This is a genomic window from Methylibium petroleiphilum PM1 (assembly GCF_000015725.1).
Classification (GTDB): domain Bacteria; phylum Pseudomonadota; class Gammaproteobacteria; order Burkholderiales; family Burkholderiaceae_C; genus Methylibium; species Methylibium petroleiphilum.
On record NC_008825.1, the window covers coordinates 502597 to 557146 of the forward strand.

Annotated in this window: 58 protein-coding genes and 1 tRNA gene (2 of these 59 running past the window's edge); 30 read left to right on the forward strand and 29 right to left on the reverse strand. The window is 68.4% G+C overall.

What is annotated here, in order from left to right; genetic code table 11:
- The 12 genes from murG to MPE_RS02370 all read left to right on the forward strand — a co-directional run.
- Window positions 1-813 carry the 3' portion of an undecaprenyldiphospho-muramoylpentapeptide beta-N-acetylglucosaminyltransferase gene (gene murG, locus MPE_RS02315; RefSeq protein ID WP_011828062.1) on the forward strand. The gene continues 291 nt to the left of window position 1, outside the view, so 813 of the gene's 1104 nt are visible here — the last part of the coding sequence; its start codon lies off the left edge, out of view; it ends in the stop codon at window positions 811-813.
- Between the two features lie 106 nt (window positions 814-919).
- Entirely contained in the window at window positions 920-2329 is a 1410-nt protein-coding gene (gene murC, locus MPE_RS02320) for a UDP-N-acetylmuramate--L-alanine ligase (RefSeq protein WP_011828063.1), read from the forward strand.
- Window positions 2326-3285: a D-alanine--D-alanine ligase gene (locus MPE_RS02325; protein ID WP_011828064.1), complete on the forward strand. Its 960-nt coding sequence runs from the start codon at window positions 2326-2328 to the stop codon at window positions 3283-3285. The genes murC and MPE_RS02325 overlap by 4 nt, the downstream gene beginning before the upstream one ends.
- A 7-nt stretch (window positions 3286-3292) precedes the next feature.
- A complete protein-coding gene (locus MPE_RS02330) occupies window positions 3293-4099 on the forward strand; it encodes a cell division protein FtsQ/DivIB (protein ID WP_011828065.1) in 807 nt (268 codons plus the stop codon).
- A 20-nt stretch (window positions 4100-4119) separates the two neighbouring features.
- Window positions 4120-5349, forward strand: coding sequence for a cell division protein FtsA (gene ftsA, locus MPE_RS02335; RefSeq protein ID WP_011828066.1), 1230 nt, complete (start codon window positions 4120-4122; stop codon window positions 5347-5349).
- Between the two features lie 57 nt (window positions 5350-5406).
- Window positions 5407-6624 carry a cell division protein FtsZ gene (ftsZ, locus tag MPE_RS02340; protein WP_011828067.1) on the forward strand — a complete coding sequence of 406 codons (1218 nt, stop codon included), beginning with the start codon at window positions 5407-5409 and terminating at the stop codon, window positions 6622-6624.
- A 177-nt stretch (window positions 6625-6801) separates the two neighbouring features.
- Complete coding sequence (lpxC, locus tag MPE_RS02345) at window positions 6802-7737, forward strand: UDP-3-O-acyl-N-acetylglucosamine deacetylase (protein ID WP_011828068.1); 936 nt, start codon at window positions 6802-6804, stop codon at window positions 7735-7737.
- 47 nt (window positions 7738-7784) lie between these two features.
- On the forward strand, window positions 7785-7970 hold the full coding sequence (locus MPE_RS02350; protein WP_011828069.1) for a hypothetical protein: 186 nt from the start codon (window positions 7785-7787) through the stop codon (window positions 7968-7970).
- A 15-nt stretch (window positions 7971-7985) separates the two neighbouring features.
- The gene (locus tag MPE_RS02355) at window positions 7986-8201 is read left to right on the forward strand and encodes a hypothetical protein (RefSeq protein WP_011828070.1); all 216 of its coding nucleotides are present in this window, start codon (window positions 7986-7988) and stop codon (window positions 8199-8201) included.
- A 67-nt stretch (window positions 8202-8268) separates the two neighbouring features.
- Window positions 8269-9069: a quinoprotein dehydrogenase-associated SoxYZ-like carrier gene (locus MPE_RS02360; RefSeq protein ID WP_011828071.1), complete on the forward strand. Its 801-nt coding sequence runs from the start codon at window positions 8269-8271 to the stop codon at window positions 9067-9069.
- 128 nt (window positions 9070-9197) lie between these two features.
- The gene (locus MPE_RS02365) at window positions 9198-10094 is read left to right on the forward strand and encodes a quinoprotein relay system zinc metallohydrolase 1 (protein ID WP_011828072.1); all 897 of its coding nucleotides are present in this window, start codon (window positions 9198-9200) and stop codon (window positions 10092-10094) included.
- A gap of 176 nt (window positions 10095-10270) precedes the next feature.
- On the forward strand, window positions 10271-12013 hold the full coding sequence (locus MPE_RS02370) for a PQQ-dependent methanol/ethanol family dehydrogenase (RefSeq protein ID WP_011828073.1): 1743 nt from the start codon (window positions 10271-10273) through the stop codon (window positions 12011-12013).
- 95 nt (window positions 12014-12108) lie between these two features.
- On the opposite strand, the gene MPE_RS02375 is transcribed toward MPE_RS02370, so the two are convergent.
- The 3 genes from MPE_RS02375 to MPE_RS02385 form a co-directional block, all read right to left on the reverse strand.
- Window positions 12109-12618 carry a c-type cytochrome gene (locus tag MPE_RS02375; protein WP_011828074.1) on the reverse strand — a complete coding sequence of 170 codons (510 nt, stop codon included), beginning with the start codon at window positions 12616-12618 and terminating at the stop codon, window positions 12109-12111.
- 3 nt (window positions 12619-12621) lie between these two features.
- Window positions 12622-13236: a pentapeptide repeat-containing protein gene (locus MPE_RS02380; protein WP_011828075.1), complete on the reverse strand. Its 615-nt coding sequence runs from the start codon at window positions 13234-13236 to the stop codon at window positions 12622-12624.
- An 81-nt stretch (window positions 13237-13317) separates the two neighbouring features.
- A complete protein-coding gene (locus MPE_RS02385) occupies window positions 13318-15174 on the reverse strand; it encodes a methanol/ethanol family PQQ-dependent dehydrogenase (protein WP_011828076.1) in 1857 nt (618 codons plus the stop codon).
- A 179-nt stretch (window positions 15175-15353) separates the two neighbouring features.
- Here MPE_RS02385 and MPE_RS02390 point away from each other — a divergent pair, with 179 nt between their 5' ends.
- Window positions 15354-16700 carry a sensor histidine kinase gene (locus tag MPE_RS02390; RefSeq protein WP_049820745.1) on the forward strand — a complete coding sequence of 449 codons (1347 nt, stop codon included), beginning with the start codon at window positions 15354-15356 and terminating at the stop codon, window positions 16698-16700.
- On the forward strand, window positions 16690-17310 hold the full coding sequence (locus MPE_RS02395) for a response regulator transcription factor (RefSeq protein WP_036233898.1): 621 nt from the start codon (window positions 16690-16692) through the stop codon (window positions 17308-17310). The genes MPE_RS02390 and MPE_RS02395 overlap by 11 nt, the downstream gene beginning before the upstream one ends.
- 72 nt (window positions 17311-17382) lie before the next feature.
- Here the strand turns inward: MPE_RS02395 and MPE_RS02400 are convergent, their stop codons facing one another.
- Window positions 17383-19521 (reverse strand): sigma-54-dependent Fis family transcriptional regulator, encoded by a 2139-nt coding sequence (locus tag MPE_RS02400; RefSeq protein ID WP_011828079.1) that lies wholly within the window; start codon window positions 19519-19521, stop codon window positions 17383-17385.
- A gap of 282 nt (window positions 19522-19803) precedes the next feature.
- Here MPE_RS02400 and pedF point away from each other — a divergent pair, with 282 nt between their 5' ends.
- Together pedF and MPE_RS02410 are read left to right on the forward strand one after the other, a co-directional pair.
- Entirely contained in the window at window positions 19804-20277 is a 474-nt protein-coding gene (gene pedF, locus MPE_RS02405; protein ID WP_041929501.1) for a cytochrome c-550 PedF, read from the forward strand.
- On the forward strand, window positions 20274-21104 hold the full coding sequence (locus MPE_RS02410) for a substrate-binding periplasmic protein (RefSeq protein WP_011828081.1): 831 nt from the start codon (window positions 20274-20276) through the stop codon (window positions 21102-21104). The genes pedF and MPE_RS02410 overlap by 4 nt, the downstream gene beginning before the upstream one ends.
- Window positions 21105-21130: 26 nt before the next feature.
- Here MPE_RS02410 and ruvC read toward each other — a convergent pair whose 3' ends face one another.
- From ruvC to dusB, 6 genes are read right to left on the reverse strand one after another with little or no spacing between them, the layout of a single operon-like run.
- A complete protein-coding gene (gene ruvC, locus MPE_RS02415) occupies window positions 21131-21685 on the reverse strand; it encodes a crossover junction endodeoxyribonuclease RuvC (protein ID WP_011828082.1) in 555 nt (184 codons plus the stop codon).
- Entirely contained in the window at window positions 21685-22659 is a 975-nt protein-coding gene (locus tag MPE_RS02420) for a phosphatidate cytidylyltransferase (RefSeq protein WP_011828083.1), read from the reverse strand. The genes ruvC and MPE_RS02420 overlap by 1 nt, the downstream gene beginning before the upstream one ends.
- On the reverse strand, window positions 22656-23282 hold the full coding sequence (locus MPE_RS02425) for a lysophospholipid acyltransferase family protein (RefSeq protein WP_011828084.1): 627 nt from the start codon (window positions 23280-23282) through the stop codon (window positions 22656-22658). The genes MPE_RS02420 and MPE_RS02425 overlap by 4 nt, the downstream gene beginning before the upstream one ends.
- 51 nt (window positions 23283-23333) lie before the next feature.
- Complete coding sequence (purH, locus tag MPE_RS02430) at window positions 23334-24929, reverse strand: bifunctional phosphoribosylaminoimidazolecarboxamide formyltransferase/IMP cyclohydrolase (RefSeq protein ID WP_011828085.1); 1596 nt, start codon at window positions 24927-24929, stop codon at window positions 23334-23336.
- A gap of 47 nt (window positions 24930-24976) precedes the next feature.
- The gene (locus MPE_RS02435; protein WP_036233906.1) at window positions 24977-25216 is read right to left on the reverse strand and encodes a Fis family transcriptional regulator; all 240 of its coding nucleotides are present in this window, start codon (window positions 25214-25216) and stop codon (window positions 24977-24979) included.
- The gene (gene dusB / locus MPE_RS02440) at window positions 25213-26253 is read right to left on the reverse strand and encodes a tRNA dihydrouridine synthase DusB (RefSeq protein ID WP_036233908.1); all 1041 of its coding nucleotides are present in this window, start codon (window positions 26251-26253) and stop codon (window positions 25213-25215) included. The genes MPE_RS02435 and dusB overlap by 4 nt, the downstream gene beginning before the upstream one ends.
- Window positions 26254-26369: 116 nt before the next feature.
- On the opposite strand from dusB, the gene MPE_RS02445 reads away from it, so the two are divergent.
- A complete protein-coding gene (locus MPE_RS02445; protein ID WP_011828087.1) occupies window positions 26370-26852 on the forward strand; it encodes a YqaA family protein in 483 nt (160 codons plus the stop codon).
- Window positions 26853-26877: 25 nt separating this feature from the next.
- Here the strand turns inward: MPE_RS02445 and MPE_RS24835 are convergent, their stop codons facing one another.
- From MPE_RS24835 to MPE_RS02460, 3 genes are read right to left on the reverse strand one after another with little or no spacing between them, the layout of a single operon-like run.
- Window positions 26878-28071, reverse strand: coding sequence for a patatin-like phospholipase family protein (locus MPE_RS24835; RefSeq protein WP_011828088.1), 1194 nt, complete (start codon window positions 28069-28071; stop codon window positions 26878-26880).
- Window positions 28068-28562 (reverse strand): hypothetical protein, encoded by a 495-nt coding sequence (locus tag MPE_RS02455; protein WP_011828089.1) that lies wholly within the window; start codon window positions 28560-28562, stop codon window positions 28068-28070. Before MPE_RS02455 ends, MPE_RS24835 begins: the two co-directional genes overlap by 4 nt.
- Window positions 28563-28593: 31 nt before the next feature.
- Entirely contained in the window at window positions 28594-29142 is a 549-nt protein-coding gene (locus tag MPE_RS02460; RefSeq protein WP_011828090.1) for a phasin family protein, read from the reverse strand.
- Between the two features lie 228 nt (window positions 29143-29370).
- Here MPE_RS02460 and MPE_RS02465 point away from each other — a divergent pair, with 228 nt between their 5' ends.
- Window positions 29371-31377: an SDR family oxidoreductase gene (locus MPE_RS02465; protein WP_011828091.1), complete on the forward strand. Its 2007-nt coding sequence runs from the start codon at window positions 29371-29373 to the stop codon at window positions 31375-31377.
- Between the two features lie 45 nt (window positions 31378-31422).
- On the opposite strand, the gene dmeF is transcribed toward MPE_RS02465, so the two are convergent.
- From dmeF to MPE_RS02500, 7 genes are all read right to left on the reverse strand, one after another.
- The gene (dmeF, locus tag MPE_RS02470; protein WP_011828092.1) at window positions 31423-32484 is read right to left on the reverse strand and encodes a CDF family Co(II)/Ni(II) efflux transporter DmeF; all 1062 of its coding nucleotides are present in this window, start codon (window positions 32482-32484) and stop codon (window positions 31423-31425) included.
- Window positions 32485-32556: 72 nt separating this feature from the next.
- Window positions 32557-32841: a copper-binding protein gene (locus MPE_RS02475; RefSeq protein WP_011828093.1), complete on the reverse strand. Its 285-nt coding sequence runs from the start codon at window positions 32839-32841 to the stop codon at window positions 32557-32559.
- Window positions 32842-32868: 27 nt separating this feature from the next.
- Window positions 32869-33345, reverse strand: a complete 477-nt coding sequence (locus tag MPE_RS02480) for a DUF411 domain-containing protein (protein WP_011828094.1) — start codon at window positions 33343-33345, stop codon at window positions 32869-32871.
- A gap of 48 nt (window positions 33346-33393) precedes the next feature.
- Window positions 33394-34806 (reverse strand): multicopper oxidase family protein, encoded by a 1413-nt coding sequence (locus tag MPE_RS02485; RefSeq protein WP_011828095.1) that lies wholly within the window; start codon window positions 34804-34806, stop codon window positions 33394-33396.
- 19 nt (window positions 34807-34825) lie between these two features.
- The gene (locus tag MPE_RS02490; RefSeq protein WP_011828096.1) at window positions 34826-36259 is read right to left on the reverse strand and encodes a TolC family protein; all 1434 of its coding nucleotides are present in this window, start codon (window positions 36257-36259) and stop codon (window positions 34826-34828) included.
- 10 nt (window positions 36260-36269) lie between these two features.
- Window positions 36270-36611 (reverse strand): hypothetical protein, encoded by a 342-nt coding sequence (locus MPE_RS02495; protein ID WP_011828097.1) that lies wholly within the window; start codon window positions 36609-36611, stop codon window positions 36270-36272.
- 108 nt (window positions 36612-36719) lie between these two features.
- Window positions 36720-37082, reverse strand: coding sequence for a hypothetical protein (locus MPE_RS02500; protein ID WP_011828098.1), 363 nt, complete (start codon window positions 37080-37082; stop codon window positions 36720-36722).
- 133 nt (window positions 37083-37215) lie between these two features.
- Between MPE_RS02500 and argB the strand changes: the two genes are divergently transcribed.
- The 5 genes from argB to MPE_RS02525 are packed head-to-tail and all read left to right on the forward strand — an operon-like array spanning window position 37216 to window position 40892.
- Entirely contained in the window at window positions 37216-38130 is a 915-nt protein-coding gene (argB, locus tag MPE_RS02505) for an acetylglutamate kinase (protein ID WP_011828099.1), read from the forward strand.
- A 3-nt stretch (window positions 38131-38133) separates the two neighbouring features.
- A complete protein-coding gene (locus tag MPE_RS02510) occupies window positions 38134-38865 on the forward strand; it encodes a pyrimidine 5'-nucleotidase (protein ID WP_011828100.1) in 732 nt (243 codons plus the stop codon).
- The gene (gene slmA / locus MPE_RS02515; RefSeq protein ID WP_011828101.1) at window positions 38843-39505 is read left to right on the forward strand and encodes a nucleoid occlusion factor SlmA; all 663 of its coding nucleotides are present in this window, start codon (window positions 38843-38845) and stop codon (window positions 39503-39505) included. Before MPE_RS02510 ends, slmA begins: the two co-directional genes overlap by 23 nt.
- A 53-nt stretch (window positions 39506-39558) precedes the next feature.
- Complete coding sequence (locus tag MPE_RS02520; RefSeq protein ID WP_011828102.1) at window positions 39559-40470, forward strand: ATP-binding protein; 912 nt, start codon at window positions 39559-39561, stop codon at window positions 40468-40470.
- Between the two features lie 8 nt (window positions 40471-40478).
- Window positions 40479-40892, forward strand: coding sequence for an NUDIX domain-containing protein (locus MPE_RS02525; protein ID WP_011828103.1), 414 nt, complete (start codon window positions 40479-40481; stop codon window positions 40890-40892).
- A 16-nt stretch (window positions 40893-40908) separates the two neighbouring features.
- Here MPE_RS02525 and MPE_RS02530 read toward each other — a convergent pair whose 3' ends face one another.
- The 8 genes from MPE_RS02530 to ispB form a co-directional block, all read right to left on the reverse strand.
- The gene (locus MPE_RS02530; protein WP_011828104.1) at window positions 40909-41103 is read right to left on the reverse strand and encodes a DNA gyrase inhibitor YacG; all 195 of its coding nucleotides are present in this window, start codon (window positions 41101-41103) and stop codon (window positions 40909-40911) included.
- 19 nt (window positions 41104-41122) lie between these two features.
- Complete coding sequence (gene zapD, locus MPE_RS02535; RefSeq protein WP_011828105.1) at window positions 41123-41875, reverse strand: cell division protein ZapD; 753 nt, start codon at window positions 41873-41875, stop codon at window positions 41123-41125.
- 69 nt (window positions 41876-41944) lie between these two features.
- Window positions 41945-42568, reverse strand: a complete 624-nt coding sequence (gene coaE / locus MPE_RS02540; protein WP_011828106.1) for a dephospho-CoA kinase — start codon at window positions 42566-42568, stop codon at window positions 41945-41947.
- A 6-nt stretch (window positions 42569-42574) separates the two neighbouring features.
- A complete protein-coding gene (locus tag MPE_RS02545) occupies window positions 42575-43426 on the reverse strand; it encodes a prepilin peptidase (RefSeq protein WP_011828107.1) in 852 nt (283 codons plus the stop codon).
- 14 nt (window positions 43427-43440) lie between these two features.
- Complete coding sequence (locus tag MPE_RS02550) at window positions 43441-44667, reverse strand: type II secretion system F family protein (protein WP_011828108.1); 1227 nt, start codon at window positions 44665-44667, stop codon at window positions 43441-43443.
- 33 nt (window positions 44668-44700) lie between these two features.
- Window positions 44701-46419: a type IV-A pilus assembly ATPase PilB gene (pilB, locus tag MPE_RS02555; protein WP_011828109.1), complete on the reverse strand. Its 1719-nt coding sequence runs from the start codon at window positions 46417-46419 to the stop codon at window positions 44701-44703.
- A gap of 146 nt (window positions 46420-46565) precedes the next feature.
- Window positions 46566-46642, reverse strand: a tRNA-Pro gene (locus tag MPE_RS02560).
- A 38-nt stretch (window positions 46643-46680) separates the two neighbouring features.
- Window positions 46681-47673 (reverse strand): octaprenyl diphosphate synthase, encoded by a 993-nt coding sequence (gene ispB, locus MPE_RS02565; protein ID WP_011828110.1) that lies wholly within the window; start codon window positions 47671-47673, stop codon window positions 46681-46683.
- Between the two features lie 205 nt (window positions 47674-47878).
- Between ispB and rplU the strand changes: the two genes are divergently transcribed.
- The 5 genes from rplU to MPE_RS02590 all read left to right on the forward strand — a co-directional run bounded on the left by rplU (window position 47879) and on the right by MPE_RS02590 (window position 51831).
- Window positions 47879-48190: a 50S ribosomal protein L21 gene (gene rplU, locus MPE_RS02570; protein WP_011828111.1), complete on the forward strand. Its 312-nt coding sequence runs from the start codon at window positions 47879-47881 to the stop codon at window positions 48188-48190.
- A 26-nt stretch (window positions 48191-48216) separates the two neighbouring features.
- Window positions 48217-48474, forward strand: a complete 258-nt coding sequence (gene rpmA / locus MPE_RS02575; RefSeq protein ID WP_011828112.1) for a 50S ribosomal protein L27 — start codon at window positions 48217-48219, stop codon at window positions 48472-48474.
- A 103-nt stretch (window positions 48475-48577) separates the two neighbouring features.
- The gene (cgtA, locus tag MPE_RS02580) at window positions 48578-49690 is read left to right on the forward strand and encodes an Obg family GTPase CgtA (RefSeq protein WP_011828113.1); all 1113 of its coding nucleotides are present in this window, start codon (window positions 48578-48580) and stop codon (window positions 49688-49690) included.
- 36 nt (window positions 49691-49726) lie between these two features.
- Complete coding sequence (gene proB, locus MPE_RS02585; protein ID WP_011828114.1) at window positions 49727-50845, forward strand: glutamate 5-kinase; 1119 nt, start codon at window positions 49727-49729, stop codon at window positions 50843-50845.
- A gap of 80 nt (window positions 50846-50925) precedes the next feature.
- Window positions 50926-51831, forward strand: a complete 906-nt coding sequence (locus MPE_RS02590; RefSeq protein ID WP_011828115.1) for a DMT family transporter — start codon at window positions 50926-50928, stop codon at window positions 51829-51831.
- A 15-nt stretch (window positions 51832-51846) separates the two neighbouring features.
- Here MPE_RS02590 and MPE_RS02595 read toward each other — a convergent pair whose 3' ends face one another.
- The gene (locus MPE_RS02595) at window positions 51847-52446 is read right to left on the reverse strand and encodes an RNA pyrophosphohydrolase (protein WP_011828116.1); all 600 of its coding nucleotides are present in this window, start codon (window positions 52444-52446) and stop codon (window positions 51847-51849) included.
- A 147-nt stretch (window positions 52447-52593) separates the two neighbouring features.
- On the opposite strand from MPE_RS02595, the gene MPE_RS02600 reads away from it, so the two are divergent.
- Both MPE_RS02600 and MPE_RS02605 read left to right on the forward strand, forming a co-directional pair.
- Entirely contained in the window at window positions 52594-54339 is a 1746-nt protein-coding gene (locus tag MPE_RS02600) for a proline--tRNA ligase (protein ID WP_011828117.1), read from the forward strand.
- Window positions 54339-54550, forward strand: partial view of a lytic transglycosylase domain-containing protein gene (locus tag MPE_RS02605; RefSeq protein ID WP_011828118.1) — the beginning only. 409 nt of this gene lie beyond the right edge of the window; the window shows 212 of its 621 coding nt (coding positions 1-212); its start codon is at window positions 54339-54341; the stop codon falls past the right edge of the window. The genes MPE_RS02600 and MPE_RS02605 overlap by 1 nt, the downstream gene beginning before the upstream one ends.

Genomic DNA, 54550 nt, shown 5'->3' on the forward strand with positions numbered 1-54550 from the left:
ACCGCGGTGCTGGGCATGGGTGGTTACGTGTGCTTCCCGGGCGGGCTGATGGCCTCGCTGCTGGGCAAGCCGCTGATCCTGGTCAATGCCGATGCGGCGCTGCTGATGAGCAACCGCGCGCTGAAGCCGGTGGCCGACCGCATCGCCTTCGGCTTCGACGGCGCCGCGGCAGCCACCACGAGGCAGGCGGTCGTCACCGGCAATCCGGTGCGTGCCGAGATCGAGACACTGCCCGAGCCGCCGGTGCGCTACGCCGGGCGCGAGGGACCGCTGCGCGTGCTGGTGGTCGGGGGCAGCCTGGGGGCGCGCGTGCTCAACGAGACCCTGCCGCAGGCGTTGGCCCTGCTGGCGCCCGCGGAACGGCCGCGCGTGCTGCACCAGACCGGCCAGCTCAACCGCGACGGCGTGAAGGAGGCCTATGCCGCCGTGGGCATCGACGACGGTGTCGAGGTGCTGGCCTTCATCGACGACATGGCCGCGCGGCTCGCGCACTGCGACGTGGTGATCTGCCGTGCCGGCGCAGTGACGGTCAGCGAGCTGTGTGCCGCCGGCGTGGCGAGTGTCCTGGTGCCGCTGATCGTGAGCACCACCTCGCACCAGCGCGACAACGCGCTCTACATGGCGCAGCACGGTGCGGCGATCCACCTGCCGCAGAGCGAGCTGACGCCGCAGGCGCTGGCCGAGCGGCTGCGCACGCTGGACCGGCCGCAGTTGCTGGGCATGGCCGAGAAGGCGCGTGCGCTGTCACGCCCGCGCGCCGCGGCCCGTGTGGCCGACGAGATCGAGCGTCTCGTGCGAAAGGACGGGCTGTGATGAACCTGCAGACACTTGCGCACGCGGGCCGAGCGCCGGGCCGCCCCAAGCCGGCCCGTATCCCCGCGGGGGATCGGCCGACGTACGCGTCGGACGAGGGGCTGTCATGAAGCACGCAGTCAAGCACATCCACTTCGTCGGCATCGGCGGCGCCGGCATGAGCGGCATCGCCGAGATCCTGCACAACCTGGGCTACCGGGTGTCGGGCTCCGACCAGAGCGACGGCGCGACGACGCGGCGGCTGGCCTCGCTGGGCATCCGCGTGGCGATCGGCCACGACGCTGCGCACATCGCCGGCGCCGAGGCGGTGGTCACGTCCACCGCGGTGAAGGGAGACAACCCCGAGGTGATCGCGGCGCGGTCCCGGCGCGTGCCGGTGGTGCCGCGCGCGGTGATGCTGGCCGAGCTGATGCGCCTGAAGCAGGGCATCGCGATCGCCGGCACGCACGGCAAGACCACCACCACCTCGCTGGTCGCCAGCGTGCTGGCCGAAGCCGGGCTGGACCCGACCTTCGTGATCGGCGGTCGGCTCAACAGCGCCGGCGCGAACTCGCGGCTCGGCGCCGGCGACTACATCGTGGTCGAGGCGGACGAGTCGGACGCCTCGTTCCTGAACCTGCTGCCGGTGCTGAGCGTCGTGACCAACATCGACGCCGACCACATGGACACCTACGGCCACGACCTCGGCCGACTGAAGCACGCCTTCCTCGAATTCCTCCACCGCATGCCGTTCTACGGCGCGGCCATCATCTGCGGCGACGACCCCGGCGTGCGTTCCATCATCCCGATGATCTCGCGGCCCGTGGTGAGCTACGGCTTCGGCGAGGATGCGCAGATCCGCGCGGTCGACGTGCTGGCGCTGCCGGGGGGGCAGATGCGCTTCACCGCGCAGCGCCGCAACGGCGTGGTGATGCCCGACCTGCCGATCACGCTCAACCTGCCGGGCCGGCACAACGTGCTCAACGCGCTGGCGGTCATCGCGGTGGCGGCCGAGCTGGAGCTGCCCGATGCGCCGGTGCAGAAGGCGCTGGCCGCCTTCGACGGCGTGGGCCGGCGCTTCCAGCGCTACGGCGAGCTGCCGACGCCGGCCGGTGGTCGCTTCACGCTGATCGACGACTACGGCCACCACCCGGTGGAGATGGCCGCGGTGATCGCCGCGGCGCGCGGTGCCTTCCCGGGGCGCCGCCTGGTGATCGCCTTCCAGCCGCACCGCTATACCCGCACGCGCGACTGTTTCGAGGACTTCGTCAAGGTGATGGGTGGCGCAGACGCGGTGCTGCTGGGCGAGGTCTACGCCGCCGGCGAAGCGCCGATCGTGGCGGCCGACGGGCGCGCGCTGGCGCGCGCGCTGCGGGTCGGCGGCAAGCTCGAACCGGTGTTCGTGGACGAGATCGCGGCGATGCCGCAGGCCATCGCCGACAACGTGCAGGACGGCGATGTGGTGATCACCATGGGGGCGGGCTCGATCGGCGCCGTGCCCGGCCAGGTGGTCGAACTGTTGGGAGCCCACGCATGAGCGCCACCCCCGATCCCCGGTCCTTCGGCAAGGTCGCCGTGCTGATGGGCGGCACCTCGGCCGAACGCGACATCTCGCTGATGTCCGGCGGCGGCGTGCTGAAGGCGCTGCAGGACGCCGGCGTCGACGCCCACGCCTTCGATCCGAAGGATCACGAACTGGTCGAGCTGCGGCGCCAGGGCTTCCAGCGCTGCTTCATTGCGCTGCACGGTCGGCACGGCGAGGACGGCACGGTGCAGGGCGCGCTGGAGCTGCTGCGCATTCCGTACACCGGTTCGGGCGTGATGGCGAGCGCCATCGCGATGGACAAGATCATGACCAAGCGCGTGTGGCTCGCCGAAGGGCTGCCGACGCCACGCTACGTGCGGCTCGCGCCCGACGAGCAGACGCCCGAGCGGGTGCGCGGCGTGCCCGACGACCTGGGCCTGCCGTTGATCGTGAAGCCGCCGCGCGAGGGCTCGTCGATCGGCGTCACCAAGGTGCTCGGCTATTCGCAGATGCAGGACGCGGTGGCGCTGTCGGCCCGCCACGATCCCGACGTGCTGTGCGAGGAGTTCATCGACGGCGCCGAGGTGACCTGCCCGGTGCTGGGCGAGGGCGCGAATGCGCGCGCGCTGCCGGTGATCCGCATCGTGCCGCCCGAGGCCGGCTACGACTACCAGAACAAGTACTTCACCGACGAGGTGAAGTACCTCTGTCCGAGCGGCCTGCCGGCGGACGAGGAGGCCGAGATCCAGCGCATCGTGCTGGCCGCCTACCGAGCGCTGGGCTGCCGCGGCTGGGGCCGGGCCGACCTGATGATCCGCGCCAGCGATCGCAAGCCCTTCCTGCTGGAGATGAACACCTCGCCGGGCATGACCGGCCATTCGCTGGTGCCGATGTCGGCCAAGGCCGCAGGCCTCGGCTACGAGCAGCTGTGCCTGCACATCCTGCAGGGAGCGGCGCTCGACGCCTGAGCCCCTCATGGCCCGCAGACCCCGCCTCCCCGCGAAGCCGCAGCCGCTGCCGGCCGATGTGCGCCTGATGCGCACCGGCGCCAGCGTGCTGTTCGCGTTCGCGCTGCTGGCCTTCATCGGGCTGCTGCTGACCTGGGCGCTGCGCGCGCCGCTGTTCACGCTGCGCGGCGTTCGCGTGGAGGGCGAGGTGGCGCGCAACAGCGTGACCACGATCCGCGCCAATGCGATGCCCAAGCTGAGCGGCAACTTCTTCAGCCTCGATCTCGCGCAGGCCCAGGAGGCCTTCCAGTCCGTGCCCTGGGTGCGGCGGGCCGCGGTGCAGCGGGTGTGGCCGAACCGGCTGGCGGTGCGCCTCGAAGAACACCACGTCGCCGCATGGTGGCACCAGGAGGACGGCGACGACAAGCTCGTCAACGTGCAGGGGGAGGTGTTCGAGGCGAACCCGGGCGACGTCGAGGACGAGAACCTGCCGGTGCTGCAGGGGCCGGAGGGCAGTTCGGCGTCGATGCTCGCGATGTACCGGCGGCTGGTGCCGGCGTTCGAGGCCATCGGCGCGAGCATCGAGACGCTGGCGATGAGCGCGCGCGGTTCCTGGCGAGCCGAGCTGGACAGCGGCGCGCAGGTCGAGCTCGGCCGCGGCGGCGAGGACGAGGTGATGGCGCGGGTGCAGGCCTTCGTGGGCACCGTGCCGCAGCTGACGGCGCGCTACGAGCGCCCGCTGGCGTATGCAGACCTGCGCCACGCCGACGGCTACGCGCTGCGGCTCAAGGGCATCGGCACGGCGGCGCCGACGGCGGCGGCAGGCAGGAAATAGAAGGAAAAGGCGGGAAGCACATGGCCAAGGAATACAAGGATCTCGTCGTCGGGCTCGACATCGGCACCGCCAAGGTGATGGCGGTGGTGGCCGAGGTGCTGCCCGAGGGTGAGCTGCGCGTCGCCGGCATCGGCACCGCGCCGGCCCATGGGCTCAAGCGCGGCGTGGTGGTGAACATCGACGCGACGGTCCAGTCCATCCAGCAGGCCTTGAAGGAGGCCGAGATGATGGCCGACTGCAAGATCACGCGCGTCTACACCGGCATCACCGGCAGCCACATCCGCGGCCAGAACTCCACCGGCATGGTGATCGTGCGCGACAAGGAGGTCACGCCGGTCGACGTGGCGCGCGTGATCGAGACCGCCAAGGCGATCAACATCCCGAACGACCAGCGCATGCTGCTGGTCGAGGCGCAGGAGTTCGTGATCGACGGCCACGAGGTCAAGGAGCCGATCGGCATGAGCGGCGGCCGCCTCGAGGTCAAGGTGCACATCGTGACCGGCGCGCAGAGCGCGGCCGAGAACATCATCAAGTGCGTGCGCCGCTGCGGGCTGGAAGTGGACATGCTGGTACTCAACCCCAGCGCGTCCAGCCACGCGGTGCTGACCGACGACGAGAAGGACCTGGGCGTCGCGCTGGTCGACATCGGCGCCGGCACGACCGACGTGTCGATCTTCACCGACGGCTCGGTGCGCCACACCGCGGTGATCCCGATCGCCGGCGACCTGATCACCAGCGACATCGCGATGGCGCTGCGCACGCCGACCAAGGACGCCGAGGAGATCAAGGTCGAGCACGGCGTGGCCAAGCAGCTGCTGGCCGATCCGAACGAGCAGGTCGAGGTGCCGGGGCTCGGCGACCGCGGCCCGCGCATGCTCAGCCGCCAGGCGCTGGCCGGCGTGATCGAGCCGCGCGTCGAGGAAATCTTCTCGCTGGTGCACCAGGTGATCCGCGAGAGCGGCTACGAGGAGCTGCTGTCCAGCGGCATCGTGCTCACCGGCGGCACCGCGGTGATGCCCGGCATGGTCGAGCTGGGCGAGGACATCTTTCTGAAGCCGGTGAGGAAGGGGCTGCCCACCTACGCCGGCGCACTGTCAGACATGGTGGCGAGCCCGCGCTCGGCCACCGTGATGGGCTTGCTCGAAGAGGCGAGGCTCGCGCGCACGCGCGGCATGAAGGCAGCGCAGCAGGCGGGGTCGGTCCAGACCCTGTTCGGCCGCGTCAAGGATTGGTTCATCGGGAATTTTTAGGGCGTCATCCAGCCCACGTTTTCAACCGGCAACTGCATCAGACGAAGGAGGTCCACCATGGCCATCGAGATGATTGAAGAATTCGAGCTCGGCACGAAGATCAAGGTGATCGGCGTGGGCGGCGGCGGCGGCAACGCTGTCGAGCACATGATCAACGAGGGCGTGCAGGGCGTGGAGTTCATCTGCGCGAACACCGACGCGCAGGCGCTGCACCGCTCCAAGGCCGACCAGCTCATCCAGCTCGGGAGCACCGGCCTGGGCGCGGGCTCCAAGCCGGCCGCCGGCAAGGCCGCGGCCGACGAAGCCGAGGGCCGCATCCGCGACGCGATCGCGGGCGCCAACATGATCTTCCTGACTGCCGGCATGGGCGGCGGCACCGGCACCGGCGCCGCGCCGGTGATCGCGCGCGTGGCCAAGGAGATGGGCATCCTGACGGTGGGCGTGGTGACCAAGCCCTTCGACTTCGAGGGCGGCCGGCGCATGAAGCAGGCCGAGGCCGGCCTGCAGGAGCTGGAAGCCAACGTCGACTCGCTGATCGTGGTGCTCAACGAGAAGTTGCTCGAGGTGCTGGGAGACGACGTGTCGCAGGACCAGGCCTTCAAGCAGGCCAACGACGTGCTGAAGAATGCCGTGGGCGGCATTGCCGACATCATCCACATCGATGCATCGATCAACGTCGACTTCGAGGACGTGAAGACGGTGATGAGCGAGCCCGGCAAGGCGATGATGGGCACCGCGATCGCGACCGGACCGGACCGCGCCAACAAGGCGGCCGACTCGGCGGTGGCCTGCCCGCTGCTCGAGGGCATCGACCTGTCGGGCGCGCGCGGTGTGCTGGTGCTGATCGCGGCGAGCCGCGCCAGCCTGAAGCTGAGCGAGAGCAAGAACGCGATGAACACCATCCGCCGTTACGCCGCGGAAGACGCCCACGTGATCTTCGGCGCCGCCTACGACGAGAGCCTGGGCGACCAGCTGCGCGTGACCGTGATCGCCACCGGACTCGCGCCGGCCCGCCGTGTGCAGGCGCCGATGACGGTGGTGCACAACGCCACGCTGCAGCGGACCGGCACCGACAACATCCCGGTGCTGAACCAGCCGCTGCACACGCAGGGCGGGCTGTCCGCCGCGCCGACCCAGCACGACTACGCCGGCATGCAGGTGCCGAGCGTGTGGCGCAGCGGGCGCACCCAGGCCGCGGCGAAGGTGGATGCGCTGGCGAGCAACGGCATGGACGAGATCGAGATCCCGGCGTTCCTGCGCAAGCAAGCCGATTGATGACGACCACCCCCGTTGCGCCTTCGGCGCTCCCCCTCGAGGGGGCGGCGCTGGCGGGCCGGCGGAGCCGGACCCGCGGCGCCTGCTGGGTGAAGGCAACGTGCGGTGGAAAGTTGCTAACGAGGTGATAGCGCGGCCCCGCAAGCCGGTCGGGGCTGCGCTTTTTACAATGACAGCATGCTGCAGCAACGCACCCTGAAGTCGATCACGCGCGCCGTCGGGGTGGGCGTGCACAGCGGGCAGCGGGTCGAGCTCACGCTGCGGCCGGCGGCGCCCGACACGGGCATCGTGTTCCGGCGTGTCGATCTGCCGAGCCCGGTGGACATCCCGGCACGCTTCGACGCGGTGTGCGATACGCGCATGGCCTCCAGCATTTCGCCCGGCGGCGACCCGGGCGGCCCGAAGGTGCAGACGATCGAGCACTTCATGTCGGCCTGCGCCGGGCTGGGCATCGACAACCTGCTGGCGGACATCACGGCCGACGAGATGCCCATCCTCGACGGTTCGGCCTCCAGCTTCGTGTTCCTGCTGCAGAACGCGGGCATCGAGCTGCAGAAGGCGCCCAAGCGCTTCATCCGCGTGCTGAAGACCGTGGAAGTTCGCGACGGCGAGGGGCCCGGTGCCAAGTGGGCCCGCCTCGAGCCCTATCACGGCTACAAGCTCGCGTTCGAGATCGTGTTCGACCACCCGGCGGTGAGCCAGACCGGCCAGCGCGTGGAGTTCGAGTTCGGCGAGGGTCAGTACCAGCGCGACATTGCGCGAGCGCGGACCTTCGGCTTCGCAAAGGACGTGGACGCGATGCGCGCGCGTGGCCTGACGCTGGGCGGCAGCATGGACAACGCGATCGTCGTCGACGACCACCGTGTGCTCAACGCCGACGGGCTGCGCTATGACGACGAGTTCGTGAAGCACAAGCTGCTCGACGCCATTGGCGACCTGCACATCGCCGGCCACGCGCTGCTGGCGAGCTACACCTCGTTCAAGGGCGGGCACGCGCTGAACAATACGCTGCTGCGTGCGCTGTTCGCCGATCCGACGGCCTACGAGATGACCACGTTCGCGCGCGAGGCCGATGCGCCGCGCGGCTTCGCCGAACTGCCGCCGGCCTGGTAGCCGCGGCGCCGGTCGGTCCGGCCGCCGTCCCGCTTAGACTGCCGCCCATGCTGGTGTTTCGATGGATCCTGTTGCTGCTGCTGGTTGCCGGCGTGCTGTGCTTCGCGATGTATGCGGGCACCGGCCAGGCGCGCTGGCGTGACATCGGCCTGCGCATCGTCAAGTGGACGGTGGTGGCAGCGCTGGGCTTCTTTGCGGTTCTGATCCTCGAGCGCCTGGCGCGCATGGTGTGAACGGAGATACGAGCGATGACTGTCTTCTGGTGGATCGTCGGGGTGCTGCTGATGGGGACCGGGGGCACGGCTGCGGTCACGTTCGCGTTGTACGTCAGCAGCGGCGAGGACCGCTACATGGATGTGGCGCGCGCCGCCTGGCGCTGGACCATCGTGTTCGCGCTCGGGGCCTTCAACATCACGATCTTCAAGCACATCATCCTGACCTTGATCAGCATCTGGCGGTCCTGACCTTCAGCGGCAGGCCGCCGGTCGGGATGGCCTGCAATTTGCCTTTGCATCGCTCCAGGAGGCAAAGATGTTCCCATCAGATGCGAAGTTGCAGCGCCGGCACCTGGTGCTGGCGACCGCCGCGGCCTGCGTGCTGCCGGCCCGTGCGGCCACCGACGAGTACGGTGGTGACCCTTATCGCTCGGCGCAGTGGCCCGAGATGGTCAAGGAGTTCCTGGGTGCGAAGTCGCGGGTCGAGTTCGACCCGCGCGTGCAGGTCAAGGGGCCGACGATGGCGGAAAACCCGATGGTCGTGCCCATCACGGTCTCGGCGCCGGACTTGGCCGACATCCAGCAGATCGTCGTGCTGGTGGACCGCAATCCGATCCGCAAGGTGCTGGAGTTCGAACCGCTGGACGGGACCCGGGCCGCCATTTCCTTCCGTTTCAAGCTGGAGCAGGCCAGCGCCGTGCGCGCCGCGGCGCGCACCCGCGATGGCGTCTGGCATGTCGGTGGCACCTGGGTCGAATCGTCGGGGGGCGGCTGCACGGTGGCCGGCGTAACCCGGCAGGACGGCAGCTGGTCGCAGACGCTCGGCCAGGTGAGCGGACGCTTCTTCGGCGATGCCGTCGAGGCGCCGGGTGCGCGGCTGCGTGTGCGGGTGATGCATCCGATGGACACCGGCCTGGTGGGCGGCATTCCGGCGTTCTACCTGCGCCGCATGGCCGTCACCGACGGGGGGGGCGTGGAGTTGTTGCGCCTGTCGACCTACGAACCGATCAGCGAGAACCCCGTGTTCTCGTTCGACTTCCAGGGCCGACCGCCGGGGCCGTTCCGTGTGACCGGGGTCGACAACAACGGCAACCGCATCGACGGGCAAATCATATGAATCACCCCCGTTGCGGCTGCGCCGCTCTCCCTCGAGGGGGCGACGCTGGCGGGCCGGCAGAGCCGAACCCGCGGCGTCTGCTGGCCTGGGGCAGGGCTTTGCTCGGCGTTTTGCTTTGCGGTGCAGCAATGGGGGCGGTGGCGCAGGCGGATCCGACCACGCTGGACTACCGCCTCAGCGCGCGGGCGCTGGCGCCGGACGTCTATGTGGTGGAGGGCGCAAATGCCGACTTTTCGCGCGCCAACGGCTGCAACATCATCAATACTGGCTTCATCGTCGTCGATGATGGTGTCATCGTCATCAACACCGGGCCATCGAAACGCTACGGCGAACAGCTGCGGGCGCTGGTCGGGCGCACCACCGGCAAGCCGGTGAAGCAGGTGCTGCACCTGAATCTCCACCCCGACTACTTCCTCGGCAACCAGGCCTTCGCCGACGTGCCGCGCCTGGCGACCTCCGCCACGATCGAGGGCATGCGGGCCGAAGCCAAGTCCTACGAGGACAACCTCTACCGCCTCTGCGGCGACTGGATGAAGGCCACCGAGGCGCTGCTGCCCGATCGGACGGTGGCGCCGGGGCCGCTGCTCGCTGGGAACCCGCGCTTCGAGCTGCGGGAGCTGAAGGGGCACACCGCCTCCGATCTGGTGCTGGTCGACCGGATCTCGGGTGTGGTGTTCGCCGGCGGCCTGGTGTTCGTCGACCGGGTGCCGACCACGCCCCACGCCAGGCTGCCGGACTGGCTGGCCAGCCTGGATGCGCTGGCGGCGCAGCCGTTCAAGACCCTGGTGCCCAGTCACGGGCCGGTGGTCGGCGACGCTCGCGGGATCGAGCAGACCCGGCGCTACCTGCGCTGGCTGGACGGCAGCTTCGGCGCGGCGGCACAGAGAGGCTCGGAGATGACCGAGGTGCTGGCACAGCCGGTGCCGGCCGAGTTCCGCAACTGGGCGGCGTTCGCGACCGAATACCCGCGCAACGTGGTACACCTTTACCCTGCCTACGAACTCAAATCGCTCCAGGCGCGCTGAAGCAGGCGGTGCTCCACGCGGAGACAGCCCGGACACCGGATTGCGGTGAAACCCGCAGTCAAACCCGGAAATTCTCCCGATCGGTCCGTGGCACGGGCCTTGCCCTCTGGGAGTCAGAACGCGCTTTAGCGGCCATGTCGTGTCGCACGCGTCTCACCCCCCGAGGAGACAAAACTATGCGTCTGCACCTGCTTTCTTTGTTGGTGGCTGCCGCCTGCGCCAGTGTTGGCGCCCAGGCCGCCGGCGTCACCGACGCGATGATCGACAACGATGCCAAGACCCCGAACGACGTTCTGAGCTGGGGCATCGGCTCGCAGGGGCAGCGCTATTCCCCGCTCAAGCAGGTCAACACCTCGACCGTGCAGAAGCTGGTGCCGGCCTGGGCCTTCTCGTTCGGCGGCGAAAAGCAGCGCGGGCAGCAATCGCAGCCGCTGATCCATGACGGCAAGATGTTCGTCACGGCGTCTTACTCGCGGATCTACGCGCTGGACGTCAAGACCGGCACCAAGCTCTGGAAGTATGAGCACCGCCTGCCCGAAGGCATCATGCCCTGCTGCGATGTGATCAACCGCGGTGCCGCGCTGTACGACAACCTGGTCATCTTCGGCACGCTCGACGCCCAGCTCGTCGCGCTCGACCAGAAGACCGGCGACGTGGTCTGGAAGGAGAAGATCGACGACTACGCGGCCGGCTACAGCTACACCGCCGCCCCGCTGATCGCCGGTGGCCTGCTGCTGACCGGTGTGTCCGGCGGCGAATTCGGCATCGTCGGACGCGTCGAGGCGCGCGATCCCAAGACCGGCAAGATGGTCTGGATCCGCCCGACCGTCGAAGGTCACATGGGCTACAAGTTCGACAAGGACGGCAACAAGACCGAAATCGGCATCTCGGGCACGACGGGCAAGACCTGGCCGGGCGACATGTGGAAGTCGGGCGGCGCGGCCACCTGGCTGGGCGGCACCTACGACGCCAAGACCGGCCTGGCCTACTTCGGCACCGGCAACCCCGGCCCGTGGAACAGCCACCTGCGTCCCGGCGACAACCTGTTCTCGTGCGCGACGGTCGCGATCGACGTCAAGACCGGCCAGATCAAGTGGCACTATCAGACCACACCGCACGACGGCTGGGACTTCGACGGCGTGAACGAGTTCGTCACCTTCGACATGGACGGCAAGCGCGTCGGCGGCAAGGCCGACCGCAACGGCTTCTTCTACGTGATCGACGCCGCCAACGGCAAGCTCGAGAACGCTTTCCCCTTCGTCAAGAAGATCACCTGGGCCACCGGCATCGATCTGAAGACCGGCCGTCCCAACTACGTGCCGGAGAACCGTCCGGGCGACCCGACCGCGGGTGCCGACGGCAAGAAGGGCAACTCGGTGTTCGCGGCGCCGTCCTTCCTTGGCGGCAAGAACCAGATGCCGATGGCTTACTCGCCGGACACCAAGCTGTTCTACGTGCCGTCGAACGAGTGGGGCATGGAGATCTGGAACGAGCCCGTGACCTACAAGAAGGGCGCGGCCTACCTGGGCGCCGGCTTCACGATCAAGACGATCAACGACGAGTACATCGGCGCGATGCGTGCGATCGACCCGAAGACCGGCAAGACCGTCTGGGAAGTGAAGAACAACGCGCCGCTGTGGGGCGGTGTGCTGACGACGGCCGGCAACCTGGTGTTCTGGGGCACGCCGGAAGGCTTCCTGAAGGCCGCCGACGCGAAGACCGGCAAGGTCGTCTGGGAATTCCAGACCGGTTCGGGCGTCGTGGCGCCGCCGGTCACCTGGCAGCAGGACGGCGAGCAGTACGTCTCGGTCGTTTCCGGCTGGGGCGGCGCCGTGCCGCTGTGGGGTGGCGACGTGGCCAAGAAGGTCAACTTCCTGGAGCAGGGCGGCACCGTGTGGGTGTTCAAGCTGCCGAAGTGAACTGAGCGAGTACCACGCCCGGGATGACCGGGCGCGTTGCACGGCACGGACGCTCGCGCGTCCGTGCCGTTTTTCGTGGCCGACCGGTACCGTTCTCACGGCCTGCGGGATTCCAGGAAGGTCTTCAGCGACCACACGGCTTCCTGCGTCAGCACGCCTTCCCAGGGCGGCATGTGCGTCACGCCGACGCGGATCTTGCCGCGCAGCACCGATTCCTTGAAGTAGTGATCGTTGTCGCGCAGGCAGTGACGGCGGGCGGCCAGGTCCTTGATCTTGGCGAAGCAGTAGCTGTCGAGGCGCCGCAGGTCGGTGCCGACGTGATGGGTGGCATTGCCGTCATCGCCATGGCAGCGGGCGCAGGCCTGATTGAAGAGCGCGCGCCCGATCTCGGCGACCTGCGCGTCGCCGCGATAGGGGTTGTCTTCGCGCCATGGCGCGCCAAGCACCGGCAAGGCCGAGAGATCGATGGTCACCGGCGTCGTGATCGGTTCTGTCGACGCCTGCTGCGCCGCGACGCCGGCCGCGCCGATCAGGGCGGCGGTCAGCGCTGTCGTGCGAAGGGCCGTTGCGACGCCGCGGGGAATGCTCATGATGGGTGAGTGCATGGCCTACCAGTCCGTGGGGCAACCGGTGCATTGATCGAAGGTCGAGTCCGGGAAGATGGCGAAGCGCAGCACGTTGCCCTTCATCGTCGCGCCGGTGAAGTTCACGGTGCTGAACTTGCCCTCCTGCAGGTTGGCATCGACGATCTTCGCGCGCACGAACCAGGAGAAGGCGGCGCGGACCATCTCCAGATTCGCGCCGGTGAAGTCGGCATCGCTGAAGTCGCAGCGCATCACGCGCGCGAACTCCAGGTCGGCGCCGGCCAGATTCGCGCCGCGGAAGGTGGCGGTGGGCGCATTGATCTTGCCGAGCTTCGCCCCGGCCAGATTCGCGCCGTCGAGATTGGCACCGGCCAGGTTGGCGACGCGCAGGTCCGCGCCGGCCAGATTGGCGCCACGCAGGTCGGCACCGGCCAAATTGCGGGCCGACAGATCGGCGCCGCGCAGGTCGACGCCGGGGCAGCGCGTGTGCGGCCAGATGCCGCAGCCGTTGAGGTAGTCGGGCGCGGCGGCGTTGCCGTCGTCTTCCGTCGCCTGGACGGGTCGAACGCCGGCGAGGGCCGCCGTCAGCGTCACCAGCACGGCGACTGCGTGCAGCGATCGCAGGGATGAGGAGGTCATGTTGTCGTCGGCCGAAGGGGAGTGAGGACGAAGGGGCGGGCCGGCGGGGTCGCCGGTCCGCCCCTCACGAGCGGGGTCTGCCTACTTGGGCAGCTTGAAGACCCACATCGAGCCGCCCTGCGTGACCTTCTTGGTCATCTCGGCCATGTCACCGCCCCACAGGGGCACGGCGCCGCCGTAGCCCGACTGGATGCCGACGTACTGCTCGCCGTCCTGCTCCCAGGTCACCGGGACCGAGACCACGCCCGAGCCGGTCTGGAACTTCCACAGTTCCTTGCCGGTCTTGCTGTCGAAGGCCTTCACGTAGCCGTCGGAGGTGCCGGTGAACAGCAGGCCGCCGGCCGTCGTCATCGTGCCGGCCCACAGCGGCAGCTTCTCCTTGTGTTCCCACGCGATCTTGCCGGTCACCGGGTCGATTGCCCGCAGCGTGCCGACGTGGTCCTCGTACAGCCGCTTGATGCGGAAGCCCTGGCCGAGGTAGGCCGAGCCGGCCTTGTAGGTCAGGTGCTCGGTCCAGTAGTCCATCGCCCAGTGGTTCGCCGGGATGTAGAACAGGCCGGTGTCCGGGCTGTAGCTCATCGGCATCCAGTTGGTGCCGCCCAGGAACGGCGGCGACACGAAGATCGACTCGCCCTTGTCGGCGCCGGGCTTGGGGGCCGGCGGACGGTTGTTGTTCTCGATCGGCTTGCCGGTCTTCAGGTCGAAACCCTTGGCCCAGGTGATGCCGTCGACGAACGGCCACGCACCGAGCAGCGCGGTCGGCTTGTTCGGATAGCCGGCGCCGGTCGCGAGCTTCTCGCGGTCGGTCACGAAGAAAAAGCCGTTGCGGTCGGCATGCGCGCCGGCCTTCACCAGCTTGCCGGACTTCGGGTCCTTGTACTCGAACAGCACGATCGAGTTGTTGCCCGAGAAGTCCCAGGCATCGTTCGGCGTGTGCTGGAAGAAGCCCTTGAGTTCGCCGGTCGACGCATCGACGTAGGCCTGACCCGAGGTGAACAGGCTGTCCCAGTTGCGCGGGTCGTCGCCTTCCTTCGTGCGCTTCCAGGTGTTCCACGGCGCCGGGTTGCCGGTGCCGATCACGATGGTGTTGTTCTCGGCATCGAACGACGCGGTCTGCCACGGCGCGCCGCCGCCCTGGTGCCACGCCTCGACCAGCTTGCCGTCTTTGTCACGCGGCCACGAGGGGGCCTTCGCATCGCCGGTCACCGTGCTGTCCTTGCCGTTCAGGCGGCCCATGTGGCCCTCGACCATCGGGCGAGCCCAGACCTCGGCGCCGGTGTCGGGATCGCGTGCGAACAGCCATCCGACGACGCCGAACTCGTCGCCCGACGAGCCGTGGATCAGCAGCACGCGACCGGACTTCTTGTCCTTCACGATGAAGGGCGCGCCGGTCATCGTGTAGCCCACCTTGTGGTCACCGAACTTCTCGTTCCACACCACCTTGCCGGTGGCGCGGTCCAGCGCCACGACGCGTGCGTCGAGCGTACCGAAGTAGACCTTGTCGCCGTAGATGGCGGGGCCGCGGTTGACGACGTCGCAGCACGGACGGATATCGTCGGGCAGGCGGTGTTCGTAGGTCCACAGCTGCCGGCCGGTCTTCGCGTCGAGCGCCGTGAAGCGAGAGTAGGAACTGGTCGCGTAGATCACGCCGTCATGCACCAGCACCTGGCCTTCCTGGCCGCGCTGCTTCTCGCCGCCGAAGGAGTGGCTCCATGCCGGGACGAGCTTCTGCACGTTGGCGGTCGATATCTGCTTCAGCGGGCTGTAGCGCTGGGCCTTCAGGCCCAGACCGTAGCTCAGGACGTCGGTGCTCGTGCGGTCGTCGTTCGAGATGTCTTCCCAGGTGACGTTCTTGACGGCGTGCGCACCCTGGGACAGTCCCAGGACGGCCAGCGCCGCTGCGACGGACAGGGCGTGACGGACGGGATGCTTGCTCATCGGTATCTCCTCATGTTGTGGTGTACGAGCGAGCCGGAGTCTAGGAAGCGGGGTCCACGGTGTATCGGGAGATCGCCCGCGCGAGATCGGGAGATCCTCCCGCTCGCCGCGATCGGGTCAGGAATGACGATTGCTGCCTGCCCGGTGTGCATGCGATCGACGTAGCAAAGGAGACACCCATGGACTTGAGCAAGCGCCTCGTGGTCTGGCTCGCCTTGCTCGCGGCGCTGTGGCTGGGGATCACGCTGGTCTACACCGCCGTGGCGCTGCGCTCGGGCATCCAGGACGAGATGCAGGGCGCCAACGCGGTGGTGGAACTGCTGTCGACTGCTGCGGAGGCAAACCTCGGCGACGCGCACAGCCAACTCCGGCTGCAGGCCCTGCTCGCGGAAGGGCATGCACGGCACCTGCGGGTGCGCTGGGCCGATGAGCCGAGTCAGGACAACCTGGAGCAGGTGTCACTGCTCCACGACTACGCTCGCCGGCTGGCGCCCGCGGGAAAGCCCGTGGCCCAGCACCGCATCGCGATCGGTCCGCGAACGCTGATCGTCGAACCGGCGCCCGACAGCGAGATCGACGAGGTACTGGGCGATGTGCTGCCGTTGCTGCTGCTGTTGCTCGTGGCCGGCGGGGCGATGCTGTTCGGCGTGTGGTGGATCGTGCGCCAAGCGCTGGCGCCGGCCAGCGTGCTGTGTGCCGGACTGGCCCGGCTGCAGGCCGGCCAGCCGGAACCGGGCTTCCCGGCCTTGAGGCTGCGCGAGTACGCGGCCATCGCGCGGGGCATCGACGAGCTCGCCGCCGGACTGGCCATGGCGCGATGCGAGCAGAGCCGGCTCACACAGCGACTGATCGACGTGCAGGAGCGCGAGCGGCGCAGGCTGGCGAGCGACCTGCACGACGAGTTCGGCCAGCATCTGACCGCCATGTCGGCCACGGCTTCGCTGCTTCAGCGCCATGCCGCACGGTTTGATCCGGTAGAGCTGGCGCGCTGCGCGGACCAGATGGTCGCTTCGCTGGGATGCATCCGACTGCAGCTGCGCACGCTCCTGAGCCGGCTGCGGCCGCACGGGCTCGAGGCCGAAGGACTGGCGCACGAACTGGCGGGCTTGATCGATCGGGCCCGGGCTCATCACCCAACGGTGACGATCCGGGCCGACATCGCCAGGCCGCTGCCGGCACTGCCAGAGGACGCCGCGCTCGCGCTCTACCGCAGCCTGCAGGAAGCGTTGACGAACGCCTACCGACACAGCGGCGCAGGCGAAGTGCAGGTCCGTATCGATGTGCCGGCCGTGCAGCGTGTGCGGATGCGGGTGATCGACGATGGCTGCGGCCGCGCCAGTGCGCTGCCGCGGGGTGGCCTCGGCCTGCTCGGCATGCGCGAGCGCCTGGCCATGGTGGGTGGCGGATTGCGACTGGTCGACAACGCCGGTCCTGGCCTGTGCGTCGAAGTCTGGGTGCCGGTGCCGGCCGTCGCCGTCACCGAGTCACTTGAGGGAGAAATGCTTGATACACGTCTTGCTGCTTGACGATCACGCGGTGGTGCGGGCGGGGTACCGGCAGCTCATCGATGCCGAGCCCGACATGTGCGTGGTCGCAGCCTGCGCCACCTCGGCTCAGGCCTGCGAGCAACTGCGCCTGCAGCAGATCGACGTCGCCGTCGTCGATCTCAGCCTGAAGGACGACAGCGGCCTGCAGGCCATCCAGAGATTGCGCGCCCGGCTGGCCTCGCTGCGGATCCTGGTGTTCACGATGCACGCCCAGCAGAGCTATGCACTGCAGGCCTTGCGCGCCGGTGCGCTGGGCTACCTGACCAAGGACTCCGACCCGCAGGCGATGCTGGATGCGGTGCGTCAGGTCGCTCAGGGCCGCCGGGTGTTTTCCAGCGAACTGGTCGAGGCGATGCTCGATCCCCTGGAAGTGGAGCGCGGCGGGCCGCTGCGGCAGCTCACGCCGCGCGAGTTCGATGTGCTGCGGCTGGCCGCCCAGGGCCTCGCGACGCGTGCGATCGCCGAGGCCATGCACCTCGGCGACAAGACGGTGCTGAACTACATGTCGCTGATCCGGCAGAAGCTGGGTGCAGCGAACGACCTGCAATTGCTGCGGCTGGCGGCGCAGAACGGCCTGGTCGAGCTCTGACCACGGCGCGGTGCCGGCGCCGACGCAGGTCCGTCCGGACCTGGTTTTCGCCGGCACTGCACCCGGTGGCGCTCAGCGGCCCGCGCCTGGCGGCCAGTAGAGCTTGCGGTAGATCGTGTTGCGGCTGATGCCCAGTCGCCGGGCGGCGACCGAGATGTTGCCGCCGGCCTCGGCCAGCGCGCGGCGGACGGTGTCGTGCTCGAGCTGGTGCAGCGTGCTGCGTCCGCCCGGCGCTTCGCCGACCTGGGCGCTGCCGAGGCCGTCGGGTGCTGCCGCGTCCGAGGGACGCGGCTCGGCGTGCTGGGCCATGCTCACCGGCGGCCGAGAGGCGGCGACCGAGGCGGGCTCCTCGTCCAGTGTGCGACGCGCATCCTGCAGAAAGTCTTCGGACAGGTGGTCGACGGTGATCACGGCATCGTCGCCAGCCATCGCCACCGCGGTGCGCAGCACGGTGGCCAACTGGCGGATATTGCCCGGCCAGCGGCAAGCCTGCATCAGCCGCAACACCTCGGCGTCGAGGCGCAGCAGACGACCACGGCACTCGCGCTTGAGCAGCTTCTCGGTCAGCGCCAGCAGGTCGGTGCGCTCGCGCAGCGCCGGCAGCTGCACCACCAGGCCGTTCAAGCGGTAGTACAGGTCCTCGCGAAACTGCTTGCGGTCGATCAGTTCTCGCAGCGGTTGATGGGTCGCGCTGATGACCGACACATCGACCGGCAGCGCCCGCGTGCCACCGAGCGGCGTGACCTCACGTTCCTGCAGCACCCGCAGCAGCCGCGCCTGCAGGCCCAGCGGCATGTCGCCGATCTCGTCGAGGAACAGCGTGCCGCCGTGCGCCTGCAGGACCTTGCCCACGGCGCCCTTGCGGCGCGCGCCGGTGAACGCGCCTTCCTCGTAGCCGAACAGCTCCGACTCGATCAGGGTCTCGGGGATCGATGCGCAGTTGACGGCAATGAAGGGGCCGCTGGCGCGACGCGAGCCCTGGTGGATCGCGCGGGCCAGCATTTCCTTGCCGGTGCCGGTCTCGCCCTGGATCAGCACCGGGATGTCGCGGTCGAGCACTCGCTTGACGCGCGTGACCACGTCGTCCATGCGCGCATCCCCGGTCTGCAGCTGTCGCAGGCTCGGCGACGGCGGCACGGCATTGGGATGGGCCGTCGGTTCGCGAGCGGTGTCGGGCAGCGCGTCGCGGGCGGCCGGCTCGCGGGCCGCCTCGTGGGCGAGCGCCTCCGGCTGATCGTCACGGGCGCGGCCCAGTTGGTGCCAGCCGGTGCCATTGAAGCGGGCGTTCGCATGGATCTGGCGGCCGTCGGGCAGGCTCAGCTCCAGTGGCGTCGACAGCGTCGAGCCGAAATGGTCGACCAGCGCTCCGAGCGACACGCCGAACAGGCCGGTGACCGTATTCATCCGCAAGGCCGCGCCCGACAGGCGCAGCATGTCCAGTGCGGCGCGATTGGCGGCTAGCAGCTTGCCGTCCTGCCCGACGGAGACGATGCCTTCCATCAGCGTGCCGAGATAGTCGCGACGCAGGTGGAAATGCAGGCGCAGGGTCTGGTGGCTGTCCTCGATCAGCCAGTGGTTCTGGATCATGCGCGCCGACATCTTCACCAGGCCCATCGTGTGGACGTGGAAGGAGTGGTGATCGCCGCTGACGTCGAGCACGCCGACCAGGTTGCCGCGCGGATCGAAGATCGGCGAGGACGAGCAGGTCAGGAACTGGTTGGCGTGGACGAAGTGCTCGTCGGCATGCACGATGGTCGGCGTTTCGGTGACCAGCGCGGTCCCGATGGCGTTGGTGCCCTTGCTCGATTCGCTCCAGTTGACGCCCGGCGCCAGCGCGACCTTGGACGCACGCGTCAGGAAGTCGTCGTGACCGATCGAATGCAGCACCGTGCCCTGCACGTCGGTCAGCAGCACCATGCTCTGCGTCGCGAGAATCTGCTCCAGCAGCATCTCCATCACCGGCACCGCATGGAGCGACAGACAGCGGTTGCGCTCCCGGGCCACCGCCAGATCCGAGCGCATCAGCGGGGTGTGGTCCGGCGGCCGGATCGGGCTCAGCCGCAGCGAGGCACAGCGTTCATGCGACTGCGCGATGGTGTCGACGTGACCCGGGTCCGGCGGCAGCCAGACGCTCGTCGCGGAATGGCCGAACCCGGACGGGCGCCGGCTGTCACGCTGGGCAGCGCGCGTCGCGGTGGGGGATGCGGTCATCGTGTCTCCTTGGGGGCGTCAGCCCTCTCGGGCGGCCGGCAGCCGCCTCTGCTGTGTGTCCATTGCTCAGGCGTTTGAACGCCTTGTCGTCACTGCCTGAATCGTCCCCCTGTCACCGTGCCAGCCTGGCCCTGCGGCACATCCATGGGGAGCGTCAGTATGCTCCAGTGTGGAGCAAAATGACGGTGTGAACCCGTCACGAGCAGGGGTTCGGGGCAGAACTGTGGCGATGGCACATCACTTGCACCCTCGGACTGTCCCTCTGATTTGGAGCATCTTTCTATGAACTTTCGTACCCAGTGCCTGCGCCATCTCGTCGCGCTGAGCCTGATCGCCGGCGCCGCGGGCGCCTACGCCCACGGGGACGTCACGCCGCAGGCCGTCGATACCCAGTCGCTTCCCGCGCTCGGTGATACCTGGCGCACCGAGAATCCATACCGCAAGAACGACGAGGCCATCAAGATCGGCACCTCGGCCTATACCCAGAACTGTGCCCGCTGCCATGGCCTGGAGGCCATCTCCGGCGGGATCGCTCCCGATCTGCGCAAGCTCGACGGCGAATGCGCCACGCTGAAGGACGACAAGAAGAAGGCCGCCTGCGTGAAGGAAATGGACGAGTACTACGCCACCACGGTGCGCCACGGACGCACCCGCAACGGTGCCGTCTACATGCCGCCGTTCGAGGGCGTGATGCAGCAGGAAGCGGTCTGGGCCATCAAGAGCTACCTCGAAACCCGCCGCGAGAAGCCGCTGTGATCTCCCGTCGCCGGTTGCTGGGTGCCGCCGCGGCACTGGCGCCGCTGTCCGCGCCGCTCCGTGCCGAGGGCAGCGCGCTGGAACGCGTGCGGCGCAGCGGGAGGCTGGTGGTGGCGGTCTACCAGGACATGCCGCCGTTCAACCTGAACGGTCAGGGCGTCGATGTCGATCTGGCCGCGGTGCTGGCCGACAGCGTGGGCGTGCCGCTCAGCCTGTTGCCGATCCCGGCCGGCGAGAGCGTCGGCGACGACCTGCGCAACGCCGTCTGGCGCGGCCACTACCTCGGCTGGGGTCCGGCCGACGTGATGCTGCATGTGCCGATGGACCGCCCGCTGATCGAGGCCAATCCGCAGGTGGAGGTGTTCGGCGCCTACTACCGCGAGACGGTCATGCTGGCCTGGGACAGCGAGCGCGGTCCGACGCCCGAGACCATCGAGGCCCTGCGCGGGCAGAAGATCGCGGTGGCGGGCGTGTCCCTGCCGGGCTACCTGCTGGCCAGCGCCGACTCCGGCGCCCTCCGCGACACGCTCAGCACCCAGCACGCCGACGGCGTGGCAGCGGCGAAGACCCTGCTCTCCGGCGAGGTGGTGGCGGCCGCCGGCCTGGCCTCCGAACTGGAAGCGACGCTCGCCGGCCAGCCGCGCTACAAGATCGTGCCGCTGCCGCCGATCCCGCGAGCGCCGCGCAACGGCTGGGTGGTCGGCTGTGCCGTGAAGCGCGGCGCGACCGACCTGGCGCAGGTGATGCAGCGCCGCCTGATCGACCTCAACAACGGCACAGGCCTGCGCGATCTCTTCCGGCGCCACAACGTCGTCTGGCGTGGCTGATCGCCGCCGACCGGCCTCGGCGCCGGTCAATAGCTGCGGCCCTTGCGGTATTGCGCATGGGCGCGCCGCGCCAGCGGGCTGACGGCGGCGATCGCCGCCTGCGACGCGCCCGCGTGCGCATGGCAGACCGCGAGGCCGAGCGCATCGGCTGCGTCCCGGCTCGGCTCACCGGGCAGCGACAGCAGCCGCGCCACCATGGCCTGCACCTGCTCCTTGCGGGCGTGGCCGTGGCCGACGATCGCCTTCTTCATCTGCAACGCGGTGTACTCGGCCACGGCCAGATCGCCCGACACCAGCGCCGCCAGTGCCGCGCCCCGGGCCTGACCGAGCAACAGCGTCGATTGCGGATTGACGTTGACGAACACGATCTCGACCGCGGCGCAGTCCGGCTGGTAGCGCGCCGCGACCTCGCGCACACCCTCGAAGATGATCTTCAGCCGCCCTGGCAGGTCGCCGTTCGGCAGCGCGTCGGTGCGCACCGTGCCGCTGGCGATGTAGTGCAGCCGCGACCCCTCGCACTCGACCACGCCGAATCCGGTGGTGCGCAGCCCTGGATCGATGCCGAGGATCCGTGTCGCCATCAGAAGCTCAGGTTGAAGTACCAGCGCACGGAATGGAAGAACACCGGCGCCGCGAAGCACAGCGGCGCCACGCGGTCGAGCAGGCCCACCGCACCGGTGACCGAGGCGCGGTTGCCCCAGTAGTGCACGCCGGCGTCGCGCTTGAGCGCCTTCATCACGAACTCGCCCATCGTGCCGCAGGCACTGGCGATCAGCGCCATCACCATCGCCTGCCCCGGCTTGAAGGGTGTGATCCAGTACAGCAGACCGCCGACGATCGCCGCCACCAGCGCGCCGATCAGCCAGGCACGGTAGCTGAAGCTGCGGCTGATGTGGCGCGCCACGGGGCGGCGGCGCAGGCGCCGGCTCGCGGCCTCCTGAGCGATGTGGGCCACCGCGACCACCAGCACCAGGAAGAACACCAGGAAGGCCCCGCGATCCTCGCGGTTCGGAAACTGCAGCAGCAACAGCGCCGGCGTGTGGCTCATGCCGTAGACGCAGACCATGATGCCCCACTGGATCTTCGCGTTGCGCTCGAGGAAGCGCTCCGGGTCGCCGGCCAGCGCGCTCACCACCGGGATCGCCAGGAAGATGTAGACCGGAATGAAGACCGAAAACAGGTCGAAATTGCGGTTGGCCACCAGCAGGTACTGCAGCGGCAGCACGATGAAGAAGGCCAGGATCAGGCTGCGGTGATCGCTGCGCCGCGTGTGCATCAGAGTGATGTACTCGCGCAGCGCCAGGAAGCTGAGCACGCCGAACAGCAGTGTCGCCCCCGCCGCACCCGACACCCAGGCGAGCCAGAACACCGAGGCGCCGATCCACAGGGCGCGCAGCTCGCGCTTGAACCGTTCGTGCCGGTCGCGGCTCTCTTCACCGCGCTCGCGCAGCGAGCGCAGCAGGGCCACGGCGCTGATCAGCAGCAGCGCGCCGAACACCAGCAGGAACAGCAGGCCCACCTGCTGCGAGGCACTGAGCTGCCGCAAGCCGCTCATGCCGCGACGTCCTTCAGCACGACCACGGCCGCGCGTGCGCGGTCGAGGAAGTCGCGCTTGCTCTCGCCGGGCGTCAGCGGCGCCAGCGGCGCGCCGAAGGTCACCGAGCACAGGATGGGCACCGGCACCACCTCCCCCTTGGGCATCACGCGCTGCACGTTGTCGATCCATGCGGGGATCAACTGCACCGTGGGGAACTGCTCGGCCAGGTGGTACAGGCCGCTCTTGAAGGCCTGCGGGTCGCCGCGGTTGCTGCGCGTGCCCTCGGGGAAGATCACCAGCGAGTCACCGCTTCGCAGGGCCTCGACGAGGGGCTCGAGCGGGTCCTGGTCGTCCGTGCGCTGGCGCGCCACGTAGACCGCGTTGAACACCTCGCGCGTGATCCAGTGGCGCAGCGGGCTGGCGGTCCAGTAGTCCTTCGCGGCGATCGGCCTCGTACGGGCGCGCAGGTCGCGCGGCAACGCGGCCCAGATCAGGACCCAGTCGAGGTGGCTCTGGTGGTTGGCGAAGTAGATGCGCTGCTCTGCCTTCGGCGGGCAGCCGTACCAGTGCCCCTGCGCCCCGGTGATGAGCCGTGCCAGGAAGGACAGCAACAGGCCTACCGAGTCGGCGGCGGCGGACATGGTCCCCTGCTATTCGGAGCACGCGCCACGGGGCACCGCAGCCGGCCGTGCTCAGTGCCTGAAGTGACGCACACCTGTCAGCACCATCGCGATGCCGCGTTCGTTGGCGGCGGCGATCACCTCGTCGTCGCGCAGGCTGCCGCCGGGCTGGATGACGCTGCGCGCTCCGGCATCGGCCAGCACGTCGAGGCCGTCGCGGAACGGGAAGAAGGCGTCGCTCGCGACCGCCGAGCCGGCCAGGCTCAGGTCGGCGTGGCTGGCCTTGATGCTGGCGATGCGCGCGCTGTCGAGCCGGCTCATCTGGCCGGCGCCGACGCCGAGCGTCATGCCGTCGCCGCAGAACACGATGGCATTGCTCTTGACGAACTTGGCCACCTTCCACGCGAACAGCAGGTCGGCCAGCTGTCCGTCGGTCGGCGCCAGCTTCGTGACGACTTTCAGGTCCTGCAGTCCGAGCACGTGGTTGTCGGCGCTCTGGATCAGCAGACCCGAGCCGACGCGCTTGATGTCGTGCGAATTGAGGCCGCGCGACCAGGCGTCGGGCGCGTCGCGCTGCACGCCGTCGAGCGAGATCTGCAGCACGCGCGTGTTGGCCTTGGCGGCGAACACGGCGCGCGCCTCGTCGGTATAGCCGGGGGCGATCAGCACCTCGACGAACTGCTTCGCGATCGCCTGCGCTGCCGCGCCGTCGACCGGAACGTTGAAGGCGATGATGCCGCCGAACGCGGAGGTCGGGTCGGTGCGGAAGGCCTTGCCATAGGCCTCGGCCGCGTTGGCGCCGAGGGCCACGCCGCAGGGGTTGGCGTGCTTGACGATCACGCAGGCCGGCCCGTCGACGGAAGCGTCGAAGCCTTTCACGCACTCCCACGCCGCATCGGCGTCGGCGATGTTGTTGTACGACAGCTCCTTGCCCTGCAGCTGCACGGCGCTCACCAGCGAGCCAGGCGCCGGGTGCAGGTCGCGGTAGAACGCGGCGCTCTGGTGCGGGTTCTCGCCGTAGCGCAGGTCCTGCAGCTTGACGAAGCGGCCGTTGCTTTGCGCCGGGAACTCGGCGCGCGTGCCGTCGGGGCGCAGCGCCGACAGGTGGTCGCTGATGGCCGCGTCGTAGTTGCTGATGCGGTTGAAGGCCGCGACCGCAAGCGCGAAGCGCGTGCTCTCGCTCACCCGGCCGTCCTGCTGCAGGTCGGCCAGCACGCCGGCGTACTGCGAGGCGTCGGTCAGCACCGCCACGTCCTTCCAGTTCTTGGCGGCCGAACGCACCATCGCCGGTCCGCCGATGTCGATGTTCTCGATCGCGTCCTCCAGCGTGCAGCCGGGCTTCGCGACTGTGGCCTCGAAGGGGTAGAGGTTGACCACCAGCAGGTCGATCGTCTCGATGCCGTGCGCGGCCAGCGAGGCCATGTGCGCCGGCAGGTCGCGGCGCGCCAGCAGGCCGCCGTGGATGGTCGGGTGCAGCGTCTTCACGCGACCGTCGAGCATTTCGGGGAAGCCGGTGTGGTCGGCCACCTCGGTGACCGGGAGGCCGCTGTCGGCCAGCAGCCTGGCCGTGCCACCGGTCGAGAGCAGCTTCACGCCCAGCGCATGCAGGGACCGGGCGAGTTCGACGATGCCGGTCTTGTCGGAAACGGAGAGGAGGGCGGTGGCCATGGCGGTCGTGGAAGCGGGGTAGGGGCGGAAAACGGAGTACGGCGCGCTCAGGGCTTGATGAGCTTGTGCTCGAGCAACTTGCGCCGCAGGGTGTTGCGGTTGATGCCCAGCCACTCGGCGGCGCGTGACTGGTTGCCTTCGGCGTGCTGCATCACCACGTCGAGCAGCGGCTTCTCGACCACCTGCAGCACCATGTCGTAGATGTTGCGCGGATCGGCGCCGCGCAGGTCCTTGAAGTAGGCATCGAGGCCCTCGCGAATGCACGCGTCGATGTGCTTCTTGGTCATGCAGCCTCTTGTTCGAAGGACGGTTCGAGCGCCGCTGCTGCTTGCGGCAGCAGCTCATGCTCGACCCCGAGGGCATCGAAGAAATCGCCGACAGCGGCGACTTGCGCCTCGCAGCGCTCCAGTGTGTTCATTCGGGCGCGGAACAGGGCACCGCCCGGCAACGCGTGCACTGCCCAGCCGATGTGCTTGCGCGCGGTGCGCACGCCGGCGTATTCGCCGTACAGGCCGTAGTGGTCGTGCAGGTGTTCGATCAACCAGGCCTTGGCCTGCGCGGTACGCGGCGGCGGCAGGCGCTCGCCGGTGGCGAGGAAGTGCGCGATCTCGCGGAAGATCCACGGCCGCCCCTGCGCAGCGCGGCCGACCATCACCGCGTCGGCGCCGGTTGCGGCGAGCACGTCGCGCGCCTTCTCGGGCGAGTCGATGTCGCCGTTGGCGACCACCGGCACCTGCACCGCGGTCTTCACCGCGCGCACGGTGTCGTGTTCGGCCGAGCCGGCGTAGCCCTGCTCGCGCGTGCGGCCGTGCACCGTCAGCATCGCGATGCCGAGCGACTCGGCGCCGCGCGCCAGCGCCACCGCATTGCGGTTCTGCATGTTCCAGCCGGTGCGCATCTTCAGCGTCACCGGCACGCCGTGCGGCGCGCAGGCGGTGACCACCGCCTCGACGATGCGCAGCGCGAGCGACTCGTCGCGCATCAGCGCCGAGCCGGCCCACACGTTGCAGACCTTCTTGGCCGGGCAGCCCATGTTGATGTCGATGACCTGCGCGCCGCGGTCGATGTTGTAGGCGGCGGCCTCGGCCATCATCAGCGGCTCGGTGCCGGCGATCTGCACCGCGATCGGCGCGACCTCACCGTCGTGGTTGGCACGCCGCGAGGTCTTCAGGCTGTGCCAGAGTTCCTTGCGCGAGGTGACCATCTCGCTCACCGCATAGCCGGCGCCGAGCCGCTTGCACAGCTGGCGGAACGGTCGGTCGGTGACGCCCGCCATCGGTGCCACGAACAGCCGGTTCGGGAGCTCGATCGAGCCGATGCGCAGGGGAGACACGGGAGGCGGTGTGCTTAAAAAGAGGGCAGAGTATAGCGGCGCGATCCGGGCAGGTCGGGCACCGATCGGTGGCGCTGCTTGCTGCGCTGCATCGACAATCCACATCGATGGAGAGCTGGCTCGAATCGATGCTCGCCGTGCTCGCGTTGCCGAAGTTCGGCCTGAGCACGGTGTTCGTCGTCGCCTTCGTCTCGGCCACGCTGCTGCCGTTCGGTTCGGAGCCGGCGGTGTTCGGCCTGGTCAAGCTCGACCCGCAGTTGTTCTGGCCGGCCGTGCTGGTGGCCACCGCCGGCAACACGCTCGGCGGCGCGGTCACGTGGTGGATGGGTTACGGCGCCGAGCGTGCCTACGAGCGCGTGAAGCACAGGCCGGCCGACGCGCGCGTGCTGAAGTGGCTCGAGCGCTTCGGCCCGCCGGCCTGCCTGCTGAGCTGGCTGCCGGTGGTCGGTGACCCGCTGTGTGCGGTGGCTGGCTGGCTGCGGCTGCCGTTCTGGCCCTGCCTGCTCTACATGGCGATCGGCAAGTTCGCGCGCTACCTGACGATGACGGCGCTGCTGCTGTGGGTGTTGCCGGGGCAGTTTCACCCCTGACGAGCGGTGCGCTCCGGCGCCGCCGTCAGGCCGTGAGCGCGGCGTCCAGCGCGTCGAGCGTCGTCTCGAGCCGGCGCAGCGCCTCGTTGGCGCGGCCGACCGGCGTCGGGCGCGTGTCGAGCAGCGTGCGCCGCGGGTCGTCGAGCGCGGCGCTCCAGCCGAGGCCGTGGCGAGCCAGCCGCGGGCCGAGTGCGGCGCGGCGCGCGCGCAACTGAGTCCGCGTGGCCTGGTAGGCGTGCTCGGCCATGCGGCGGCGCTGCGAGTAGCTGAACGGGTTGGTGAAGAACACCTTGGCGTCGCGCGCGTCGGGCTCGAACAGCAGGATGTCGGTGTCGGGGTGGAGTTGGTCGTACTGGCGCAGGCCGAGCTCCATGCGCGAGCGGATCAGCGTGCGGAACGTCTGGCTCAGCACCTGCGGCAGGCCGCCGTCGACCAGCCGCGCCAGCGGCGCCCTGGCACCGTCCGCCGGCCTGTGCGCGTCGGCGGGGCTGTCGTAGGGCACCAGCGGATTCAGGCAGATCAGCAGGTCCAGGCCCTCGTCGAGCAGGACCGAGGCATGCAGCGTCTTGCGCAGCACGCCATCGACGTAGCAGCGGCCGTCGATCTCGACCGGCGGGAACAGTCCGGGCAGCGCGGCGCTGGCCTGCACGGCGAGCGAGATCGGCACGTGGTCGTGGCCCGGCAGGCCGAAGGGCCGGGCGTCGCCGCTGTCGAGGTCGACCGCCACCAGCACCAGCCGGCGCGCCAGCGTGCGGAAGTCGTTGCTGCGGCCGGGCGCGCCGAACACGCGGCTCAGGTGCTGGTGGACCGTGCGGTTGGAGAACAGGCCGGTCGGCATGGCGCGGCCGAGCTGGTCGAGCACCTGGCTGCGGGTGGCGAAGCCCAGCGCATAGTCCAGAGCCGCGCCGCCGGCCAGACCGGGCGCCCGCGCGAGGCGCTTCGCGAACTCGCCCCAGGCCGGCCGCATCAGCAGCGCGGGGTCGAACACGTCGTCCGGCGGCCCCTCGTTCTCGATGAAGGAGCGGCACAGCTCACGCGGCCCGATGCCGTTGGCCAGTCCGGCGGCCACGAAGCCGCCGGCCGACACGCCCACGTAGCCCTGGCACTGAGTGAGGCGCAGGCCAGTGATCGATTCCTCGAGCGCGCACAGTGCGCCGATCTCGTAGATCGCGCCCAATGGCCCGCCGCCGGCCAGCGCGAGACCGATGCGCGGCATCATCGGAACTGGCAGCCACCGGGCTCGATGGCGCGGTTGGCGGCGTGGACGTAGGCGCTGCCGTTCCAGTGATAGACCGCCATGCAGCCGCCGGGGTTGGCGACCCCCAGGTCGGCGTAGCCGAGGTGTTCACCGCCGGTCGGCAGCACCTCCACGCCGGGCAGGAAGCCGAGCAGGTCGACCCACGCGCCGCCGGCGTTCTGCATGAACAGCGCGACGTTGCCGCCACGGGCCGGGCCGAAGCAGGGCGAGGACGCCAGGAACAGCAGCACTTCGTCGCGGCCATCGTGGTTGATGTCCAGCCGCTCGGTCTGCGGCTTCAGTGCCGTGGCGCACGCCTCTCGGTAGTGCTCGTTGCCGCGGCGCTGCAGGCCGGCGGCCGCGAAGACCGCCGCCTCGTCGCTGCCGGGCGATGGGGCGGTCGCGCCGGTGGCCGGTCCGATCGGCGCGCCACCGATCAGGGCCGCCAGACCGAGGGCGAGTGGGGATCGCATCGGCGAAGGTGCGCGGCCCGGTGCGGCGCGCTCAGGCCGCGCGCTTGCGCGGAGCGGCGCGCTTGGCGGCGGCCTTGCGGGGTGCGGCGGCCTTCGCGGCCGTCTTGGCGGGTGCCGCCTTGCGGGCCGCAGGGGCCTTGGACAGGCGGGCCACATTGGCACTGAGGGTGTCGATGCGATGGATCAGCGCATCGATGTCCTTGCTCGACGGCACGCCGAGCTTGCCCAGCGCCTTCGCGACGCGCTCCTCGAAGATCGATTCGAGCTTGTCCCACTGCTGGCCGGCGCGCGCCTGCACGTCGTCGGACAGCTTCGTCATGCGGTTGCTCACCTCACCCAGCTTCTCTTCCGCGGCCGCCTGGGTCCTGCGCTGGATCGAGACACCTTCCTTCACCAGCGACTCGAACACCTTGCCGCCTTCGCCCTGGGCCTTGGCGAACGCGCCGAGCCCGGCCTGCCAGATCTGCTGGGCCGAGTCCTTGACCGAGTTCGCGAGCTGGCTGTCGAACAGTTGTGCCATCGAAGGTGTGCCCGCGGCGGCACTCTGCTTGTCCGCGAGTTTCTGCAGCTTCTTGACCATGCTTGTGTTCCTTGTGGATCCGGCGCGGCGCTTCACAGCGAAGCCCTCGCCGGAGGCACTATAGAAGCGCGGGCTAGAAGTCGCAGCCTAAAGGCGAGCGAATCGTCCGGGTGCATCAGGCGCCCCGGGAAAGTCCCGAGCGCGGCACGCGCTGCGGGGCGATCGTGCACCGCCCGCGGTGGACAAGAATGAGCAGGCACCCGCGGCAGCAACAGCAAGGAGGATGGCATGCAGTATTTCGTCACCGGGGCCACCGGCTTCATCGGCAAGCGGCTGGTCAGGAAACTGCTCGACCGGCGCGGCTCGACCGTGCACTTCCTGTTGCGGCCCGAGAGCGAGGGCAAGCTGCCCGAACTGCTGGCCTACTGGGGCCTCAGCGGCGCTGCCAAGGCCCGCGCGGTGCCGGTCTACGGCGACCTGACGGCGAAGAAGCTGGGGGTGGCCGCCGATGCAATCAAGGCGCTGAAGGGTCGCATCGATGCGATCTACCACCTCGCCGCGGTCTATGACCTGGGCGCCGACGAGGCCGCGCAGGTGCAGGTCAACATCGAGGGAACGCGCAGCGCGGTGGAGTTCGCGCAGGCGATCCAGGCCGGGCATTTCCACCACGTCTCGTCGATCGCGGCGGCCGGGCTGTACGAGGGCGTGTTCCGCGAGGACATGTTCGATGAAGCCGAGGGCCTGGACCATCCGTACTTCATGACCAAGCACGAGTCCGAGAAGATCGTGCGCAAGGAATGCAAGCTGCCGTGGACCGTGTTCCGCCCGGCGATGGTGGTCGGCGACTCCGCCACCGGCGAGATGGACAAGATCGACGGCCCCTACTATTTCTTCAAGCTGATCCAGCGCATGCGCCAGTTGCTGCCGCCCTGGATGCCGGCGGTGGGGCTGGAGGGCGGGCGCGTGAACATCGTGCCGGTGGACTTCGTCGTCGCGGCGCTCGACCACATCAGCCATGCGAAGCTGGAGCTCGACCGCAAGTGCTTCCACCTGGTCGACCCGGTCGGCTACCGCGTCGGCGACGTACTCGACATCTTCAGCAAGGCCGCCCATGCACCGAAGATGAACCTGTTCGTCAACGCGGCGCTGCTGGGCTTCATTCCCAAGAGCGTGAAGAAGGGCCTGATGGCGCTGGCGCCGGTGCGCCGGGTGCGCAACGCGGTGATGAAGGACCTGGGGCTGCCCGAGGACATGCTGACCTTCGTCAATTACCCGACGCGCTTCGACTGCCGCGACACGCAGGCGGCGCTGAAGGGCAGCGGCATCGCCTGCCCCAACCTGAAGGACTACGCCTGGCGCCTGTGGGACTACTGGGAGCGCCACCTCGATCCCGATCTGTTCATCGACCGCAGCCTGCGCGGCACGGTCGGCGGCAAGGTGGTGCTGGTCACGGGCGGCAGCTCGGGCATCGGCCTGGCGGCTGCCTGCAAGTTCGCCGAGGCCGGCGCGGTGACGGTGATCTGTGCGCGAGACGCCGACAAGCTCGACGAGGCCGTGAAGGAGATCAAGGCCTTCGCCGGCAAGGACGCCAAGGTGTTCAGTTACTCGGTCGACATCGCCGACGAGGCCGGCTGCAAGAGCTTCCTCGAGGCACTGCACGCCGAGCACGGTGGCGTCGATTTCCTGATCAACAACGCCGGCCGATCGATCCGCCGCGCGATCGAGAACAGCTACGAGCGCTTCCACGACTTCGAGCGCACGATGCAGCTCAACTACTTCGGCTGTCTGCGGGTGACGATGGGCGTGCTGCCGGCCATGGTCGCCAAGAAGAAGGGCCACATCGTGAACATCAGCTCGATCGGCGTGCTGACCAATGCGCCCCGCTTCTCGGCCTATGTGGCGAGCAAGGCCGCGCTGGACGCGTGGACGCGCTGTGCGTCCAGCGAGTACGCCGACACCGGCATCAGCTTCACGACCATCAACATGCCGCTGGTGCGCACGCCGATGATCGCGCCGACCAAGATCTACAACAACGTCCCGACGCTGGCACCCGAGGAGGCGGCCGACATGATCGCCCAGGCCTGCGTCTACAAGCCGGTGCGCATCGCCACGCGCCTGGGCACTGCCGGGCAGGTGCTGCACGCGCTGGCGCCGCGCGTCGCGCAGATCGTCATGAACACCAGCTTCCGCATGTTTCCCGACAGCGAAGCGGCCAAGGGCGAGAAGGGCGCGAAGCCGCAGCTGTCGGCCGAGGCGGTGGCGCTGCAGCAGATGATGCGCGGCATCCACTTCTGACGCGCGGCGAACGCGCCGCTCGGCCGGTTGCGGCCGGCGCAGATTTCAGTGCGCGTGGGGGCCCGGCTCATGGCCGTGGCGGTGGTCCTGGGTGGCGGTGAGTGATGCACCGCGGCAGCGATTGATCTCGATGGACACGTGCGCCAGGCCGGCCAGGCCGTCGAGCCGGTCGCGGTAGTGGTCGGCGGCAAGCGGCGTGTCGGCCACCAGCGTGGCCTGGCAGGCGAACTGCGCATCGCCGACACGCCACAGGTGCAGGTCGGCCACGCGCGCGTCGCCGTCGGATTCGAGCTGCTCGCGCACCTGATGCGCGAGCGGATGGTCCATCTCGCGATCGAGCAGGATCGTCGACGTCTGTCGCAGCAGGCCGAACGACCAGACCGCGATCAGCGCCGCGCCCAGCAGGCCGACGAGCGGGTCGACCCACACCCAGCCGGCGTACTTGCCGGCCAGCAGCGCACCGATCGCCAGCACGGAGGTGGCGGCATCGGCCAGCACGTGCAGGTAGGCGGCGCGCAGGTTCAGGTCCTTGCCGTCGGTGGCGGCATGGGCATGCTCCTGTCCGGTGTGTTCGACGGCGTGTGCGTGATGTGCGTGATGGTCGTGGTGGCCGTGATCGTGGCCGGTGTGCCCAGGGCCGGGCGCGTGATCGTGGCCGCCGTGCAGCAGCTTCGCGCACACGGCGTTGACGGCCAGCCCGATCGCGGCGACGACCAGCGACTCGTCGTAGGCCACCGGCTCCGGCGCCCACAGGCGCAGGCCCGACTCGACCGCGATGCCGATCGCCACCACGCCCAGCAGTACGGCGCTGGTGTAGGCCCCCAGCACCTCGACCTTCCAGGGCCCGAGCGAGAAGCGGGCATCGCCGGCCCAGCGACGCGCCAGCGCATAGCTCAGCGCCGCCACGCCGATGGCGGCGGCGTGCGTGCCCATGTGCCAGCCATCGGCCAGCAGGGCCATCGAGTGCCACCACCAGCCGGCCGCGATCTCGGCGATCATCATCACGAGCGTGATGCCGATCACCCAGTGGGTACGCCGTTCGGCGGCCCCACGGTCGGCGGCGAAGTCGTGGCGGTGCTGCCAGGGGCTGAGGTCGTGCGCGTGCATGGGCCCTAGCTTAGCCGGCAGAGGCGCGGCCCGGTGGGCGGTGACCTCCGCCGTCGCGCGCTGTCGCGCGCCTCACTTCGCGAGTTCGATTGCCGTGACGGTGTAGACCCCGTCGATGCGGTCGACGCTGAAGCGCACCTTGTCGCCCGCCTTCACCTTGGCCAGCAGCGCTGGGTCCTTGACCTGGAACACCATGCTCATCGGCGGCATGTCGAGGTGCGCGATCTCGCCGTGCTTGAGCGTGATCTTGTTCTGCGCGGCATCGACCTTGCGCACCTCGCCGTCGATCAGGGGCTGGGCACCCGCCAGCGTCGTGGCGGCGGCGAGCAGCAGGGCGGTCATGGGGCTTTTCTTCATCGGGCGGCTCCGTGTCGCGGGTCCCGTTCAGGGGTAGGCCTGGTAGACGGCCGAACGGCCGTCGCGCTGCACCAGCAGTACCTCGTAGGGATCTCGGCGGCCGCCGTACTCCGGGCCGTCCATGCCGGGCGAACCGATCGGCATGGCCGGCACGGCCAGCCCCACGGCCTGTGGCCGCTCCCTCAGCAGTCGCCGCACCTCGCGCGCCGGCACATGGCCCTCGATCGCATAGCCGCCCACGCTCGCGGTGTGGCACGAGCCGTAGCGCAGCGGCATGCCCAGGCGGGCTCGCGCATCGGTGTTGCCGTCGTCGTGGGCCCGCACCATGAAGCCGTGGGCTTCGAGATGCCGGATCCAGTCCTTGCAGCAGCCGCAGGTCGGGCTCTTCCAGACGTCGATCAGCGGCCGGCCGGGCTCGGCCGACGCGGGCAGGACCGGTATCGCGAGCAGCGCACACAGGCGGGTCAGGGTGCGGCGGCGGTCGGCTTTCGGGGGGTGTTGCATGGTTGGTTCTGATCGCTGAAGTGGTGGTCGGGGCAGGCCGGGCCTGCGTCAGTGCGGGCCGTGCCGGTCGGGCTTGCGGACCTGGACCTCGATCTCGCGGGCCGGACGGTTGCGCGCCGGCATCGCCGAGCGACCCGGGTCCCGATCGCGCGCGGGCGTGGCCAGCGCACCGGTCCATTCGTAGGCCACGGTGCCGGCGGGGTGGTCGAACCAGCCGGGGTCACCGTAGTCGCCCGGCTTCTGATCCCGGCGCACCTTCAGCACGGTGAACATGCCGCCCATCTCGACCGAGCCGAACGGGCCGGCGCCGCTCATCATCGGCACGGTGTTGTCGGGCAGGGGCATCGGCATCTCGGCCATGTCGGCCATGCCGCGCTCGCCCATCACCATGTAGTCGGGCACGAGCTGCGTGATCTTCGAGACCACCTCGCGGTGGTCGACGCCGATCATCGTCGGCACACCGTGCCCCATGGCATTCATCGTGTGGTGGCTCTTGTGGCAGTGGAAGGCCCAGTCGCCTTCCTCGTCGGCCCGGAACTCGATCTGGCGCATCTGGCCCACCGCCACGTCGGTGGTCACCTCAAGCCAGCGCGTGCCCTTCGGCGTCGGCCCGCCGTCGGTGCCGGTGACCGCGAACTCGTGGCCGTGCAGGTGGATCGGGTGGTTGGTCATCGTCAGGTTGCCGATGCGGATGCGCACCTTGTCGTTCTTGCGGACGTTGAGCGTGTCGATGCCCGGGAACACGCGGCTGTTCCAGCTCCACAGGTTGAAGTCGAGCATCGTCATGACCTTCGGCGTGTAGGCACCGGGATCGATGTCGTAGGCGTTGAGCAGGAACACGAAGTCGCGATCGACCTCGTCGATCAGAGGGTGCTTCTGTTTCGGGTGCGTGATCCAGAAGCCCATCATGCCCATCGCCATCTGCACCATCTCGTCGGCATGCGGGTGGTACATGAAGGTGCCGGGGCGGCGCGCGACGAATTCGTAGACGAAGGTCTTGCCGGGTTGTATGGCGGGTTGCGTGAGCCCGCCGACGCCGTCCATGCCGTTGGGCAGGCGCTGGCCGTGCCAGTGGACGGTGGTGTGCTCGGGCAGCTTGTTGGTGACGAAGACGCGCACGCGGTCGCCTTCCACCACCTCGATGGTCGGCCCCGGGCTCTGGCCGTTGTAGCCCCAAAGATGCGCCTTGAAGCCGGGGGCCATCTCCCGCACCACCGGTTCGGCGACCAGGTGGAACTCCTTGACGCCGTTGTTCATGCGCCAGGGCAGCGTCCAGCCATTCAGGGTGACGACCGGGTTGTAGGGCCGGCCGCGCTCGGGCACCAGTGGAGGCATCGTGTCGGGCGAGTGCTGCGTCACCGGTTCGGGCAGCGCGGCCATCGCGACCTTGCTGACGGCGGCGGCGCTGACGGCCGCAGTGACCGCGCCGGCACGGCCGAGGAAGTTGCGTCGGGAAACCATCGGAGGTCCTTCCTGGCGTTCAGTGGTCGGCGCCGACATCGCCGGCAGCCGGGCTGCTGCCGAGCGCCAAGGCCGCGCCCGACAGTCCGGGTTTTCCGATCAACGCCATCTCGAGATCGGCCTGGGCGAGCCAGAAGTCGCGCAGCGACTCGATGCAGGCGTTGACGCCGGCGATCTGCGAGCGCGCGGCCGCGAGCAGCTCGAACACGCCGATCAGCATGCCGTTGTAGCGCAGCACGTTCTCCTCGGCGATGCGCTGGCGCAGCGGGACGAGCTCGTCGCGGTGGTGGCGCGCGATGTCCCAGGCCGAGCGATAGGCCCCATAGGCCTCGCGCACTTCCGAGCGGGCGTTGACCGCCGTCTCTGCGGCGCGGCTCAGCGCCTGCATATAGACCGCTTCGGCGCGCGCGACGCGCGCGCCGCCCCAGTCGAACAGCGGCAGCTCCAGCCCCAGCTCCCAACCCGTCTGCGTCGGTGCCTCGTTCGAACTGTTGTGGGCCCGGCCCAACTCCAGCACGTTGACGAAGCGCGTCGTCCTCGTGAGACCGAGGCTCTTCGCGGTCTGCTCCGCCGCGAGCTTGGCCCCCTGGACGTCCAGGCGCTGAGCCAGTGCGGCGCGCTCGATCTCGGGCTGATCCGTCGGAGCCTCTGGCAGGTCGGGCAGCCGCTCGGGCAACTGGAAGCGCGTCTGCGGGCCCCACAGGCCCATCAACCGCGTCAGTCTCTCGCGCGAGGCCAGCGCGGCGTGCTCGGCTCGAGCCATGCCCAGCGTCGCGTCGGCGTAGAAGCCCTGCTCGCGCAGGCGCTGCAGCTTGTTGAAGTTGCCGACTTCGGCCATGCGCCGAGCCAGTTCGGCGCCGGCCTCGGCCGCCTGCTGCACCTGGCGCCGGTAGCGCACCGTCTCCTCGGCGGCGACCGCGTTGAAGTAGGCCTTGCGGGCCTCGGACGCCAGCGACAGCAGCTGCAACGTGACGACGCCGCGGGTCTGTGCGAAGCGCCGCTCCTCGACCTGGCGCACGAGCGGCATCGCCAGCAGCCGCGCGAGATTGAGGTGGTAGCCGCGCTCGAGTTCGATCTCGTCGCCGCGTTTCAGTCGGCCGAAGCTGATGCCCGGGTTCGGCAGGCGACTGGCCTGCACCAGCTCGGCCTCGCCGATGCCCAGCTCGAAGAACCGGGCCTGGAGCCCCTTGTTGTTGAGCAGCGCGACCTGCACCGCATCGTCGACCGTGAGTGGACGCGTGAGCAGTTCGGCCACGCGGGTATCGATGCGGTTCTGATTCTCGGCAGTCCGGGCCCAGACGACGTCCTTGCCGAGACGCTCCTGGGCCACCTGCTCGACGGTGTCGAAGCCGCCATCGGGGCTGAACGAGGCGCAGCCGGCCAGCGCGAGGCTCGCCAGCACGAGCGGCAGGCCGCGGGCCGCTGCGGCGCAGGCGTGTCGTGGTGTCGTCATCGCTCGCTTCTCAGTGATGGTGATGAGGAGCGCCGTGGGGCGTCGACGGGGCTCCGGTCGATTCACTCGCGGCGGGCGTGACCGGCGCAGCGTTTGCCGGCCGCGAGGCCTGCGATGCCTCGCGCGCATAGGCGCGCCAGCCCCCGATGCGGCCGACCGCGTCGTTCGCGTCCTTCCAGGACTGCAGCCTCGTGTCGCCGTGGCGGCTGTAGCCGGTGAACGCCGATGGAGGGGTGAAGGTCGGGACGGCCGCGCTGGCGTTCAGCGGGTCGGGGCGTTCGGTGGCCACAGCGGCCAGGGAGCAGGCCAGCAGGGCAACCGGCAACCAGCAGTGCGATCGGGACAGAGCCATGGAGCATCCTCGCGGGAACACGTTCGAGGTCCGGGCGGTCGGGACCGGCCGGGATCGAGGCGGCGGCGCTCGCGAGCGCGTGCCGAGGCACACGCCCGTCGGGCCGCGTCAGGCGAGGACGGTTCGGGGAGGGCGGTCGAGCCCGCCGATCGCGGGCTGGCCGGTATCGCGTGCGAGCGCGGGAATTGGCGCCTCGGCCGGCAGGGCGACCGTGGCCGATTCACCGTGCGGCACGATGCCGATCGCTGCGTGGCACCAGTCGCAGGACTGGCAGTTCGACGGCGCGGCGCCATTCTCATCGCCCTGATGGCAGGGCGGCAGCGCCGCCCCGGATGTGGCGGTGTGGTGGTCTGCGGAGAGTGCGACGGCGGGCGCCTCGGTGACCTGCGGCAGGCCCATGGAGGCCACCGCCCAACTGCGCAAAGGCAGCAGGGCCAGCATCAGGTAGAGGATCCAGGTGGCGCGGCGCATGAGGACAAAAGTATGCGTCAGACTGAGCCGGGGCTGCGGCGAAAAGTTCCGCGGCGCACGGTCCGGTGCAGGCGCTGGACTAGGGCGAACCCTAGAATCTCTTGCGACAGACCCTGAGTTCGGAGATCCCGTCATGGCCCCACCCGTTCCCGCCCCCTCGTCCGACCTGCCGAACATCGCTCCGCGCGACAAGGCAGAGATCCTCGCGCAGGCTCTGCCTTACATCCGCAAGTTCCACGGCAAGACGCTGGTCATCAAGTACGGCGGCAACGCCATGACGGACCCCGCGCTGCAGCAGGACTTCGCCGAGGACATCGTGCTGCTCAAGCTGGTGGGCATGAACCCGGTGGTCGTGCACGGCGGCGGGCCGCAGATCGACGAGGCGCTGTCGCGCCTGGGCAAGAAGGGCACCTTCATCCAGGGCATGCGCGTGACCGACGAGGAAACGATGGAGGTCGTCGAGTGGGTGCTCGGCGGTGAGGTGCAGCAGGACATCGTCGGTCTCATCAACGCGGTGGGCGGCAAGGCGGTCGGGCTCACTGGCCGCGACGGCGGCATGATCCGGGCGCGCAAGCTGAAGATGGTGGACAAGGACGACCCCAGCATCGAGCACGACGTCGGCCAGGTCGGCGAGATCACCGCCATCGACCCCGCGGTGGTCAAGGCGCTGCAGGACGACCAGTTCATCCCGGTCGTGAGCCCCATCGGCTTCGGCGAGCACAACGAGAGCTACAACATCAACGCCGACATGGTGGCGAGCAAGCTGGCCACCGTGCTGCAGGCGGAGAAGCTGATGCTGCTGACGAACACGCCGGGCGTGCTCGACAAGGCGGGCAAGCTGCTCACCAACCTGTCGGCCCGCGAGATCGACGAACTGTTCGCCGACGGCACGATCAGCGGCGGCATGCTGCCGAAGATCGCCGGCGCGCTGGATGCCGCGAAGAGCGGCGTCAATGCGGTGCACATCATCGACGGCCGGGTGCCGCATGCGATGCTGCTCGAGATCCTGAGCGACCAGGCCTACGGCACGATGATCCGGTCGCACTGAGCAGTGGCTGCCGCCGGCCGGCCGGTCGTCTGGCTGTTCGACCTCGACAACACGCTGCACGACGCCTCGCACGCGGCGTTCGGCCTGCTCGACGAGGCGATGAACGACTACATCGCGCAGGCGCTTCGGGTCGACGCGGCGCAGGCCGACTTCCTGCGGCTCGACTACTGGCGCCGCTACGGCGCCACGTTGTTGGGGCTGGAGCGGCATCACGGCATTCGCGCCGCGCACTTCCTCGAGCACACCCACCGCCTGCCGGACCTCGAGCAACGGCTGCGCGGGAGCCCGCGTGACCGCGCTGCGTTGCGAGCGTTGCCGGGGCGCAAGTTCGTGCTGACCAATGCGCCGGCCAGCTACGCCAAGCGCGTGCTGACGGCGCTCGACCTGGCGGATTGCTTCGAGGGCATCGTCAGCATCGAAGGCATGCGCCTGTTCGGTCATCTGCGCCCCAAGCCCGATGCACGCATGTTCCGGGTGGTGCTGGCGAGGCTGAAATTGCGGCCGGCGCAGTGCGTGCTGGTCGAGGACACGCTGGCCCACCAGCGCGCGGCGCGCGCCGTCGGACTGCGCACCGTCTGGATGCAGCGATATGTGTGGCGCAATGCTCATGGACCCGAAGTAGGTGCGCGCTTGCGTCGAAAGCCCGCTTATGTGTATGCAAGAATTCGCTCGCTTTCGACGCTAGCCACCCACTTCCTCCCCGCCCGCGCGCATGTCCGACACGCCGATCCCTGAGCCGCTGGATGCCGCCGACGACACGCCCGCCGAGGGGGTCGCCGCCGCAGCACCCGTGCGCAAGCGGCCCAAGCCGGGCGAGCGCCGCATCCAGATCCTCCAGACGCTGGCGTCCATGCTGGAACAGCCCGGTGCGGAGCGCATCACGACGGCGGCCCTGGCGGCCAAGCTCGACGTCAGCGAAGCGGCGCTGTACCGGCACTTCGCCAGCAAGGCGCAGATGTTCGAGGGGCTGATCGATTTCATCGAGAGCAGCGTGTTCACGCTGGTCAACCAGATCGTCGAGCGCGACACCGATCCGCGCGATCAGGTGCACAAGATGACCACCGTGCTGCTGCAGTTCGGCGAGAAGAACCCCGGCATGTCACGCGTGATGGCGGGCGATGCCCTGGTGTTCGAGAACGAGCGCCTGACGGCGCGCATGAACCAGTTCTTCGATCGCTTCGAGTCGCAGCTGCGACAGAGCCTGCGAGCGTTGGCCGAGGCCGGCGGGTCGCAGACGCCGACCGTCGATGCCCAGGCGCAGGCTTCGGTCCTCGTCAGCTTCGTGCTGGGCCGCTTGCAGCGCTATGCGCGTTCGGGCTTCAAGCGCCTGCCGAGCGAACACCTCGACGCGGCACTGCGGCAACTCGCCACCTGATCCGGCCCCGCCCCGGCGAGGGGCTTCGGCGCCCGCCCCTACACTCGGCGGCCATGAATCCCGAGTTTCTTTCCTTGATGCAGCAGGCCGAGCGCGTGCTCGCGCGGCTCGATGCCCTGCTGCCGGGGCCGGGCGCCCGGCCGGTGACGGCGCCGGACTGGTCGGCATCGATCGCCTTCCGCTACCGCCGGCGGGGTGCCTCGCTGCTGGGAGGCGGCTGGCTGGAGCCGGTCCGGCACGTGGCATCGATCCGGCTGGCCGACCTGAAGGAGGTCGAGCCCCAGAAGGAGCGCCTGGTGCGCAACAGCGAGCAATTCGTCAGCGGCCGGCCGGCCAACAACGTGCTGCTGACCGGCGCGCGTGGGACCGGCAAGTCCTCGCTGGTGAAGGCCTGCCTGAACGAGTTCGCGCCGCGCGGACTGCGCTTGATCGAGATCGACAAGGCCGATCTGGTGGATCTGCCCGACATCGTCGACTTGGTGGCCGAACGCGACGAGCGCTTCCTGGTGTTCTGCGACGACCTCAGCTTCGACGAGGGCGAGCCGGGCTACAAGGCGCTGAAGTCCATCCTCGACGGCTCGGTGGCGCAGTCGAGCGACAACGTGCTGATCGTGGCGACGTCCAACCGCCGCCACCTGCTGCCCGAATACATGAAGGAGAACCTCAGCTACCAGCACACCGAGGATGGCGAGGTGCATCCCGGCGAGGTGGTGGAGGAGAAGATCTCGCTGTCCGAACGCTTCGGGTTGTGGATCAGCTTCTATCCGTTCAGTCAGGACGAGTACCTGGCGATCGTCGCGCAGTGGCTGAGCGCCTTCGGCGCCGACGCGGACCACATCGCCGCGGCGCGACCCGAGGCGCTGGTCTGGGCGCTGGAGCGGGGTTCGCGCTCGGGCCGGGTGGCCTGGCAGTTCGCGCGTGACTACGCGGGGCGCGGCCGTCAGCGCGACGAGGTGCCGGGGTGAGCGAGCGCATGCCGGTCGATGTGGCGGTCGGGGTGCTGTTCGACGCGCAGGGGCGCTTCCTGATGACCTCGCGGCCGGACGGCAAGGTGTATGCCGGCTACTGGGAATTTCCGGGCGGCAAGCTGGAGGCCGGTGAAACGGTCGAGCAGGCACTGCGCCGCGAACTGCAGGAAGAATTGGGCATCTGCATTGCCGACGCGCAACTCTGGAAAACGGAGCTGATCGACTATCCGCACGCTCGCGTCCGGTTGCATTTCTGCAAGGTGCACGCGTGGAGCGGCGAACTGGAGATGCGCGAACGGCAGGCGGCGCGTTGGCAGATGCTGCCGGTCGAGGTACGCCCGATCCTGCCGGGAACGGTGCCGGTGCTGAATTGGCTGGCCGAGGAGCAGGCGTTTTCGGGCAGCACTCACGCGGACTAGCGCGCAGCCCGATGCTTCAGTGCTCGGCGTCGTCGCCTTCCACCGGCGGTGAGGCCTCGACGCGATAGCGTTCGTTGGCCCAGGCGCCCAGATCACCGTTCTTGCAGCGCTCGCTGCAGAAGGGGCGGTAGGGATTGGTCGACGCATAGATGCTGAACTGCCCGCAGCCCGGGCAGCGCACGGTGCGTGGCGGGATGTCGCTGCCGGTCATCGACGCAGGAGAGCGCTCGTCAGCACAGCGTGAGCTCGAAGCTCACATCGTCGCCGCTGGGCCGCAACCGGCCTTCACCATCTTGCCGCATGAGGCGGATCGACGCCATCAGGCGGTGGCCGCTGATCTCCGGCACCAGCCCGGCCGACTCTTCAAGACGCACCCGCATCAGGCTGAAGCTGCGCCCCGACGGCAAGCTCTGCTGGTACTGGCCGGCGGCGGCGAACACCATGTGCGGGCTGCCCGACTCGCGCAGCAGGGCCATCAGAACCTTCAGGGCGTCGGCGAGCGGCAGCAGCGTTGCCATCCAGCGCTGCAGGTCGGCCTTGCGGTGAGCCACGCTCTCGTGCTGCCACGCGTAGTAGCCCGGCAGATCGAACTCGCAGGTGCCTCCGGGGATGCTGATGCGGCTGCGGATGCCCATCAACCACTCGTTCGTGGTCAGCGCATGGCCGGCCTTGCCCGGCAGGTGGTTCAGCGACGCGAAGGCCTCATCGATGCGCAGGATGACCTGGTCGAGCGCGGCCTCGGAGATCGAGGGATTGCCGCGGTACTGGGCCAGTTGCGTCTTGTGGCGCTCCAGGTCTTTGAGCAGGTCGCTCTTCAGGTCGGCCCGGGATGCAACATCCATGATCTCGAAGATCGTCGCGATGGCGAAGTGATGATCGATCGCCGGCTCGCGGTCCGCCAGCACCGTGAGCCGCTCGAACAGGTGTTCGAGGCGCAGCATCGTGCGGATGCTCTCGTTCAAAGGGTACTCGTAGAGGATCAAGGCGGGCCACCTGCGCGCTGCAACGCGTCCGATTGTTCCACAGGGTTCGCCCCGAGCGAATGCCCAGCCTCAGCGGTCTACAGCCATCCAGTGCTTCCAGAGGACATCGATGACCGTCCGTAGCGCATCGAGCGAGTCCCCCCGGTTGTCGATCACGGCGTCGGCCGCAGCTCGGCGGAGGGGCCGCGGGGCCTGCTGAGCCATCACGCGCCGCACTTCGTCGGGAGTCCAGCCGGACCGTCGCGCCACGCGCGCGACCTGGACTTCCTCGGGGCAATCGACCACCAGCACGCGATCGACGCGATCACGCCAGCGATCCGACTCGACCAGCAAGGGTACGTCGAACACGACGCAGGCTGCGTCGACGCCGGCGCGTGCGAACTGTTCCGTCTCGTCGCGGATCAGGGGGTGCAGGATGGCCTCGAGCTGCAGACGCACGGCGGGGTCGGCGAAGGCCTGGGCCCTCATCCAGACCCGGTCGAGACCTCCGTCAGCGCGGTCGATGCAGTCCGGCCCGAACTGCGCGCGCAGCGCCGGAAGCGCGGCGCCACCCGGCGCGGAAAGCCTGCGTGCGATGGCATCGGTATCCACCAGTAGCGCGCCGCGCCCTTCGAGCAGCGCGGCCACCGTACTCTTGCCACTGCCGATGCCGCCGGTGAGACCGATGCGCAAGCTTATGCGTTCGCTGCCCATCGAGCCTCAGGCCCAGCCGAGCCAGCCCATCACGCGCTCGGCGCCTGCGTACAGGACGACCAGTCCGGCACCGGCCAGGAAGGGGCCGAAGGGCACGTAGCGACCTTCGTGCAGAGCGCCAGCCAGCTTCATGGCGATGCCGACGATGGCACCGATCAACGAAGCTCCGAGCACGATGGGAAGCAGCATCTGCCATCCGAGCCAGGCACCGAGGGCGGCCAGCAGCTTGAAGTCGCCCGCGCCCATGCCTTCCTTGCCAGTCGTGAGCTTGAACAGCCAGTACACCGACCACAGCGACAAATAACCGAACACCGCGCCCCAGACGGACGTCGAGAGCGGCAGCGTCCAGCCGAGCGCGGCAGCCACCAGCCCGGCCCAGAGCAGTGGCAAGGTGAGGCTGTCGGGCAGGAGCGTCGTGTCCCAGTCGATGCCGGACAGTGCCAGCAGGACGGCGACGAAGGCGCACCAGGCCAGCACCGTCGGTTGCGCGCCGAAACGCCAGGCCAGCGAGGCGAACAACAGCCCTGTCGCGATCTCGAAGAGAGGATAGCGCGGAGAGATCGGCGTCTTGCAGGCTGAGCAGCGTCCGCGCAACAGCAGCCAGCTCAGCACCGGGACATTCTCGAACCAGCGGATGCGATGACCGCATTGCGGGCAGCGCGAGGCGGGTTTCGCCAGCGTGAGCGCGGGAGATTCTGGGGCCGTGACCCCGAGCAGCTCGGCGCTTTCGAGTCGCCAGGCCCGCTCCATCATCTGTGGCAGGCGGTGGATGACGACGTTGAGAAAGCTGCCGATGCACAGCCCGAGCAGCCCCAGAGCCCAGGGCGACAGCAGCACGCCCTGCAGGTCGGACGACATGCCTCCGGGCGTGCTCAGACCACCTGGCCGAGCTTGAAGATCGGCAGGTACATCGAGACCACGATGCCGCCGATGATGGTGCCCAGCACGACGATGATGATCGGCTCGAGCAGGCTCGACAGGCCCTTGACGGCCTCATCGACCTCGGCCTCGTAGAACTCGGCAGCCTTGGACAGCATGTGATCGAGGGCGCCCGATTCCTCACCGATGGCAGCCATCTGCAGCACCATCACGGGGAAGATGCCGGTCGCCTGCATCGAGGTGGTCAGTGCCGTGCCGGTGGAGACGTCCTTCTGGATCTGCTCCGTCGCTTCGGCGAACACGGCATTGCCAGAGGCGCCACCGACCGAGTCGAGCGCCTCGACCAGCGGTACGCCGGCCGCGAACATCGTGGCGAGCGTGCGCGTCCAGCGAGCGACGGCCGACTTGAAGATCAGATCACCGAACACCGGCAGCTTCAACAGCAGCCTGTCCATGGTCTTCTGCATCTTCTCGGATCGCTTCCACGACTCGAAGAAGAAGTAGGTGCCGCCGATGATGACGCCGAAGATCAGCCACCAGTAGCTGACGAAGATCTCGGACATGGACATCACGAACAGCGTCGGGGCCGGGAGGTCGGCTCCGAAGGACGTGAAGACTTCCTTGAAGGCCGGGATCACGAAGATCATGATGACCGCGACGACCACGAAGGCCACCACCAGCACGGCCACCGGGTAGATCAGCGCCGACTTGATCTTGCGCTTGATCTCGAGCGTCTTCTCCTGGTAGGTCGCCAGCCGCTCGAGCAGTGTTTCCAGGATACCTGCGGCTTCACCGGCCTCGACGAGGTTGCAGTAGAGCGCGTCGAAGTACAGCGGGTGCTTGCGGAAGGCCGACGACAGGCTGGTGCCGGTCTCGATGTCGGAGCGGATGTCGGTCAGCAGCTTGGTCACGCGAGGGTTGGTGCTGCCCCGCGCGACGATGTCGAAGGACTGCAGCAAGGGAACGCCGGCGCGCATCATCGTCGCGATCTGGCGCGTGAAGATCGCAATATCCTTCGGCTTGATGGACTTGCCGCCGCTCATGCGGCGCTTCTTCACCTTGTTGACGAGGATGCCCTGGCGGCGCAGGGACGCGCTGACGACCGACTCGCCGCCGGCTCGCATCTCGCCGCGCACGACCTTGCCGTTCTTGTCCTTGCCTTCCCACTCGAAGACGAATTCCTTGATGTCTCGCGCCGAAGCCGTTGCTGCTGTGGCCATGGTGTCTCCGACTCTCCCCGCCGCCTAATGGGCTTACTCGTTGGTGACCGAGATGACTTCTTCCAGGGTGGTCACACCCGCTCGCACCTTGACCAGACCCGACTGACGCAAATCGCGCACGCCCTCTTGCTGTGCCTGCTTTGCGATGTCGACCGCATTGCCCTGCGTCAGGATGATGCGCTGGATCTCTTCGCTGATCGGCATGACCTGGTAGATGCCGACACGCCCCCGGTAGCCATTGCTGCAACTGGAGCAGCCGACGGCACGATAGGGCTTCCAACTGCCATCCAGGTCCGATTCAGCGAAGCCGGCGCGAAGCAACGCCTCGCGAGGGTAATCGGCCGGCGCCTTGCAGTTCTCGCAGAGTTTGCGCGCCAGCCGCTGCGCCGTGATCAGGATCACGCTGGAGGCGATGTTGAACGGCGCGACGCCCATGTTCATCAGGCGGGTCAGCGTCGTCGGCGCGTCGTTGGTATGCAGCGTGCTCATCACCATGTGCCCGGTCTGCGCCGCCTTGATGGCGATGTCCGCCGTGTCGAGATCGCGAATTTCGCCGACCATGATGACGTCCGGATCCTGCCGCAGGAAGGCCTTCAAGGCGACCGAGAAGTTCAGTCCTGCCTTGTCGTTGACGTTGACCTGGTTGACGCCCGGGAGGTTGATTTCGGCCGGGTCCTCCACCGTGGAGATATTGACGCCGGGTTGGTTCAGGATGTTCAGGCAGGTGTACAGAGACACCGTCTTGCCGGAGCCTGTGGGACCGGTGACCAGCACCATGCCATAGGGGCGCTTGATGGCTTCCAGCAAGCGGTCTTTCTCGACCTTCTCGTAGCCGAGCGCCTCGATGCCGAGCTTGGCACTCGACGGGTCGAGGATACGGATCACGATCTTCTCGGCGAACAGCGTGGGCAGGGTGCTGACCCGGAAATCAATCGCCTTGCTGCCGAACTTGAGCTTCATGCGGCCGTCCTGCGGCACGCGCTTCTCGGCAATGTCGAGCCGGGAAATCACCTTGATGCGGGAGGCGAGCTTGTCCTTGATGGCAATCGGCGGTTGCGTGATCTCGCGCAGTTCGCCATCGACGCGGAAGCGGACCCGGTAGTTGTATTCGAACGGCTCGAAGTGCAGATCGGAGGCTCGTGCGTTGATCGCATCGATCAGCATCTTCTGAAGGAAGCGAACGACCGGTGCGTCCTCGACGTCGGTGGTGACCTCGGCGGCGTCGGATGCGCTGGTGTCTTCCTCGGTGACGTCGAACTCGAAATCACCGGCGACCAGCGACTCGAGAGACTCGCTGGCCGTTGTCGTAGCTGCATCGACGAGCCGGGACAGCTTGTCGTGCTCGACGATCACCCACTCGGGCGTCAGCTGCGTTGCGAACTTGATGCGTTCAGCGGCCTCCTGGTCGGTGGGGTCGGCCCCGGCGATGAAGAGGCGGTTGCCGCGCTTGCCCAGCACCAATACCTGATACTGGGTGGCCAGCTTGGCATCGATGACGTTGCGAGGCAGGCGCTGCGGATCGACCGCCGCCAGATCGAGCAAGGGCATCGCCAGCACGCTGGACAGCGTATGGGCAAGATCCGAAGGGTTGACGGCGCCAGCGCTCAGGACCGCCGAGATGAAACTGCGCTTCTGCTCCTTGGCGCTGCGGACCAGATCTTCGGCGGTCTTGACGTTGAGCTTGCCCGCGTGCACGAGCACGCGCGCGACGCCGGACAGCGAACTCTGCGGGGCATCGGCGAGGGTATCCACAGGGCAATCGGCGAAGTCAGGGCTGCAACCGAATCATGATCGCCGATTCATGCGGCCCTGTAAACGACCGAGGTCCGCGGATGTGAGCATCCACCACGCGATGCCGTGCAGACGCCACGACTGTGTTGGCAAAACCTGTCAGAAGATGGTCGGGGTGAGAGGATTCGAACCTCCGGCCTCTACGTCCCGAACGTAGCGCTCTACCAGGCTAAGCTACACCCCGATTGGGTCAGATCGATGCTGACTGCTCAGGTCAACGGTTCACGAGGAACGCTCTGTCGACTGAGCACATAAGTGTAGCAGAGCTTCGCGGTACTGCGAGTCTGGCAAGACCGACAGGGCTTCGCAGGCTCGGGCGACCTCGGCGCGCGCCACTTCCCTGGTGGCTTCCAAGGCGCCGGTGGATCGGACGATCTCGATGATCTCCGGCAGGCGCTGCACCTCGCCTTGCTCGATGGCCGCACGCACGACGTCCCTTTGCGCCGGCGTCCCTCGCGTCATGGCCACCAGCAAGGGCAGCGTCGGCTTGCCTTCCCGCAGGTCGTCGCCGATGTTCTTTCCCAGTGCTGACGTGGCGCCTTCATAGTCCAGCAGGTCGTCGACCAACTGGAATGCGGTGCCCAGCGCCCTCCCGTAATCGGCGCACGCGGTTTCGACGCCGGGGGAGGCGTCGGCCAGCATGGCGCCGAGCCGAGCGCTGGCCTCGAACAGCTTGGCCGTTTTGAACCGGATCACCCGGAGATAGTCGTCGATGGACAGGTCGGGATCGTGCATGTTCATCAACTGCAGGACTTCGCCCTCGGCGATCACATTCGTGGCGTCGGCCAGCACTTCCAGAACCCTCATGCGGTTCACGGAGACCATCATCTGGAAGGCGCGCGAATAAAGGAAGTCGCCAACCAGCACGCTCGCTGCATTGCCGAAACGCGCATTGGCCGTGTCACGTCCGCGCCGCAGCGCGGACTCGTCGACGACGTCGTCGTGCAGCAAGGTCGCGGTGTGGATGAACTCGACCGTCGCCGCCAGTTCGAAGCGCTCTGGACCCCGGAAGCCGAGTGCCTGCGCGAACAACAGCACCAGCATTGGACGTAACCGCTTGCCACCGGCGCTGATGATGTAGTGCGATATCTGGTTGATCAGCGCGACATCCGAAGCCAGTCGGCGCCGGATCAACGCATCGACCTCGCCCATGTCGGCGGCGACCAGGTCTGCGAAGGAAAGGGTCGACCCGGAGACGTTCGAGACGGCAGTCACGCTGAAGGAGGAGGAACTCGAGGAATTTCGAGCGTTTCGATTATAGGGAGGGGGATCGCGCGCGACCTGCGGCTCAGGGCGCCCAGCGTACCCGGTGCATGCCGACCTCCCGAGCGATGCTACAATCTCAGGCTCTGCGCGTTTCGCAGGGACCGTCTGGGGGCCGGCAGGCACCGAGGCGGGTCATTCGAGTGAAAGGGCTGATATGTACGCGCTCATAAAAACCGGTGGCAAGCAGTACAAGGTTGCTGCCGGCGAAAAAATCAAAGTAGAACAGATTGCTGCGGACGTTGGCCAAGAGATCGTGATCGACCAGGTGCTCGCCGTCGGAAGCGGCGCGGACCTCAAAGTTGGCACTCCCTTGGTTGCCGGCGCGACTGTCAAGGCCACGGTCGTGGCCCACGGCAGGCACGACAAGGTGCGCATTTTCAAGATGCGTCGCCGCAAGCATTATCAGAAGCGGCAGGGTCACCGCCAGAACTTCACCGAGCTGGAAATCAGCACGGTGAACGGCTGACACGGCAACCGAGAAGGAGTTAGGAAATGGCACAGAAAAAAGGTGGCGGTTCCACCCGGAACGGCCGCGATTCGCAACCGAAGATGCTCGGCGTCAAGGCTTTCGGCGGCCAGGCCGTGCAGGCTGGCTCGATCATCGTCCGTCAGCGTGGCACGCAGTTCCACGCGGGCAGCAACGTGGGCATCGGCAAGGATCACACCTTGTTCGCGCTTGTCGACGGCAAGGTGAGCTTCGCCGTCAAGGGCGAGCGCAATCGCCGCACGGTGGCGATCGATCCCGTTTGACAGCGCGCTTGGCGCCGCGACGAAGCCCCGGCCCGCCGGGGCTTTTTCGTTGCAGAGCTCCAGATAACATCTCACTGGCTCGTTCGAGCAACAGGCATTCCCCATGAAATTCGTTGACGAGGCTTACATCGACGTGATCGCCGGCAACGGCGGCAACGGCTGCGTGAGCTTTCGGCGCGAGAAGTTCATCCCATTCGGCGGTCCGAACGGTGGCGATGGCGGGCGTGGCGGTAGCGTCTACGCGGTGGCCGACCGGAACCTCAACACCCTGATAGATTTCCGTTTCGCTCGGCGACACGAGGCCCGCCATGGTGAGCACGGCCGCGGTTCCGATCAGTTCGGCGCGGCCGCAGAAGATATCGTGATGCGCATGCCGGTGGGCACCATCATCAGCGATGCCGAGACCGGCGCGCCGGTCGCCGAATTGCTTGAGCCGGGCGAGCGCATCCTGATCGCCAAGGGCGGCGACGGCGGCTTCGGCAACCTTCACTACAAGACCAGCACCAACCGCGCACCCCGCCAGAAGACACCGGGCTGGCCCGGCGAGCAGAAGAAGCTCAAGCTGGAACTGCGCGTGCTCGCCGACGTGGGCCTGCTGGGCATGCCGAACGCCGGCAAGTCCACGCTGATCAGCGCGATCTCGAACGCCCGGCCGAAGATTGCCGACTATCCCTTCACGACGCTGCATCCCAACCTTGGCGTGGTGCGCGTCGGACCGGAGCAGAGCTTCGTCGTTGCCGACGTGCCCGGGTTGATCGAGGGAGCGGCCGAGGGCGCCGGGCTGGGCCACCGCTTCCTGCGTCACCTGCAGCGCACCCGGCTGCTGCTTCACATGATCGACATGGCGCCGTTCGACGACACCGATCCGGTCGCACAGGCGAAGGCGATCGTCGCCGAGTTGAAGAAGTACGACCCGGCGCTGTACGACAAGCCGCGCTGGCTGGTACTCAACAAGCTCGACGTCGTGCCGGCCGAGGAGCGTGCCGCGCGCGTGAAGGATTTCGTCAAGCGCTTCAAGTGGAAGGGGCCGGTCTTCGAGATCTCGGCGCTGACGCGCGAGGGCTGCGAGACGCTGGTGCAGGCGATCTACCAGCACGTGGCCAGCTATCAGACCCACTATGTCGATCCCGACGTGCGCTTCGCCGAGCCCGAGGCCGACGAGAGCGATGACGAGCCCCGCTTTGCACCGCAGGCGGATGACCCGCGCTTCCGTTGAAGCGCGCCTGTTTCGGACCGAGAGAGTAGAGGCCGCATGTCCGAAGTGCTGCGTGGAGCGAGGCGCATCGTCGTCAAGGTCGGATCCAGCCTCGTGACCAACGAGGGGCGCGGTGTCGATGCCGCCGCGATCGGCAACTGGTGCCGCCAGCTCGCGTCGCTGGCGGGTCAGGGGCGCGAGGTGCTGATGGTGTCCAGCGGCGCGATCGCCGAAGGCATGAAGCGCTTGGGCTGGAACGCGCGACCGAAGGAGATTCATGAGTTGCAGGCCGCTGCCGCCGTCGGACAGATGGGGCTGGCGCAGATGTACGAGAGCAAGCTTTCGGAGCATGGCATCGGCAGCGCGCAGGTGCTGTTGACGCACGCCGACCTCGCGGACCGCGAGCGCTACCTGAACGCACGCTCGACCCTGCTCACCCTGTTGTCACTGAAGGTGATCCCGGTCATCAACGAGAACGACACGGTCGTCAACGACGAGATCAAGTTCGGCGACAACGACACGCTGGGCGCACTGGTCGCCAACCTCGTCGACGCTGATGCGCTGGTGATCCTGACCGATCAGCCTGGCCTGTATTCCGCCGATCCGCGCAAGGACCCGCAGGCCCGGTTCATCGGTGAGGCTGTCGCCGGAACGCCGGAACTCGAGCGGATGGCAGGTGGTGCGGGCTCCAGCCTCGGGCGTGGCGGCATGATCACCAAGGTGCTGGCCGCCAAGCGTGCCTCCAGCAGCGGGGCCTCGACCGTTATCGCCTGGGGTCGTGAACCCGACGTGCTGCTGCGACTCGCTGACGGTGAGGCGATCGGCACGCTGCTGGTCGCTCGCACTGCCAAGCTCGCGGCGCGCAAGCAGTGGATGGCCGACCATCTGCAGATGCGCGGCACGGTCGTCATCGACGACGGCGCCGTCGCCAAGCTGCGCGACGAAGGCAAGAGTCTGCTGCCGATCGGCGTGGTCGAGGTGCAGGGCGAGTTCGTGCGAGGTGACGTGATCGCGGTGCGGAGCCAGGTCGGTATCGAAATCGCGCGGGGCCTGGCCAACTACGCGAGCAGCGAGGCGCGGCTGATCGCGCGCAAGCCGTCGTCGCAGATCGAGAGTCTGCTGGGCTACAGCAACGAGCCCGAGATGATCCACCGCACGAATCTCGTGCTGGCCTGACGAGAACTCTTGCGTCTGCGCTCTGGCTGTCCCCGAATCCCCCGCATCCGGTGCTCCCGACGCGGTGCGGAGCACCCCGCGTGACGACGGAGCGCGAACCCCGCGCCGCGCGCATCGATGCGCCGGCGGCCCTGGCGCTGGTCTGCTGCTGCGCGCTTTGGGGATTGAACCAAGTCGCCATCAAGGCCGCGCTGCCCGAGGTCGGGTCGCTGATCCAGTTGTCCGTTCGCAGCGTGGTCGCCCTGGTGCTGGTCCTGGCCTGGATGCGCTGGCGCCGCATTCCCTGGCACTGGCGTGACGGCACGCTGTGGCCCGGCCTGCTCGCGGGCCTGCTGTTCGCCATCGAATTCGGGTGCATCTTCGTCGGCTTGCAGTACACGACGGCCGCCCGGTCAGTCGTGTTCATCAACACCTCGCCGTTCGTCGTTGCCCTGGTGCTCGCGTGGCTGGTGCCGGCCGAGCGGCTGCGGCCCCTGCAGGCGCTCGGCCTGGCCATCGCCTTCGGTGGGGTCGCTTTCGCGTTTGCCGAGCCTGCGCCTCGGGCGGACGGTTGGCCATGGCTGGGCGATGCGCTGATCCTCGTTGCGGCGGCGTTGTGGGGGTTGACCACTGTGATCATCCGCTTCAGTTCGCTGCGCCATGCTGCGCCCGAGAAGACGCTGGCCTACCAACTGCTTGTTTCGGCGCTGCTGTCGCCGGCGGCTGCCTGGGTGAGCGGCGCGCCCTGGCCGGCCGCCTGGAGCGCGCTGGCCATCGGCTCGCTGTTCTATCAGGCGGTGATCGTCACCTTCGCCAGTTATCTGCTGTGGTTCGGGTTGCTCACGCGTTATCCGGCGACCAAGGTGCAGGCTTTCGTGTTCCTCACGCCGGTGTTCGGCGCGGCCTTCGCCGCCGGCCTGCTGGAGGAGCCGGTGGGCGTCGAGTTGCTGGTGGCGCTCGTGGCGGTGGCTGTGGGGCTGAGCCTGCTCAACCGCCGGCACCGCTGACGCCGACGCAGGGCCTCAGCGCGGACCTTCGGGCGTCGTCTCACCGTCGGCGGCTTCCATGGGCGCCTCGCCGTTGGAGCGCTCTTCGTCCTCCCGCCGGTGCGCCCGCATGCCCGAGCGCAGGTAGCGGTTGTGGTGGTTGGCGCGTGGCAGGAAGCGCGCCAGTTCGGTCAGCGCCATCTGGTAGACGTCTCGCTTGAAGTCGATCACCACCTCGAGCGGTACCCAGTACTCGTTCCAGCGCCACGCGTCGAACTCCGGGTGGTCGCAGGCACGCAGGTTCATGTCGTTGTCGCGGCCAGTCAGCTGCAACAAGAACCAGATCTGCTTCTGGCCGCGGTAGTGGCCCCGGGCCTCGCGGCGGATGTAATGGTCGGGCACCTCATAGCGCAGCCAATCACGCGTGCGCGCCAGGATGCGCACATGCTCGGGCTGCAAGCCCACTTCTTCGTGCAGCTCACGGTACATCGCCTGCTCGGGCGTCTCACCGTACTTGATGCCGCCTTGCGGAAACTGCCAGGAGTGGGTGCGTATGCGTTTGCCCCAGAACACCTGGTTCCGCTGGTTGAGCAGAACGATGCCGACGTTGGGCCTGAAGCCTTCACGGTCGAGCATAATGAAACCTCGAATTCAGTCTTGAATTCATTATTGCACCGGGCTTCCGCGATGCAAGCCCGCTCCGCCCCAGGTTGCGGGGTCGGCCTGGCGGCATCGCTCCCAGCTCATCACGCAGCCTCCCTCTCGCATGCCCCGGCCGACGCCATGAAAGCCTCCCAGTTCTTCGTCTCCACCTTGAAAGAAGCACCGGCCGACGCCGAGATCACGAGCCACAAGCTGATGATGCGCGCCGGCATGATCAAGCGGCTCGGAGCCGGCATCTACAGCTACATGCCGATGGGGCTGCGCGTGATCCGCAAGGTCGAGGCGATCATCCGCGAGGAAATGAACCGGGCGGGCGCCGTCGAACTGCTGATGCCCGTGGTGCAGCCGGCCGAGCTGTGGCAGGAGACCGGTCGCTTCGAGAAGATGGGGCCCGAGCTGATGCGCGTGAAGGACCGCCACGACCGCGACTTCATCATCCAGCCGACCAGCGAGGAGGTCGTCACCGACATCGCGCGGCAGGAACTGCGCAGCTACCGTCAGCTGCCGAAGAATTTCTATCACATCCAGACCAAGTTCCGTGACGAGCGACGGCCGCGCTTCGGCGTGATGCGCGGGCGCGAGTTCACCATGAAGGATGCCTACTCCTTCGACCGTGATGAAGCGGCTGCCGGCAGGAGCTACGACGCGATGTACGCTGCCTACGGACGCATCTTCGACCGTTTCGGCCTCAGCTACCGTGCGGTGGCGGCCGACACCGGCGCGATCGGTGGCGACCGCTCGCACGAGTTCCAGGTCATCGCCGAGACGGGTGAGGATGCGATCGTCTACTGCCCGACCAGCGATTACGCGGCCAACATCGAGCTGGCCGAGTGTCTGCCGCTCGCCGCGCAACGGCCGGTGCCGATTCAGCCGCTGACCAAGACGCCGACGCCCGGCAAGGCGACCTGCGCCGATGTGGCGGCCCTGCTGAATCTGCCGCTGACGCAGACAGTGAAATCGCTGGTGCTGGCGACTGACGATCGCAATGACGGCGGCGACATCGTCAAGACCACCGTCTGGCTGCTGCTGGTGCGGGGCGATCATGAGCTCAATGAGGTCAAGGCCGGCAAGCTGCCAGGCCTGAAGGCGGGCTTTCGCTTCGCGACCGTCGGTGAGATCGATGCGCACTTCGGCTGCAAGCCGGGCTACCTGGGACCGATCGGCCTGAAGCAGCCGGTGCGTGTGATCGCCGACCGGACGGTGGCGCACATGGGCGACTTCGTCTGCGGCGCCAACGACGCCGACTTCCACTACACCGGCGTCAACTGGGGCCGCGACCTGCCCGAGCCCGACCTCGTGGCCGACATCCGCAATGCCGTCGTGGGCGACCCTTCGCCGGACGGCAAGGGCGTGCTGGCGATCCAGCGTGGTATCGAGGTCGGCCACGTGTTCTACCTCGGCACCAAGTACAGCGCCGCGATGAACGCCACCTACCTCGATGAGACCGGTAAGCCGCGGCTGATGGAGATGGGCTGCTACGGCATCGGCGTCACGCGCATCCTCGGCGCGGCGATCGAGCAGCGCCACGACGCGCGAGGCATCGTGTGGCCGACCGCGATCGCGCCCTTCGAGGTGGTCATCTGCCCGATCGGTTACGACCGTTCGGCCGAGGTCAGGCAGGCCGCCGACACTCTGCACGACGAACTGCAGGCACTCGGCATGGACTTGATGCTCGACGACCGCGGTGAGCGTCCCGGTGCCATGTTCGCCGATTGGGAACTGATCGGCATTCCGCAGCGCGTGGTGATCTCGGACCGCGGGCTGAAGGAGGGGCAGGTCGAGTTGCAGGGCCGGCAGGAGGCCGAGGCCGGCAAGCTGGCAGTCGCCGAGGTGGTCGCGCAGTTGCGTGCGCGCTTGCGCGACTGATGCAGGGCACCCGCCGGCTCGTCCTGTTCGCTGGCCTGGGCCTCGCCGCAGGCCTGTCGCCCGCGCCGGCCCGTGCCGGATCGCAGATCGAGGAGCCTCTGGCCGATGCGGTGCGCACCGCGCTGTCCGCGGCGGTCTCTCGCGGGGCACCGCCGCGCCCGAGCTTCGCCAGCACCGAGGAACGGCTCGCCTACCTGCGTTGGCTTGGTGC

Excerpts from the sequence above, each read along its gene's own strand:
- murC (WP_011828063.1), top strand. The coding sequence starts at position 920 with ATGAAGCACGCAGTCAAGCACATCCACTTCGTCGGCATCGGCGGCGCC.
- MPE_RS02325 (WP_011828064.1), top strand. The coding sequence starts at position 2,326 with ATGAGCGCCACCCCCGATCCCCGGTCCTTCGGCAAGGTCGCCGTGCTG.
- MPE_RS02330 (WP_011828065.1), top strand. The coding sequence starts at position 3,293 with ATGGCCCGCAGACCCCGCCTCCCCGCGAAGCCGCAGCCGCTGCCGGCC.
- ftsA (WP_011828066.1), top strand. The coding sequence starts at position 4,120 with ATGGCCAAGGAATACAAGGATCTCGTCGTCGGGCTCGACATCGGCACC.
- ftsZ (WP_011828067.1), top strand. The coding sequence starts at position 5,407 with ATGGCCATCGAGATGATTGAAGAATTCGAGCTCGGCACGAAGATCAAG.
- lpxC (WP_011828068.1), top strand. The coding sequence starts at position 6,802 with ATGCTGCAGCAACGCACCCTGAAGTCGATCACGCGCGCCGTCGGGGTG.
- MPE_RS02350 (WP_011828069.1), top strand. The coding sequence starts at position 7,785 with ATGCTGGTGTTTCGATGGATCCTGTTGCTGCTGCTGGTTGCCGGCGTG.
- MPE_RS02355 (WP_011828070.1), top strand. The coding sequence starts at position 7,986 with ATGACTGTCTTCTGGTGGATCGTCGGGGTGCTGCTGATGGGGACCGGG.
- MPE_RS02360 (WP_011828071.1), top strand. The coding sequence starts at position 8,269 with ATGTTCCCATCAGATGCGAAGTTGCAGCGCCGGCACCTGGTGCTGGCG.
- MPE_RS02365 (WP_011828072.1), top strand. The coding sequence starts at position 9,198 with ATGGGGGCGGTGGCGCAGGCGGATCCGACCACGCTGGACTACCGCCTC.
- MPE_RS02370 (WP_011828073.1), top strand. The coding sequence starts at position 10,271 with ATGCGTCTGCACCTGCTTTCTTTGTTGGTGGCTGCCGCCTGCGCCAGT.
- MPE_RS02375 (WP_011828074.1), bottom strand. The coding sequence starts at position 12,618 with ATGCACTCACCCATCATGAGCATTCCCCGCGGCGTCGCAACGGCCCTT.
- MPE_RS02380 (WP_011828075.1), bottom strand. The coding sequence starts at position 13,236 with ATGACCTCCTCATCCCTGCGATCGCTGCACGCAGTCGCCGTGCTGGTG.
- MPE_RS02385 (WP_011828076.1), bottom strand. The coding sequence starts at position 15,174 with ATGAGCAAGCATCCCGTCCGTCACGCCCTGTCCGTCGCAGCGGCGCTG.
- MPE_RS02390 (WP_049820745.1), top strand. The coding sequence starts at position 15,354 with ATGGACTTGAGCAAGCGCCTCGTGGTCTGGCTCGCCTTGCTCGCGGCG.
- MPE_RS02400 (WP_011828079.1), bottom strand. The coding sequence starts at position 19,521 with ATGACCGCATCCCCCACCGCGACGCGCGCTGCCCAGCGTGACAGCCGG.
- pedF (WP_041929501.1), top strand. The coding sequence starts at position 19,804 with ATGAACTTTCGTACCCAGTGCCTGCGCCATCTCGTCGCGCTGAGCCTG.
- ruvC (WP_011828082.1), bottom strand. The coding sequence starts at position 21,685 with ATGGCGACACGGATCCTCGGCATCGATCCAGGGCTGCGCACCACCGGA.
- MPE_RS02420 (WP_011828083.1), bottom strand. The coding sequence starts at position 22,659 with ATGAGCGGCTTGCGGCAGCTCAGTGCCTCGCAGCAGGTGGGCCTGCTG.
- MPE_RS02425 (WP_011828084.1), bottom strand. The coding sequence starts at position 23,282 with ATGTCCGCCGCCGCCGACTCGGTAGGCCTGTTGCTGTCCTTCCTGGCA.
- purH (WP_011828085.1), bottom strand. The coding sequence starts at position 24,929 with ATGGCCACCGCCCTCCTCTCCGTTTCCGACAAGACCGGCATCGTCGAA.
- MPE_RS02435 (WP_036233906.1), bottom strand. The coding sequence starts at position 25,216 with ATGACCAAGAAGCACATCGACGCGTGCATTCGCGAGGGCCTCGATGCC.
- MPE_RS02445 (WP_011828087.1), top strand. The coding sequence starts at position 26,370 with ATGGAGAGCTGGCTCGAATCGATGCTCGCCGTGCTCGCGTTGCCGAAG.
- MPE_RS24835 (WP_011828088.1), bottom strand. The coding sequence starts at position 28,071 with ATGATGCCGCGCATCGGTCTCGCGCTGGCCGGCGGCGGGCCATTGGGC.
- MPE_RS02455 (WP_011828089.1), bottom strand. The coding sequence starts at position 28,562 with ATGCGATCCCCACTCGCCCTCGGTCTGGCGGCCCTGATCGGTGGCGCG.
- MPE_RS02460 (WP_011828090.1), bottom strand. The coding sequence starts at position 29,142 with ATGGTCAAGAAGCTGCAGAAACTCGCGGACAAGCAGAGTGCCGCCGCG.
- MPE_RS02465 (WP_011828091.1), top strand. The coding sequence starts at position 29,371 with ATGCAGTATTTCGTCACCGGGGCCACCGGCTTCATCGGCAAGCGGCTG.
- dmeF (WP_011828092.1), bottom strand. The coding sequence starts at position 32,484 with ATGCACGCGCACGACCTCAGCCCCTGGCAGCACCGCCACGACTTCGCC.
- MPE_RS02475 (WP_011828093.1), bottom strand. The coding sequence starts at position 32,841 with ATGAAGAAAAGCCCCATGACCGCCCTGCTGCTCGCCGCCGCCACGACG.
- MPE_RS02480 (WP_011828094.1), bottom strand. The coding sequence starts at position 33,345 with ATGCAACACCCCCCGAAAGCCGACCGCCGCCGCACCCTGACCCGCCTG.
- MPE_RS02485 (WP_011828095.1), bottom strand. The coding sequence starts at position 34,806 with ATGGTTTCCCGACGCAACTTCCTCGGCCGTGCCGGCGCGGTCACTGCG.
- MPE_RS02490 (WP_011828096.1), bottom strand. The coding sequence starts at position 36,259 with ATGACGACACCACGACACGCCTGCGCCGCAGCGGCCCGCGGCCTGCCG.
- MPE_RS02495 (WP_011828097.1), bottom strand. The coding sequence starts at position 36,611 with ATGGCTCTGTCCCGATCGCACTGCTGGTTGCCGGTTGCCCTGCTGGCC.
- MPE_RS02500 (WP_011828098.1), bottom strand. The coding sequence starts at position 37,082 with ATGCGCCGCGCCACCTGGATCCTCTACCTGATGCTGGCCCTGCTGCCT.
- argB (WP_011828099.1), top strand. The coding sequence starts at position 37,216 with ATGGCCCCACCCGTTCCCGCCCCCTCGTCCGACCTGCCGAACATCGCT.
- slmA (WP_011828101.1), top strand. The coding sequence starts at position 38,843 with ATGTCCGACACGCCGATCCCTGAGCCGCTGGATGCCGCCGACGACACG.
- MPE_RS02520 (WP_011828102.1), top strand. The coding sequence starts at position 39,559 with ATGAATCCCGAGTTTCTTTCCTTGATGCAGCAGGCCGAGCGCGTGCTC.
- MPE_RS02525 (WP_011828103.1), top strand. The coding sequence starts at position 40,479 with ATGCCGGTCGATGTGGCGGTCGGGGTGCTGTTCGACGCGCAGGGGCGC.
- MPE_RS02530 (WP_011828104.1), bottom strand. The coding sequence starts at position 41,103 with ATGACCGGCAGCGACATCCCGCCACGCACCGTGCGCTGCCCGGGCTGC.
- coaE (WP_011828106.1), bottom strand. The coding sequence starts at position 42,568 with ATGGGCAGCGAACGCATAAGCTTGCGCATCGGTCTCACCGGCGGCATC.
- MPE_RS02545 (WP_011828107.1), bottom strand. The coding sequence starts at position 43,426 with ATGTCGTCCGACCTGCAGGGCGTGCTGCTGTCGCCCTGGGCTCTGGGG.
- MPE_RS02550 (WP_011828108.1), bottom strand. The coding sequence starts at position 44,667 with ATGGCCACAGCAGCAACGGCTTCGGCGCGAGACATCAAGGAATTCGTC.
- rplU (WP_011828111.1), top strand. The coding sequence starts at position 47,879 with ATGTACGCGCTCATAAAAACCGGTGGCAAGCAGTACAAGGTTGCTGCC.
- rpmA (WP_011828112.1), top strand. The coding sequence starts at position 48,217 with ATGGCACAGAAAAAAGGTGGCGGTTCCACCCGGAACGGCCGCGATTCG.
- cgtA (WP_011828113.1), top strand. The coding sequence starts at position 48,578 with ATGAAATTCGTTGACGAGGCTTACATCGACGTGATCGCCGGCAACGGC.
- proB (WP_011828114.1), top strand. The coding sequence starts at position 49,727 with ATGTCCGAAGTGCTGCGTGGAGCGAGGCGCATCGTCGTCAAGGTCGGA.
- MPE_RS02595 (WP_011828116.1), bottom strand. The coding sequence starts at position 52,446 with ATGCTCGACCGTGAAGGCTTCAGGCCCAACGTCGGCATCGTTCTGCTC.
- MPE_RS02600 (WP_011828117.1), top strand. The coding sequence starts at position 52,594 with ATGAAAGCCTCCCAGTTCTTCGTCTCCACCTTGAAAGAAGCACCGGCC.